Source organism: Streptomyces sp. NPDC001157, from assembly GCF_053598255.1.
In genome coordinates this window covers 1-55891 of sequence record NZ_JBSFJW010000043.1, presented here as the reverse complement: position 1 = coordinate 55891, position 55891 = coordinate 1, and the positions used below count along the sequence as shown (strand labels likewise).

Annotated in this window: 53 protein-coding genes and 1 pseudogene; 33 read left to right on the top strand and 21 right to left on the bottom strand. The window is 70.8% G+C overall.

Annotated features, from left to right (window positions below):
* Nucleotides 1-58: 58 nt before the first annotated feature.
* On the top strand, nt 59-1186 hold the full coding sequence (locus ACWDAG_RS41700) for an alpha/beta hydrolase (protein WP_450700784.1): 1128 nt from the start codon (nt 59-61) through the stop codon (nt 1184-1186).
* Nucleotides 1187-1321: 135 nt separating this feature from the next.
* Nucleotides 1322-2647: a hypothetical protein gene (locus tag ACWDAG_RS41695; RefSeq protein ID WP_450700783.1), complete on the top strand. Its 1326-nt coding sequence runs from the start codon at nt 1322-1324 to the stop codon at nt 2645-2647.
* A gap of 293 nt (nt 2648-2940) precedes the next feature.
* On the opposite strand, the gene ACWDAG_RS41690 is transcribed toward ACWDAG_RS41695, so the two are convergent.
* On the bottom strand, nt 2941-4278 hold the full coding sequence (locus tag ACWDAG_RS41690; RefSeq protein ID WP_450700782.1) for a PH domain-containing protein: 1338 nt from the start codon (nt 4276-4278) through the stop codon (nt 2941-2943).
* Nucleotides 4275-4787 carry a PH domain-containing protein gene (locus ACWDAG_RS41685; RefSeq protein ID WP_450700781.1) on the bottom strand — a complete coding sequence of 171 codons (513 nt, stop codon included), beginning with the start codon at nt 4785-4787 and terminating at the stop codon, nt 4275-4277. Before ACWDAG_RS41685 ends, ACWDAG_RS41690 begins: the two co-directional genes overlap by 4 nt.
* A gap of 31 nt (nt 4788-4818) precedes the next feature.
* Between ACWDAG_RS41685 and ACWDAG_RS41680 the strand changes: the two genes are divergently transcribed.
* Nucleotides 4819-5970 carry an NADH-quinone oxidoreductase subunit D gene (locus tag ACWDAG_RS41680; protein ID WP_450700780.1) on the top strand — a complete coding sequence of 384 codons (1152 nt, stop codon included), beginning with the start codon at nt 4819-4821 and terminating at the stop codon, nt 5968-5970.
* Between the two features lie 36 nt (nt 5971-6006).
* Here ACWDAG_RS41680 and ACWDAG_RS41675 read toward each other — a convergent pair whose 3' ends face one another.
* On the bottom strand, nt 6007-7020 hold the full coding sequence (locus tag ACWDAG_RS41675; protein ID WP_450700779.1) for an SAM-dependent methyltransferase: 1014 nt from the start codon (nt 7018-7020) through the stop codon (nt 6007-6009).
* 118 nt (nt 7021-7138) lie between these two features.
* Between ACWDAG_RS41675 and ACWDAG_RS41670 the strand changes: the two genes are divergently transcribed.
* Both ACWDAG_RS41670 and ACWDAG_RS41665 read left to right on the top strand, forming a co-directional pair.
* Nucleotides 7139-8338 carry a DUF7134 domain-containing protein gene (locus tag ACWDAG_RS41670; protein ID WP_450700778.1) on the top strand — a complete coding sequence of 400 codons (1200 nt, stop codon included), beginning with the start codon at nt 7139-7141 and terminating at the stop codon, nt 8336-8338.
* Nucleotides 8339-8437: 99 nt separating this feature from the next.
* Nucleotides 8438-9109 (top strand): response regulator, encoded by a 672-nt coding sequence (locus ACWDAG_RS41665; RefSeq protein ID WP_450700777.1) that lies wholly within the window; start codon nt 8438-8440, stop codon nt 9107-9109.
* 15 nt (nt 9110-9124) lie between these two features.
* Here the strand turns inward: ACWDAG_RS41665 and ACWDAG_RS41660 are convergent, their stop codons facing one another.
* Nucleotides 9125-10228: a DUF5937 family protein gene (locus ACWDAG_RS41660; RefSeq protein ID WP_450700776.1), complete on the bottom strand. Its 1104-nt coding sequence runs from the start codon at nt 10226-10228 to the stop codon at nt 9125-9127.
* A gap of 157 nt (nt 10229-10385) precedes the next feature.
* Here ACWDAG_RS41660 and ACWDAG_RS41655 point away from each other — a divergent pair, with 157 nt between their 5' ends.
* On the top strand, nt 10386-10601 hold the full coding sequence (locus ACWDAG_RS41655) for a hypothetical protein (RefSeq protein ID WP_450700775.1): 216 nt from the start codon (nt 10386-10388) through the stop codon (nt 10599-10601).
* Here the strand turns inward: ACWDAG_RS41655 and ACWDAG_RS41650 are convergent.
* Entirely contained in the window at nt 10591-11832 is a 1242-nt protein-coding gene (locus ACWDAG_RS41650; RefSeq protein ID WP_450700774.1) for a threonine aldolase family protein, read from the bottom strand. The genes ACWDAG_RS41655 and ACWDAG_RS41650 overlap by 11 nt on opposite strands.
* A gap of 185 nt (nt 11833-12017) precedes the next feature.
* Between ACWDAG_RS41650 and ACWDAG_RS41645 the strand changes: the two genes are divergently transcribed.
* The 10 genes from ACWDAG_RS41645 to ACWDAG_RS41600 all read left to right on the top strand — a co-directional run bounded on the left by ACWDAG_RS41645 (nt 12018) and on the right by ACWDAG_RS41600 (nt 20253).
* Entirely contained in the window at nt 12018-12947 is a 930-nt protein-coding gene (locus ACWDAG_RS41645; protein ID WP_450700773.1) for a Rossmann-like and DUF2520 domain-containing protein, read from the top strand.
* A complete protein-coding gene (gene panC, locus ACWDAG_RS41640; RefSeq protein ID WP_450700772.1) occupies nt 12944-13945 on the top strand; it encodes a pantoate--beta-alanine ligase in 1002 nt (333 codons plus the stop codon). The genes ACWDAG_RS41645 and panC overlap by 4 nt, the downstream gene beginning before the upstream one ends.
* Entirely contained in the window at nt 13942-15663 is a 1722-nt protein-coding gene (locus tag ACWDAG_RS41635; protein ID WP_450700771.1) for an L-aspartate oxidase, read from the top strand. Before panC ends, ACWDAG_RS41635 begins: the two co-directional genes overlap by 4 nt.
* Before the next feature lie 5 nt (nt 15664-15668).
* Complete coding sequence (nadC, locus tag ACWDAG_RS41630; protein ID WP_450700770.1) at nt 15669-16652, top strand: carboxylating nicotinate-nucleotide diphosphorylase; 984 nt, start codon at nt 15669-15671, stop codon at nt 16650-16652.
* Between the two features lie 9 nt (nt 16653-16661).
* A complete protein-coding gene (locus tag ACWDAG_RS41625; RefSeq protein ID WP_450700769.1) occupies nt 16662-17459 on the top strand; it encodes a type III pantothenate kinase in 798 nt (265 codons plus the stop codon).
* Nucleotides 17460-17585: 126 nt separating this feature from the next.
* Nucleotides 17586-18245, top strand: a complete 660-nt coding sequence (locus tag ACWDAG_RS41620; protein ID WP_450700801.1) for a hypothetical protein — start codon at nt 17586-17588, stop codon at nt 18243-18245.
* A gap of 73 nt (nt 18246-18318) precedes the next feature.
* The gene (locus ACWDAG_RS41615) at nt 18319-18498 is read left to right on the top strand and encodes a hypothetical protein (protein WP_450700768.1); all 180 of its coding nucleotides are present in this window, start codon (nt 18319-18321) and stop codon (nt 18496-18498) included.
* A 153-nt stretch (nt 18499-18651) separates the two neighbouring features.
* The gene (locus ACWDAG_RS41610; protein ID WP_450700767.1) at nt 18652-19083 is read left to right on the top strand and encodes a BlaI/MecI/CopY family transcriptional regulator; all 432 of its coding nucleotides are present in this window, start codon (nt 18652-18654) and stop codon (nt 19081-19083) included.
* A gap of 9 nt (nt 19084-19092) precedes the next feature.
* Nucleotides 19093-19644 carry an amino-acid N-acetyltransferase gene (locus tag ACWDAG_RS41605; protein ID WP_450700766.1) on the top strand — a complete coding sequence of 184 codons (552 nt, stop codon included), beginning with the start codon at nt 19093-19095 and terminating at the stop codon, nt 19642-19644.
* A gap of 273 nt (nt 19645-19917) precedes the next feature.
* Complete coding sequence (locus tag ACWDAG_RS41600) at nt 19918-20253, top strand: histone-like nucleoid-structuring protein Lsr2 (protein WP_007498879.1); 336 nt, start codon at nt 19918-19920, stop codon at nt 20251-20253.
* Nucleotides 20254-20261: 8 nt separating this feature from the next.
* Here the strand turns inward: ACWDAG_RS41600 and ACWDAG_RS41595 are convergent, their stop codons facing one another.
* Nucleotides 20262-20873: an SCO3374 family protein gene (locus ACWDAG_RS41595; protein WP_450700765.1), complete on the bottom strand. Its 612-nt coding sequence runs from the start codon at nt 20871-20873 to the stop codon at nt 20262-20264.
* A gap of 430 nt (nt 20874-21303) precedes the next feature.
* On the opposite strand from ACWDAG_RS41595, the gene ACWDAG_RS41590 reads away from it, so the two are divergent.
* Nucleotides 21304-23832: an ATP-dependent Clp protease ATP-binding subunit gene (locus ACWDAG_RS41590; RefSeq protein WP_450700764.1), complete on the top strand. Its 2529-nt coding sequence runs from the start codon at nt 21304-21306 to the stop codon at nt 23830-23832.
* Nucleotides 23833-23900: 68 nt separating this feature from the next.
* Here ACWDAG_RS41590 and ACWDAG_RS41585 read toward each other — a convergent pair whose 3' ends face one another.
* The gene (locus ACWDAG_RS41585; RefSeq protein ID WP_450700763.1) at nt 23901-24500 is read right to left on the bottom strand and encodes an HAD family acid phosphatase; all 600 of its coding nucleotides are present in this window, start codon (nt 24498-24500) and stop codon (nt 23901-23903) included.
* Nucleotides 24501-24948: 448 nt separating this feature from the next.
* Between ACWDAG_RS41585 and ACWDAG_RS41580 the strand changes: the two genes are divergently transcribed.
* Nucleotides 24949-25572 carry a M23 family metallopeptidase gene (locus tag ACWDAG_RS41580; protein ID WP_450700762.1) on the top strand — a complete coding sequence of 208 codons (624 nt, stop codon included), beginning with the start codon at nt 24949-24951 and terminating at the stop codon, nt 25570-25572.
* 13 nt (nt 25573-25585) lie between these two features.
* Here the strand turns inward: ACWDAG_RS41580 and ACWDAG_RS41575 are convergent, their stop codons facing one another.
* On the bottom strand, nt 25586-26182 hold the full coding sequence (locus ACWDAG_RS41575; RefSeq protein WP_450700761.1) for a TetR/AcrR family transcriptional regulator: 597 nt from the start codon (nt 26180-26182) through the stop codon (nt 25586-25588).
* Nucleotides 26183-26307: 125 nt separating this feature from the next.
* Between ACWDAG_RS41575 and ACWDAG_RS41570 the strand changes: the two genes are divergently transcribed.
* The gene (locus ACWDAG_RS41570; protein WP_450700760.1) at nt 26308-27891 is read left to right on the top strand and encodes an MDR family MFS transporter; all 1584 of its coding nucleotides are present in this window, start codon (nt 26308-26310) and stop codon (nt 27889-27891) included.
* A 168-nt stretch (nt 27892-28059) separates the two neighbouring features.
* On the opposite strand, the gene ACWDAG_RS41565 is transcribed toward ACWDAG_RS41570, so the two are convergent.
* From ACWDAG_RS41565 to ACWDAG_RS41540, 6 genes are all read right to left on the bottom strand, one after another.
* Nucleotides 28060-28209, bottom strand: a complete 150-nt coding sequence (locus tag ACWDAG_RS41565) for a hypothetical protein (protein WP_450700759.1) — start codon at nt 28207-28209, stop codon at nt 28060-28062.
* A gap of 163 nt (nt 28210-28372) precedes the next feature.
* Complete coding sequence (gene cseC, locus ACWDAG_RS41560) at nt 28373-29848, bottom strand: two-component system sensor histidine kinase CseC (RefSeq protein ID WP_450700800.1); 1476 nt, start codon at nt 29846-29848, stop codon at nt 28373-28375.
* Nucleotides 29737-30441, bottom strand: a complete 705-nt coding sequence (cseB, locus tag ACWDAG_RS41555) for a two-component system response regulator CseB (RefSeq protein WP_450700758.1) — start codon at nt 30439-30441, stop codon at nt 29737-29739. The genes cseC and cseB overlap by 112 nt, the downstream gene beginning before the upstream one ends.
* Nucleotides 30442-30518: 77 nt before the next feature.
* Entirely contained in the window at nt 30519-31163 is a 645-nt protein-coding gene (locus tag ACWDAG_RS41550) for a hypothetical protein (protein WP_450700757.1), read from the bottom strand.
* Nucleotides 31151-31690 (bottom strand): SigE family RNA polymerase sigma factor, encoded by a 540-nt coding sequence (locus ACWDAG_RS41545; RefSeq protein WP_030942678.1) that lies wholly within the window; start codon nt 31688-31690, stop codon nt 31151-31153. Before ACWDAG_RS41545 ends, ACWDAG_RS41550 begins: the two co-directional genes overlap by 13 nt.
* Before the next feature lie 263 nt (nt 31691-31953).
* Nucleotides 31954-32901, bottom strand: coding sequence for an A/G-specific adenine glycosylase (locus ACWDAG_RS41540; protein ID WP_450700756.1), 948 nt, complete (start codon nt 32899-32901; stop codon nt 31954-31956).
* A gap of 150 nt (nt 32902-33051) precedes the next feature.
* Between ACWDAG_RS41540 and ACWDAG_RS41535 the strand changes: the two genes are divergently transcribed.
* Nucleotides 33052-33870: a hypothetical protein gene (locus ACWDAG_RS41535; RefSeq protein ID WP_450700755.1), complete on the top strand. Its 819-nt coding sequence runs from the start codon at nt 33052-33054 to the stop codon at nt 33868-33870.
* 133 nt (nt 33871-34003) lie between these two features.
* Here the strand turns inward: ACWDAG_RS41535 and disA are convergent, their stop codons facing one another.
* On the bottom strand, nt 34004-35128 hold the full coding sequence (gene disA / locus ACWDAG_RS41530; RefSeq protein WP_450700754.1) for a DNA integrity scanning diadenylate cyclase DisA: 1125 nt from the start codon (nt 35126-35128) through the stop codon (nt 34004-34006).
* An 81-nt stretch (nt 35129-35209) separates the two neighbouring features.
* Nucleotides 35210-36619, bottom strand: coding sequence for a DNA repair protein RadA (gene radA / locus ACWDAG_RS41525; RefSeq protein WP_450700753.1), 1410 nt, complete (start codon nt 36617-36619; stop codon nt 35210-35212).
* Nucleotides 36620-36849: 230 nt separating this feature from the next.
* Between radA and ACWDAG_RS41520 the strand changes: the two genes are divergently transcribed.
* Nucleotides 36850-38535, top strand: coding sequence for a BACON domain-containing protein (locus ACWDAG_RS41520; protein ID WP_450700752.1), 1686 nt, complete (start codon nt 36850-36852; stop codon nt 38533-38535).
* Between the two features lie 12 nt (nt 38536-38547).
* Here ACWDAG_RS41520 and ACWDAG_RS41515 read toward each other — a convergent pair whose 3' ends face one another.
* Nucleotides 38548-39405, bottom strand: a complete 858-nt coding sequence (locus tag ACWDAG_RS41515; RefSeq protein WP_450700751.1) for a hypothetical protein — start codon at nt 39403-39405, stop codon at nt 38548-38550.
* A gap of 71 nt (nt 39406-39476) precedes the next feature.
* Between ACWDAG_RS41515 and ACWDAG_RS41510 the strand changes: the two genes are divergently transcribed.
* The 4 genes from ACWDAG_RS41510 (at nt 39477) to ilvD (ending at nt 43949) form a co-directional block, all read left to right on the top strand.
* Entirely contained in the window at nt 39477-40409 is a 933-nt protein-coding gene (locus ACWDAG_RS41510; protein WP_450700750.1) for a Ppx/GppA phosphatase family protein, read from the top strand.
* A 126-nt stretch (nt 40410-40535) separates the two neighbouring features.
* Nucleotides 40536-41357: a sugar phosphate isomerase/epimerase family protein gene (locus ACWDAG_RS41505; RefSeq protein ID WP_030942693.1), complete on the top strand. Its 822-nt coding sequence runs from the start codon at nt 40536-40538 to the stop codon at nt 41355-41357.
* On the top strand, nt 41354-41968 hold the full coding sequence (locus ACWDAG_RS41500) for a TetR/AcrR family transcriptional regulator (RefSeq protein ID WP_450700749.1): 615 nt from the start codon (nt 41354-41356) through the stop codon (nt 41966-41968). The genes ACWDAG_RS41505 and ACWDAG_RS41500 overlap by 4 nt, the downstream gene beginning before the upstream one ends.
* A 127-nt stretch (nt 41969-42095) precedes the next feature.
* Nucleotides 42096-43949, top strand: coding sequence for a dihydroxy-acid dehydratase (ilvD, locus tag ACWDAG_RS41495; RefSeq protein ID WP_450700748.1), 1854 nt, complete (start codon nt 42096-42098; stop codon nt 43947-43949).
* A 64-nt stretch (nt 43950-44013) separates the two neighbouring features.
* On the opposite strand, the gene ACWDAG_RS41490 is transcribed toward ilvD, so the two are convergent.
* A complete protein-coding gene (locus ACWDAG_RS41490) occupies nt 44014-46098 on the bottom strand; it encodes a serine/threonine-protein kinase (protein ID WP_450700747.1) in 2085 nt (694 codons plus the stop codon).
* A gap of 182 nt (nt 46099-46280) precedes the next feature.
* On the opposite strand from ACWDAG_RS41490, the gene ACWDAG_RS41485 reads away from it, so the two are divergent.
* From ACWDAG_RS41485 to ACWDAG_RS41470, 4 genes and pseudogenes are all read left to right on the top strand, one after another.
* Nucleotides 46281-46598, top strand: coding sequence for an SH3 domain-containing protein (locus ACWDAG_RS41485; RefSeq protein ID WP_450700746.1), 318 nt, complete (start codon nt 46281-46283; stop codon nt 46596-46598).
* Nucleotides 46589-46860: pseudogene (locus tag ACWDAG_RS41480) on the top strand (SH3 domain-containing protein). The gene ACWDAG_RS41485 and the pseudogene ACWDAG_RS41480 overlap by 10 nt, the downstream one beginning before the upstream one ends.
* A gap of 44 nt (nt 46861-46904) precedes the next feature.
* A complete protein-coding gene (locus ACWDAG_RS41475; protein WP_450700745.1) occupies nt 46905-47408 on the top strand; it encodes an EamA/RhaT family transporter in 504 nt (167 codons plus the stop codon).
* Nucleotides 47409-47506: 98 nt separating this feature from the next.
* Nucleotides 47507-48277: a class I SAM-dependent methyltransferase gene (locus ACWDAG_RS41470; protein WP_450700744.1), complete on the top strand. Its 771-nt coding sequence runs from the start codon at nt 47507-47509 to the stop codon at nt 48275-48277.
* Here ACWDAG_RS41470 and ACWDAG_RS41465 read toward each other — a convergent pair.
* The gene (locus tag ACWDAG_RS41465) at nt 48241-49674 is read right to left on the bottom strand and encodes a SulP family inorganic anion transporter (RefSeq protein ID WP_450700743.1); all 1434 of its coding nucleotides are present in this window, start codon (nt 49672-49674) and stop codon (nt 48241-48243) included. The two genes, ACWDAG_RS41470 and ACWDAG_RS41465, sit on opposite strands and share 37 nt — an antisense overlap.
* Before the next feature lie 249 nt (nt 49675-49923).
* On the opposite strand from ACWDAG_RS41465, the gene ACWDAG_RS41460 reads away from it, so the two are divergent.
* The 3 genes from ACWDAG_RS41460 (at nt 49924) to proC (ending at nt 52648) form a co-directional block, all read left to right on the top strand.
* Nucleotides 49924-50766: an ABC transporter ATP-binding protein gene (locus ACWDAG_RS41460; protein WP_450700742.1), complete on the top strand. Its 843-nt coding sequence runs from the start codon at nt 49924-49926 to the stop codon at nt 50764-50766.
* Complete coding sequence (locus tag ACWDAG_RS41455; protein WP_450700741.1) at nt 50763-51554, top strand: ABC transporter permease; 792 nt, start codon at nt 50763-50765, stop codon at nt 51552-51554. Before ACWDAG_RS41460 ends, ACWDAG_RS41455 begins: the two co-directional genes overlap by 4 nt.
* Nucleotides 51555-51835: 281 nt before the next feature.
* Nucleotides 51836-52648 (top strand): pyrroline-5-carboxylate reductase, encoded by an 813-nt coding sequence (proC, locus tag ACWDAG_RS41450; protein ID WP_450700740.1) that lies wholly within the window; start codon nt 51836-51838, stop codon nt 52646-52648.
* A gap of 16 nt (nt 52649-52664) precedes the next feature.
* Here the strand turns inward: proC and ACWDAG_RS41445 are convergent, their stop codons facing one another.
* Nucleotides 52665-53252 carry a cysteine hydrolase family protein gene (locus tag ACWDAG_RS41445; protein WP_450700739.1) on the bottom strand — a complete coding sequence of 196 codons (588 nt, stop codon included), beginning with the start codon at nt 53250-53252 and terminating at the stop codon, nt 52665-52667.
* Nucleotides 53253-53327: 75 nt separating this feature from the next.
* Between ACWDAG_RS41445 and ACWDAG_RS41440 the strand changes: the two genes are divergently transcribed.
* Nucleotides 53328-54359 carry a GlxA family transcriptional regulator gene (locus ACWDAG_RS41440; RefSeq protein ID WP_450700738.1) on the top strand — a complete coding sequence of 344 codons (1032 nt, stop codon included), beginning with the start codon at nt 53328-53330 and terminating at the stop codon, nt 54357-54359.
* On the opposite strand, the gene trpS is transcribed toward ACWDAG_RS41440, so the two are convergent.
* Nucleotides 54287-55324 (bottom strand): tryptophan--tRNA ligase, encoded by a 1038-nt coding sequence (trpS, locus tag ACWDAG_RS41435; RefSeq protein ID WP_450700737.1) that lies wholly within the window; start codon nt 55322-55324, stop codon nt 54287-54289. The genes ACWDAG_RS41440 and trpS overlap by 73 nt on opposite strands.
* Nucleotides 55325-55891 lie beyond the last annotated feature (567 nt).

Sequence of the window (55891 nt, the reverse complement as noted above, 5' to 3'; positions counted from 1 at the left end):
CAAGCTCTCGCGAAGGTGTGCGGGACCCGGGTGGAAAACCGCAGGCAGGAAGCAGGTCATGGGTCTTACGAGCAACAAAGTGCTGCTGCTGGCAGTGATGTTCGCCGTACTGCTGTTCGTGGGCACGGTGTGGGTGTGGCCGCGCCTGGCGCGGCGCAACTGGCGCGCCGTCAGCGGACGCGTCGGGCTGCTGTTCGGCACCCAGCTGGCCCTCTTCCTGTCGGTCGGCCTCGCCGCCAACCAGGCGTTCGGGTTCTACGCCAGCTGGGCGGACCTGTTCGGCCAGGAGAAGGCTCAGGGCGTGGTCGTGAACCACACGGCGTCCGGCCGCTCCGGCGGCCCGCTGCAGGTGATCGACACGGCACGCGTGCGTGGAGCCGGCGGTTCCCAGCCGCAGGCCGGCGGTCAGATCCAGAAGGTCGACATCGTCGGCCGCACGACGAACATCGCCACACCCGCGTATGTGTATCTGCCGCCGGAGTACTTCCAGCCGCAGTACCGCACGCGTACGTTCCCCGCGGCGGTCGTCCTCACCGGATATCCGGGCACGGCCCAGGCGCTCGTGGACAAGCTGCACTATCCGAGTACGGCACAGGGCCTTGCGAAGAACGGCCGTATGCAGCCGATGATCCTGGTGATGCTGCGGCCGACGGTGGCGCCGCCGAGGGACACGGAATGCGTGGACATCCCGGGTGGTCCGAAGACGGAGACGTTCTTCGCCAAGGACCTGCCCGATGCCGTACTCGCGCACTACAGGGTGGGCAAAAGGCCGGTCAGCTGGGGCATCATCGGCGATTCGACGGGCGGCTACTGTGCGCTGAAGCTCGCCATGCACCATCCCCGGGTGTATGCCGCGGCGGCGGGTCTGTCGCCGTACTACAAGGCGCCGATCGACCCCACCACGGGCGATCTCTTCCGCGACGACAAGGGGCTGCGCAACCGCGCCGACCTGTGGTGGTGCATCAGGCATCTGCCCGCCCCGGACACTTCACTGCTCGTCACCAGCAGCAAGATCGGGGAATCCAACTACAAGGCGACACTGAAGTTCATAGAGGGTGTGCGGGCCACGAACCGGACGCGGATCTCGTCGATCATCCTTGACAGCGGAGGGCACAACTTCAACACCTGGCGGCGGGAGATTCCCGCGACACTGCAGTGGATCAGTGGGCGGCTGAGCGACCGGTGACCGGGGTTCCGAGAGTTGATGATCTTGCTGAATTCGGCATAGGGCAATTCCTGATGCCCTGTGAACGTTTCGGTATGGCTGTGTTTTTGCGGGGCGGGGCGCCAACACTCGCCTACGCGCGGTAAGTTTCTGGCCATGCCACGTGGACGTCACCGCCATTCCCCGCCCTTGCACAGACTGCTGCCACCGTCGGCGATCGCAGGCGTCTCTTTCGTCTGCGCCTTCGGTCCGTGGGTGTTCTCCCAACAGGCCGTGCTCCGTGTCATAGCCGCGGCCGCCGCGGCCACGGCGGTCGTCGGTGCGGCCGTCATGCGTCGTTGGGATACCCAGGCCGGCAAGCAGGTCGCCGACCTCACGCGCGCGCGTGCGAGCGACGAGTGGCGGCACGAGGAGCGGGTCGCCGAGCTGGAGACAGACCTCGAGGAGTCGCGCGAACTGCGCGCCAAGCTGGAGCAGCGGCTGCGGGCCAAGCGCGCCGAACTGGCGGGACTGCGCAACGAACACGCGGCGCTGCTGCGGCGGTACGCCACCGCCGAGACCGAGCGGGCGAGCGCCCTGGAGGGCCGCCGCCTGCTCGAGATAGAGGCCGCCCCGGCCCGCGCCCTGCCGCCCGTGCCGACGGCCGACCCCGCGGCTGCGGAGCGGGAGCTCGCGGAGGAGACCGAGGCTGTGGCTGCCTCGGCGCCGGCGATCTTCTCCCCGGAGGGTTCCAAGCTGTTCCTGCGGGCGAAGGCGGCGCTGACGAAGTTCGACGAGGACGGTGACGGTTCTCCGAAGGACGACGGCGGCGCGGACGGCGAGGCGGACTCGCAGGACGCCGCGAGTGCCGAGGCCGAGGACGACACCGACCCCGAGGACGACGATTCCCCGAAGGGCGGCGGCTCCCCCAAGGGTGACGACCCTTCGAAGGACGTCTCCCCGAAGGGCGAGCCGGTGACGGTGAAGGCCGGTTCGGACTCGGCGGCAGCCCAGGAGGCCGCGACCGAGCCCGTCGCCACCGTGACCGAGGCCGCCACCGGTGAGGCCGAGGCCGCGGACCAGGAGGATGAGTCGCAGGGGCAGCCCCAGGCGGTCGACGGGCATGAGCGCGCGGCCGCCACCACTTTGGCCAGGCATGTCCCGGCCGCCCAGCCCGTGCAGCAGCCCGCAGGTCACTTCGTCGCGCCGACCGCGGTGGCCGTGGTACCGGCCGCCCCCGTGCGGCGTCCGGCGGTCGAGGGCGGATTCGACTTCTTCGGTACGAAGGCGGAGGGGGCGCAGGACGCCCTCGCGGCCGTGCAGAACGAGGACCTCGCCGATGTGGTCGGCCAGGAGGCGCTCGCCGTCCACAAGGCCGAGGCCGAGGCGGAGTTCAAGCCCGCCGACGAGAAGACCCCCGGCGTCGGCCAGGTCATCGACCTGACGGCCCACGACGAGACCGAGCAGATCGATGTGCAGGGGCTGCGGAGCGCGGTTTCCTGAGACCTTCGGTCCCCTGACGGCCCCGGGCGCTTTCTCACGGCCCGGGGCCTCTCGCTTGCCCGGGCTCCTCGCCACCCGGGCTCCGGCGTCCCCGGCGCCGCCGGGTCATAGCCCTGCGGCGCCATCCACCGGTCCGGCGGCGCGTCCTGTCGTCCTGTCTGTGACCGCTCGGCTGCCTTGCAGTAGTTCCGCTGCCTGATGGTCGGGCCGTCATGGTTTTGGTGTTCGGCGGGTGGCGACAGCCGCTTCCAGGGGCCCCGGGACCAGCCGCAGGCTGCTGCCGGGTCGTCGTCCTACGGTGCCATCCATCGGTCCGGCGGCGCGTCCCGGCGTCCCGTTCGCGACCGCTCGGCTTGCCCTCGCAGTAGTCCCGCTGCCTGATGGGCGTCCCTCAGTCGGGCCGTCACCGTCTTGTTGGCTCCCGTGTCCACATGGACGTCGGCGAGCCGCCACAGTCGCTTCCAGGGGCCCTGAACCAGCCGTACGCTCTGCACCTTGGCGTGCGGTACGAGCGCCAGGCTCCGGCGCAGCAGGCCGTGCCGGGTGGCGAACACCGTGTCGGTGACGGCGATTCCGGAGCCCCGCCACCACACCGGCAGGCACCGCCCGGCCCGCCGAGGGGGCCGTGACAGCGACTCGGACGACGGCACGGCCACTCCGGGCAGCACGCGCGCGACGACCGACTCGGCGACCGCACGCGGAGCGACCGGCACCAGCACCGAGTTGGACGAACCGGCCACATCCAGCTCCACCCGCACCCAGCCGCGCCGCCGCCACAGCAGCGGCTCCACGATCCGCACGGTCTGCACCCGGCCGGGCGGCACCGTCTCGTGCGTACGGTCGAGGAGCCCGTGGTCGATGCGCAGCCCGTCCGGTGACTCGCCCACGGTCCAGTCGTACTCGCCGACGAACCGCCCCGCGCTGCTCGCACCCGCCGCGCCCAGCAGCGGCACGCCGGTCGCGAGGACCGTCCACACGCTGTGGGTGGCCAGCCAGAGCACCGGCGGGACGACGAGCGCGGCCGCCAGGGAGCACCAGGTGGCTCCCGTCAGCAGGACGGAGATCGCGAGGTCGCGCGGCGGCGTGCGCAACAGCTCGCGCGCCGGCGCCTCACCGACCTCGTGCGCCGTCTCGGGCGCGAACCCGGCGGCGCGCGCGAGGAGTTCCGCGCGCAGCGCACGCGCCTCGCGCTCCCCCAGGAAGGAGAGCTCGTCCTTCTTGTCGGTCCCCACGACGTCGAGTTTGAGCTTGGCGACGCCCGCCACGCGCGCGAGGAGCGGCTGGCTGACGTCGACGGCCTGGATGCGCTCCAGCCGGATGTGCGCGGTGCGTCGGAACAGCAGACCGGTCCGTATCCGCAGCTCGGTCTCGGTCACCGCGAAGTGTGTGAACCACCAGGTCAGGAAGCCGTACAGGGAGGCGGCCGGGACGAGGACGGCGAGCGCGATCAGGAGGGTCGTGGTCGTCAGCCGGGTCAGCTGCTGCTGCGCCTGGTCGGGATCGTGCACGGCCCACCCGATCACCACGGCCACCGGCGCCCAGGCCCGCCTCAGGGGCGTCACGGGATGCAGCCGTCGCTCGACGACGGGTTCCTTCGCGGCCACGGCGTCGTCGACGCCCGGCGCTGTCACAGACCCGCCGATCGGGCCTCGCCGAGCTCGGTGAGCCGGTCGCGCAGCCGCTCCGCCTCGGCCGGGTCCAGGCCCGGGATGGTCGCGTCGGTCGCCGCGGCCGCCGTGTGCAGCTGCACGCTGGCCAGCCCGAAGTGCCGCTCGACGGGCCCCGAGGTCACCTCGACCAGCTGCATCCGCCCGTACGGCACGACGGTCTCCTCGCGCCACAGCACGCCCCGGCTGATCAGCAGGTCGTCGGCCCGCTCGGCGTAGCGCCAGGAGCGCCAGTTGCGGCCGATCAGCACCCAGCCCCAGGCCGCCGACGCCAGTGGCAGCAGCGCGAAGGCAGCCCAGCCGGGCCCGGCCAGCAGCCCCAGCAGCAGACCCAGCGCGAGGGCCAGCAGCCCCAGCCACACCACCAGCAGCAGCCGGCGCATCCGCAGCAGCCCGGGCGGCAGCCCGATCCACACCGGCTGAGCCGACTCGTCCCCCGTTGTCCCCGTGCTCTGCGGGCTCCCCGTCTCCATGGGGCCAGCGTACGTAGGAGAGACTGGGTCCATGACTCCTACGACGGAGACCATGGTCGGTATCGGCGGCGCCGCGGAGAGCACCGACATGGTGCTCAACATCGGACCCCAGCACCCGTCCACGCACGGCGTACTGCGGCTGCGCCTGGTGCTGGACGGCGAGCGCATCGTGCACGCGGAGCCGGTGATCGGGTACATGCACCGCGGCGCGGAGAAGCTCTTCGAGGCACGCGACTACCGCCAGATCATCATGCTCGCCAACCGCCACGACTGGCTGTCGGCCTTCTCGAACGAGCTGGGCGTGGTCCTCGCCGTGGAGCGCATGCTCGGCATGGAGGTCCCCACGCGCGCGGTGTGGACGCGCACGCTGCTCGCGGAGCTCAACCGGGTGCTCAACCACCTGATGTTCCTGGGCTCGTACCCGCTGGAGCTCGGCGGCATCACCCCGGTCTTCTACGCCTTCCGGGAGCGGGAGGTCCTCCAGAACGTCATGGAGGAGGTCTCCGGCGGCCGTATGCACTACATGTTCAACCGCGTCGGCGGCCTCAAGGAGGACCTGCCGGCCGGCTGGGCCGCACGCGCGCGTGAGGCAGTCGCCGCCGTGCGCTCGCGCATGGACGTCTACGACGACCTGGTGCTCGGCAACGAGATCTTCCGGGGGCGCACGCGGGGCGTGGGCGCGCTGGCGCCCGAGACCGTGCACGCCTACGGCGTGAGCGGGCCGATCGCGCGCGCCTCGGGCGTCGACTTCGACCTGCGCCGCGACGAGCCCTACCTCGCGTACGGCGAGCTGCAGGACACCCTGAAGGTCGTCACCCGGCAGGAGGGCGACTGTCTCGCCCGCTTCGAGGTGCTCCTGGAGCAGACCCATGTCGCCCTCGATCTCGCCGACGCCTGCCTCGACCGGCTCGCCGAGCTGCCTCCCGGGCCGATCAACCAGCGGCTCCCCAAGGTCCTGAAGGCGCCCGAGGGGCACACGTACGCGTGGACCGAGAACCCGCTCGGCATCAACGGCTACTACCTCGTCAGCAAGGGCGAGAAGACCCCGTACCGGCTGAAGCTGCGCTCGGCCTCGTACAACAACATCCAGGCGCTCGTGGAACTCCTGCCGGGGACGCTGGTCGCGGACATGGTGGCGATCCTGGGGTCGCTGTTCTTCGTGGTCGGGGACATCGACAAGTAGGGCAAGCAGTGCGGCGGCGAGCCGGGGCGGGCGCGGTCAGCCGACGAGCGCGTCCGCAATGCCCACCGGCTGCAGCAGCCAGCCGAAGTCGCCGAGGCCGCCCGGTGCGGTGAGTTCGGCGGCTTCGCCGGCGCTCGCGAGGGCTCGTACGTATGCGGCGGGCTCGGTGGACGCGAGGGTGAGCGGGGGGCGTGCGCCTGTGACGCCCAGGGCGCGCAAGGCGTCGCGCTGCGACAGGAGGCGCGCGCCGGAGAGCGTCCGCGCCGACCCGTGCGCCGCGCACGCATCCAGTGCGACATGTGCCGTGATGTCGCACGACCCGTCCGGTACGGGCGCCGTCTCGCGCCCCGCGCGGAAGCCGGTGAGCGTGCCGAACGGGGGGCGCGCGTCCAGCGTGTGCGCGTAGTCGACGGCGACCGCGAGCCCCCTGTCGAGCGAGGAGACCGCGGCCGCCCAGGCCTCGTCGCGGGGGAGCCCGATCTCGGCCCGCAGTCCCTCCTCGGGCGGCAGTGGCCACCACCGGGCGAGCCACTCCGCTTCCGTACCGCCGACCGGCGCCCCGAGCCGTTCGGCCCCGTCCTGCCGGACGAGCACCTGCCGCGGTACGCCCTCCGCGTCCACCTCGGCGACGTCCAGCGGCACGTTGTCCAGCCACTCGTTGGCGAACAGCAGCCCGGTGACCTGCTGTGGCGGGTCGCTGAGCCACTCGATGCGGTCGTCGAGGCCCGCCGGGCGGTCGGCGATCTCGACGGCGTACGCACGCGTGCGTGCCGCCACCTCGGCGGGCAGCGCGGCCAGCACACCGCCGGCCAGCTCACCCCGGCCCGCCGCCATGTCGACGAAGGCCAGCGCGCCGGGCCGGCCCAGGGCCTCGTCGACCCGGCACAACAGCCCGGCCACCGCCTCGGCGAACAGGGGGGACGCGTGCACGGACGTGCGGAAGTGTCCCGCCGGACCCTCCGGCCTGCGATAGAAGCCGCCGGGCCCGTACAGCGCGTCCTGCGCCGCCGCCCGCCAGCCGAGCCACCGGCTCGATGTCTCTTCCGTCACCGGCACAGGCTAAGCGCGCAGGAGAGGGGGGCCTCCACCTTGGGGAGTATGTGCGCCGGGCGCGGATCGGTCCTCCGGTTGACCCCTGCACGCATCCGGCTTCCCTACGCTGGGTTACGTGCAGCGCCTCTATGACTTCCTCCGCAGACACCCGACCGGGGTCGACTCCTTCTGGGCCGTCTTCCTGTTCGGGATCTCGCTGCTGAGCGGGACCTCCAGTTCGGCGGTCCGGGGCACCGACAACCCGGCGCTGATCGTTCCGATCGCGCTGCTGCTGTGCCTGGTGATCGCGCTGCGCCGGCGCACGCCGGAGAAGATGCTGCTGCTGACGATCGGGCTCGGCGTGACGCAGCTGGCGCTGAACGTCCAGACGATGGCCGCCGACTTCGCGATGCTGGTGATCGTCTACACGGTGGCTGCGACGGGCACCCGATGGGCCTCCCGGCTCGCGCTGGCCGTGGGGCTGTTTGCGGCGCCGTTGGCGCAGATGCGCTGGCCGCAGGACGGGAGTGCGCTGGGCAATGGCGCGAAGGCGGTCTTCCTGACCGTGCCGTTCGCGCTCGCCTGGGTGCTCGGCGACTCGATCCGCACCCGCCGCGCCTACTTCGCGCAGCTGGAGGAGCGCGCCGCCCGGCTGGAGAAGGAGCGGGAGGCACAGGCCAAGGTCGCGGTCGCGGCCGAACGCGCCCGGATCGCCCGCGAGTTGCACGACGTCGTCGCGCACAACGTGTCGGTGATGGTGGTGCAGGCCGACGGCGCCGCCTATGTCCTGGACGCCGCCCCCGACCAGGCCAAGAAGGCCCTGGAGACCATCTCCTCCACCGGCCGCCAGGCCCTCGCCGAGATGCGCCGCCTGCTCGGCGTGCTGCGCACCGGCGAGCACCAGGAGGTCGGCGAGTACGTTCCGCAGCCCGACGTCGACCAGATCGACGAGCTGATCGAGCAGTGCCGCACCTCCGGCCTGCCCGTCGACTTCAAGGTCGAGGGCACCCCGCGCCCGTTGCCCAGCGGCGTCGAGCTCACCGCGTACCGCATCGTGCAGGAGGCGCTGACCAACACGCGCAAGCACGGCGGACCGAACGCGGGCGCCAGCGTGCGCCTGGTCTACTTCGACGACGGCCTCGGCCTGCTCGTCGAGGACGACGGCAAGGGCGCCCCGCACGAGCTGTACGAGGAGGGCGGCGCCGACGGCCAGGGCCACGGCCTGATCGGCATGCGCGAACGGGTCGGTATGGTCGGCGGCACCCTGGACGCGGGGCCGCGCCCCGGCGGCGGATTCCGGATCAGTGCGCTGCTCCCGCTGAAACCCGCACACTGACGCCTACGTACGTCCCTGGTTGACACCTGTCACGACCCCGCGGACAGCAACCGCCGCAAACGGAAACCGCCGCAACGGATGAGAACGGAAGAGGTCCCGATGACGATCCGCGTGATGCTCGTCGACGACCAGGTGCTGCTGCGCACCGGGTTCCGGATGGTGCTCGCCGCCCAGCCGGACATGGAGGTCGTCGCGGAGGCGGGGGACGGCGTCGAGGCCCTCCAGGTGCTGCGCGCGACCGCCGTCGACGTGATCCTCATGGACGTGCGCATGCCGAAGCTCGACGGCGTCGAGACCACCCGCCGCGTCTGCTCGGAGCCCGACCCGCCGAAGGTGCTGATCCTGACCACCTTCGACCTCGACGAGTACGCCTTCTCGGGGCTGAAGGCGGGCGCCTCCGGCTTCATGCTCAAGGACGTGCCGCCCGGCGAGCTCCTCACCGCCATCCGCGCCGTGCACAGCGGCGACGCGGTGGTGGCCCCGTCGACCACGCGCCGACTGCTCGACCGGTTCGCGCCGATGCTGCCGAGCGTGGGGAAGGAGCCCCAGCACAAGGAGCTGGAGCGGCTCACCGAGCGCGAGCGCGAGGTCATGATCCTGGTCGCCCAGGGTCTGTCCAACGGCGAGATCGCGGCCCGGCTGGTGCTGTCCGAGGCGACCGTGAAGACCCATGTGGGCCGCATCCTGACCAAGTTGGGGCTCCGGGACCGGGTGCAGGTGGTGGTCCTGGCGTACGAGACGGGTCTGGTGCGTGCGGGCGGGCACGGCTGACGGTCCGTCGGAGCCCTAGCGGAGTATCCCTTCCAGGAAGTCGCTGCCGAGCCGGGCCACGACCGCTATGTCCAGCTGGTGCTGGACGTACCGGCCACGGCGGCGCGTGGTGATCAGGCCCGCCTTCTTCAGGACGCCGAGGTGCCGGGATATCTCCGGGGCCGTCATTCCCTGCGTCTGCGCCAGCTCGCTCGTGGTGTAGGCGCTGCGGGCCAGATAGCGGCAGATGCGCATGCGGACGGGGTGGGACAGGGCCGTCATGCGCAGGGTCAGCTGCTCGACGGAGGGCGGAGTGGCGAGTTCGGGGGAGCCGACCGGGTAGTGCAGCACCGGCTGCCAGCCGTGCCGGTACAGGACGGACAGGTGGGGCCAGCCGAAGCTGGTCGGCACCAGGAGGAGGCCGCCGTCCCGGGTGGCCGTGCCGCCCACGCTCAGTTTGTCGACCGTGATCCGTTCGGCGGCCTCGTCCAGTGTGACCGCCGGGGACACGGCCGCCAGCGCCTCCGCCAGGCCCTTGCGGCGCAGGAGGTCGGTCTTGTGGCGGGCGTCCGCCGTGAGCTGGTGGCGCAGCCGGGACCAGGCCTCCGCGAAGAACGCCTCGTCGCAGTCCTGGAGGAACTGGCGCAGCCAGCCCCGGATCCTGGGCGGATCGGTCAGCAGCAGCTCGCTGAAGCGCACCTGCTGCGGCCCCCGCGCGGCGGCCAGCTCAAGGGCGCGCCGGCGCAGCCCGGCGTCGACGAGCGGGCTGGGCCCGTCACCGTAGGGCATCGCGCAGCTGAACTCCAGGGCCGCGTCCACGAACTGCTCGTCCGTCAGCTTGTCCAGCAGGTCCAGCTCCTCGGCGAGCGTGGCCCCGGGGAGAGCGGCACCGCCCGGGATGCCCGCAGAGGGTAGGAACAGGTCCGAGAACGTCGTCCGCCACAGGAAGTCCGCCTCGCATATCCGGTCGGCGAGATGGGAGTCGAGCCGGGCCGCCACGCCCGTCACCCAGCCCTGCAGGCCGGGGTGGTGCCCCGGCTCGCACAGCGCGTGCAGCGCCATGCCGAGCTCGGCCAGGGGTGAGGGGACGACGGCGACCCTCTCCGGCCGCAGCCCCGCGATGTCGATGTGCACGCTCATGACCTCATGGTGCACCGGGCCACTGACAACGCCGGAGTCGATTGACGGCGGACGTCAATCGACGCGACTTCACGGCGGCGGCGACACAGCCTGGGAGCACCCGGGCAGCCGCGGAGCCCACAAATCCCCTCTCCACGTCCCGAGAAGGCGAACAGCCATGACCATCACTCAGCAGTACCTCCTCGACACCTACCGGGCCCGGAAGCTCGGCGAACCGTGCCCGCCCGCGCCCGGGGCCGAAGACTGGCAGGTCGTACGTGAGTTGCGCGACCACTGGCAGCTCCGTGCGGTCGTCGCCGGGCGCCCGGCCCACGGGCGGATACGGCAGGCCCTGGGCCGGTGGCTGCACCTGCGGCCGCGCTCTACCTGCTGACCGCCCCCGTCGCCACCGCCTTGCCGGCCTCCTCTTCGAGCCGTGACACGAACTCGGCGACCGCCGCCTTCACGTCGTCGGCCGTCCACTCCAGGCCCGCGGCCCGGACGGACACCTCGGTGACGGCCAGGCCCGGGCCCTTCGGGTCCCAGGCGTCCGCGAACAGGAGGGTGCCCGTCTCCTCTCCGTGCCGGACGGCCGCCTCCGCGAGGACGTCGCGGCCGTACGGCAGCCAGACCTGGAACTCGTTGGTGTGCGGAACCTCGGGGTGGACGTGCGCCCAGGGCACCCCGGCCGCCGCGAACCCCTCGCGCAGCGCGTCGGCCACCACGCGCGCGTGGGCGACGTACTCGGGCAGCCGGGGCAGCTCCCTCTCCAGCCCGGCGAGGGCCGACAGCACCGTCGGGAACTGCTGGAAGATCTGGCCGCCGTACCGGTGCCGCCAGGTCTTCGCCTCCTCGATGAGGGTCTCCGGGCCGGCGAGCGCGGCGCCGCCGAAGCCGTCGAGGGACTTGTAGAACGACACATAGACGCTGTCCGCGAGGTCCGCGATCTCGTCCAGGGTGCGGCCGAAGTGCACGGTGGACTCCCACAGGCGTGCGCCGTCGAAGTGCACGACGGCCTCCCTCTCGCGGGCGGCCGCCACGACCTCGGTGAGTTCGTCCCAGGACGGCAGCACGAAACCGGCGTCCCTGAGAGGCAGTTCGAGCATCAGCGCCCCGAAGGGCTCCTCGAAGCCGCGTACTTCGTCGGCGGTCGGCAGGCGGGGCCCGCTCGTCACCCGTACCGGGCGCAGACCGCTGACCTGGCTGAACGCGTTCCGCTCATGCACCTCGGGGTGGGCCAGTGCGTGCAGGGCGACGGTGGGGCTGCCGGTACGGCCCGCCCAGCAGCGCAGCGCCACCTGCTGGGCCATGGTGCCTGTCGGGAAGAACGCGGCGGCCTCCTTGCCGAGCAGTCCCGCGACCTTCTGCTCCAGGGTCTCGACGACGCCGTCGCCGTAGATGTCCGATGGTTCGTCCAGGTCGTACAGATCCTGCGCGCCGTCCAGCAGCGCCAGGCGCTCCCGGAGCGTGCCGAGAAAACCGGGGCGCGCGAGGACGCGCTCCGCGCTCCGGTACACGCCGATGCGCCGCGCACGGCGTCGCTTGCGCCGCTCTTCGTCTGATATCTGGTCCTCGTCCGAGGTCGGGTCGGAGTACCGCTCGACCTGCTGCGCCGCATCGCTCATGCCTCGGATCATGCCTGGCGCCGGTCCGGGCGGGCACTCCGATTTCCACAGGCTTTCCCCTGCGCCGGCGCCGTGGCGTAACCCACAGCCTGTGGACAACCGGACGCCCGTCGAACCGATCGCGTTAACATGACGAGAAATCGTCCGGTACCCCGAGCGGACTGGAACGGGAAGGCCGCAGTCGCGTGAGTACAAGCCAACAGCCAGACCCCAGGGACCGCCCCGCGCGGCTCACCGTAGGCGTCGTCGGCGCCGGTCGTGTGGGCCCCGCACTGGCCGCGTCCCTCCAGCTCGCCGGGCACCGTCCGGTGGCCGTCTCCGGAGTCTCCGACGCCTCCAGGAGGCGCGCCGCGCAGTTGCTGCCCGACGTGCCGCTGGTGCCGCCCGCCGAGGTCCTGGAGCGCGCCGACCTGGTCCTGCTGACCGTCCCGGACGACACCCTGCCCGGCCTGGTGGAGGGGCTCGCCGAGACCGGTGCCGTACGGCCGGGGCAGCTGCTCGTGCACACCTCGGGGCGCTACGGCGCCAAGGTCCTGGATCCCGCCCTGCGCGCGGGGGCGCTGCCGCTGGCCCTGCACCCGGCGATGACCTTCACGGGCACTCCCGTGGACGTCCAGCGCCTCGCCGGGTGCTCCTTCGGGGTCACGGCGCCCGAGGAGCTGCGGCTGGCCGCCGAGGCCCTCGTGATCGAGATGGGCGGCGAACCGGAGTGGATCGCCGAGGAGATGCGCCCGCTGTACCACGCGGCGCTCGCGCTCGGCGCGAACCACCTGGTCACGCTGGTCGCCCAGTCCATGGAGCTGCTGCGCGAGGCGGGCGTCGCGGCTCCCGACCGGATGCTCGGCCCGCTGCTCGGCGCCGCCCTCGACAACGCCCTGCGCTCCGGTGACGCGGCCCTGACCGGCCCCGTCGCGCGCGGGGACGCCGGCACGGTCGCCGCGCACGTCGCGGAGCTGCGCAAGCACGCCCCGCAGACCGTCGCCGGGTACCTGGCGATGGCCCGCGCGACCGCCGACCGCGCACTCGCCCACGGGCTGCTGAAGCCGGAGCTCGCCGAGGACCTCCTCGGGGTACTCGCCACCGGGACCGACGGCGCCGAGGGAGACGCCCGATGACCGCCACCCTGCTGCGCACGGCCGACGCACTGCACGCACGCACGCGTACCGGCCGCCGGGCCGTGGTGATGACCATGGGCGCCCTGCACGAGGGCCACGCCACCCTGATCCGCACCGCGCGCGAGCTCGCCGGACCGGACGGCGAGGTCGTCGTCACCGTCTTCGTGAACCCCCTGCAGTTCGGCGCGGGCGAGGACCTCGACCGCTATCCGCGCACCCTGGACGCCGACCTCGAGCTCGCCGAACTGTCCGGCGCGGACGCCGTGTTCGCGCCCTCCGTGGACGAGGTCTACCCGGGCGGCGAACCCCAGGTCCGCATCACGGCAGGCCCCATGGGGGCACGGCTGGAGGGCGCCTCCCGCCCCGGCCACTTCGACGGCATGCTCACCGTCGTCGCCAAGCTGCTGCACCTCACCCGCCCCGACATCGCCCTGTACGGCCAGAAGGACGCCCAGCAGCTCGCCCTGATCCGGCGCATGGTGCGGGACCTGAACTTCGGCGTCGAGATCGTCGGCGTACCCACCGTGCGCGAGGAGGACGGGCTCGCCCTCTCCAGCCGCAACCGCTACCTCTCGCCCGCGCAGCGGCGCACGGCGCTCAGTCTCTCCCGCGCGCTGTTCGCGGGCAGCGACCGGCACGCGGCCCAGGAGGCGCTGCGGGCGCGTGCCCTCGAAGTGCCCGCCACGCACGCGCGTGCCGAGGCGCTCAGCGCCATAGGGGAGTCCCGTGCGGCCGCCGACGCGCACGCCGTCGCGAAGGCGCTCCCGGGCGCCCCGACGGCCGTCCGCGCGGCCGCCCGGCTGATCCTCGACGACGCGGCGCGCCTCACGCCGCCGCTCGAACTGGACTACCTGGCCCTCGTCGACCCGTCCGACTTCACGGAGATCGACGACGACTTCACCGGCGAGGCCGTCCTGGCCGTCGCCGCCCGCGTCGGGACCACCCGGCTGATCGACAACATCCCACTCGTATTCGGAACCCCCGGAGCCGCCTCGTGACCAGCACAGGCATACGACTGCACGCGCCCGCACCAGGGTGGTCCATCGCCGCGGACGTCGTGGTCGTCGGGTCCGGCGTCGCCGGCCTCACCGCCGCCCTGCGCTGCGAGGACGCCGGCCTGAAGACGGTCGTGGTCACCAAGGCCCGCCTCGACGACGGCTCCACCCGCTGGGCGCAGGGCGGCATCGCCGCGGCCCTCGGCGAGGGCGACACCCCCGAACAGCACCTGGACGACACCCTGGTGGCGGGCGCGGGCCTGTGCGACGAGGACGCCGTACGCATCCTCGTCACCGAGGGTCCGGACGCCGTGCGCCGCCTCATCGCGACCGGCGCGCACTTCGACGAGTCCGAAGAGGGCGACCTGCAGCTCACCCGGGAGGGCGGCCACCACCGCCGCCGCATCGCGCACGCGGGCGGCGACGCGACCGGCGCGGAGGTCTCCCGGGCGCTCGTCGAGGCCGTACACGCGCGTGGGCTGCGCACGATCGAGAACGCGCTGGTGCTGGACCTGCTCACCGACGCGGAGGGCCGCACGGCGGGCGTGAGCCTGCACGTCATGGGCGAGGGCCAGCACGACGGCGTGGGCGCCGTGCACGCCCCCGCGGTCGTCCTCGCCACCGGCGGCATGGGCCAGGTGTTCTCCGCGACCACCAACCCCCCGGTGTCGACCGGCGACGGCGTGGCGCTCGCCCTGCGCGCGGGCGCGGAGGTCTCCGACCTGGAGTTCGTGCAGTTCCACCCCACCGTGCTGTTCCTGGGCGCCGACGCGGAGGGCCAGCAGCCCCTGGTCTCCGAGGCCGTGCGCGGCGAGGGCGCGCACCTGGTCGACGCCGACGGCGTGCGCTTCATGGTCGGGCAGCACGAACTGGCCGAGCTGGCGCCCCGGGACATCGTCGCCAAGGGCATCCTGCGCCGCATGCAGGAACAGGACGCCGAACACATGTTCCTCGACGCCCGGCACTTCGGCGCCGACATGTGGGAGCACCGCTTCCCGACGATCCTCGCCGCCTGCCGCGCCAACGGCATCGACCCCGTCACCGAGCCCATCCCGATCGCCCCGGCCGCCCACCACGCCTCCGGAGGCGTCCGCACGGACTCCCAGGGCCGTACGACCGTCCCCGGCCTGTACGCGTGCGGAGAGGTCGCCTGCACCGGCGTGCACGGCGCCAACCGCCTCGCGTCCAACTCCCTGCTCGAAGGCCTCGTCTACGCCGAGCGCATCGCGGAGGACATCGCCGCCACCCACGCGGAGAACGGCCTCCACGCGCGCGTGCCCGAACCGGTCGAGCACCCCGAGGTGCCCGCGCACCCCCTCCTCGCCCCCGAGGACCGTTTCGCGATCCAGCGGATCATGACGGACGGCGCGGGCGTCCTGCGCTCCGCCGACTCCCTCGCCAAGGCCGCCGAACAGCTCCAGCAGCTGCACACCGAGGCCCGTGACGCCCTCGCCGAGAACGGCAAGACGTCCGAGCCCGGCGTCGACACCTGGGAGGCCACCAACCTCCTGTGCGTGGCCCGCGTCCTGGTCGCCGCCGCCCTGCAGCGCGAGGAGACCCGCGGCTGCCACTGGCGCGAGGACCGCGCCGAGCGCGACGACACGGCGTGGCGGCGCCACATCGTCGTACGGCTGAATCCCGACCGGACGCTGGCCGTACACACCACGGACACCCCAGACTTCCCCCCGACCCGCCGGCAGCACCGTCCCCAGGAGCAGTGACAGAAGTGAGCACCCCCGACCTTCCCCTCGCCCCGTCCGGAGGCTGCGGCGACGGCTGTGCATGCGGCGCGGACGCCGACGCCGACGCGGAGTACCTGGAGTGCGGGCTCGACCCCGCGCTCGCGCAGCTGCTGGCCGACGCCGGACTCGACCCGGTCGAGGTCGAGGACATCGCCAACCTCGCCATCCAGGAGGATCTGGACCACGGTGTGGATGTGACGACCGTCGCGACCATCCCCGAGGAGGCCGTCGCCACCGCCGACTTCACCGCGCGCGAGGCGGGTGTCGTGGCGGGCCTCAGGGTCGCCGAAGCGGTGATCTCGGTGGTCTGCGAGGACGAGTTCGAGGTCGAGCGGCACGTCGAGGACGGCGACCGGGTGGAGGCCGGGCAGAAGCTCCTGTCCGTCACCACGCGCACGCGTGACCTGCTCACCGCCGAGCGCAGCGCGCTCAACCTGGTGTGCCGCATGTCGGGCATCGCGACCGCCACGCGCGCGTGGGCGGAGGTTCTCGAGGGCACGAAGGCACGCGTGCGCGACACCCGCAAGACGACTCCGGGCCTGCGCTCCCTGGAGAAGTACGCGGTCCGCTGCGGCGGCGGCGTCAACCACCGCATGTCGCTGTCGGACGCGGCCCTGGTCAAGGACAACCACGTGGTCGCCGCGGGCGGTGTCGCACAGGCCTTCAAGGCCGTACGGGAGGCCTTCCCGGAGGTCCCGATCGAGGTCGAGGTCGACACCCTGCACCAGCTGCGCGAGGTCGTCGACGCCGGCGCCGACCTGATCCTCCTGGACAACTTCACGCCCGGCGAGTGCGAGGAGGCGGTGGCCCTGGTGCACGGCCGCGCCGCCCTGGAGGCCTCGGGCCGGCTCACCCTGGAGAACGCGAAGGCGTACGCCGACACCGGCGTCGACTACCTCGCCGTAGGAGCCCTCACCCACTCCTCGCCGATCCTCGACATCGGCCTCGACCTGCGAGCGGCGGAGTAGGTACCGGCCATGCTGCTGACGATCGACGTAGGGAACACGCACACCGTCCTCGGGCTCTTCGACGGGGAGGACATCGTCGAGCACTGGCGCATCTCCACCGACGCGCGCCGCACGGCAGACGAGCTGGCGGTGCTCCTGCAGGGCCTGATGGGCATGCACCCGCTGCTCGGCGACGAACTGGGCGACGGCATCGACGGGATCGCGATCTGCGCGACCGTGCCGTCCGTGCTGCACGAGCTGCGTGAGGTGACCCGCCGGTACTACGGCGACGTACCCGCGGTGCTGGTGGAGCCGGGCGTGAAGACGGGCGTGCCGATCCTCACCGACAACCCCAAGGAGGTCGGCGCCGACCGCATCATCAACTCGGTGGCGGCGGTCGAGCTCTACGGAGGGCCCGCGATCGTCGTGGACTTCGGCACGGCGACGACGTTCGACGCGGTCTCCGCGCGCGGGGAGTACGTCGGCGGCGTCATCGCGCCCGGTATCGAGATCTCCGTCGAGGCGCTCGGCGTCCGCGGCGCACAGCTGCGGAAGATCGAGGTGGCTCGGCCGCGGAGCGTGATCGGCAAGAACACGGTCGAGGCGATGCAGTCCGGGATCATCTACGGGTTCGCCGGCCAGGTCGACGGTGTCGTGACCCGCATGGCGCGGGAGCTGGCGGAGGACCCGGACGACGTCACGGTGATCGCGACCGGCGGACTGGCACCGATGGTGCTGGGGGAGTCGTCGGTGATCGACGAGCACGAGCCGTGGCTGACCCTCGTCGGGCTGCGGCTGGTGTACGAGCGGAACGTGTCGCGCATGTGAGGCCGGCCCCGGCGCAACCGGGTGGCGCGGCGCGCCACACCCATCCCCTATTGCGAAATATGTCGAATTTGTCTGATTAGCGCGTATCGTCGCTGCATGCCCACGCCATACGGATCACGCGGCGGCATGGCGTTCGGCGTGGAGGAGCTGCGTGTGCTCCGCCGCGCCCTCGCCCTCGCCCTTCAGCCAGGCCCCACTCCTGCCGGGGACGTCCAGGACTGCCTCCGCCTCGCCGAGTCGCTCGACGAGGCGATGCGCGAGGGCGCCAGACTGCGTGCCTTCCTGGTGGCCGACCTCGCGCGCTACCGCGCCGCCCTGCCCGGCACCACCGCCGACTACCTCGTGCTCCTCGAGGAGGCGCTGGGCGCCGGGTACCGCCCGGAACCCGACGACCTCGCCGCCCTCCGGGCGCTGCGCGGCAACCCGGCGGCCTCCGTGCTCCTGGGGCGCTGCCGGATGCTCGCCGAGCAGGACGTACGCGCCCGCCTGGCGCGCGATCCGGCCCGCACGGCAGCCCCGACCGTCCCTGCCGCCCGTAATCGCCTCACGGCCCTCCAGGGCGGCCTCAGGGGCGCCGGGGAGCACCTCGGGCCGGACGTCGAACGGGACCCCGCCAGGAAGCCCGAGAAGAAGCCTGCCGAGAAGCCGGCGTCTCCCAAGCCGGCCCCCGCCCCGGCCGCCCCGAAACCGGCCCGCCCCATCCCGACCCCGGGCGAGGTCTTCCCCCGCCGCAAGCCGACCCCACCGTCGGGCTCCAACCCGCCCCGGCACCTCGCCGCCGGCTGACCCGGCCCGAACCGTCCGGAACCACCCCAACCCCGCCCCGCCCGCCCCGTCGGCCCGTGGCTACCCTGGACGCATGGACTACGTCTCCGCGCTTGTGCCCCCGGTCGTCATGGCCGTGTTCTTCATCGGCGTGATCAGGGTGATCGTGAAGACCCAGGGCGGGGCCAACAAGGCCAAGGAGGACGCGGCCGTCGACGCCGCCATCGCGCGCACGGAAGGGGTCCGGCAGGGCCCTGCCAGGTCCGACGGCTGAGTCCCTCCCCGACGGTGCCCCCTTCGGCGTACGGCTCCCGCGAGCGCTCGCGGCAGCCGTACGCCCCTTTTGTTGTCGTATGACGGTGAAAGTGCCCGTCCGGGACGCCAATGGCGAGTTCTCCCACTATTGTGCTGAGGTGTGCCTCGCCCATTGGGAGAACTCGAAGACGCGGTCATGACGCGGGTGTGGAAGTGGAACCGCCCGGTGACCGTTCGAGAAGTCCTGGAAGACCTTCAGCAGGAACGGTCCATCGCGTACACCACGGTGATGACCGTTTTGGACAATCTCCATCAGAAGGGCTGGGTGCGCCGGGAGGCGGAAGGCCGCGCCTATCGATATGAGGCCGTCTCCACCAGGGCCGCCTACGCGGCCGCTCTGATGAACGACGCCTGGTCGCAGAGCGACAACCCCGCGGCCGCTCTCGTCGCCTTCTTCGGGATGATGAGCGATGAACAGCGACAGGCCCTCAGTGACGCCGTACGCATCGTCCAAGGGCCGGAAACACCTGAAGCGGCCCCGGATACCGGCGGCGATACCGCCGGCGAGAACCCCGGGTCGGCACAGGAGGGCGACGGGCGATAGCGTCCGCTCATGTCAGCAGAGAGCCCCGAAGGTCCCGAAGGCCCCGAAGTCAGCGCTAAAGCCATCACTGTCCGGCGGGCCCGCACCGGCGATGTCACGGCCGTGCGCCGTCTCCTTGACACCTACGTACGCGGCCGCATCCTGCTCGACAAAGCGACGGTCACGCTTTACGAGGACATCCAGGAGTTCTGGGTCGCCGAACGGGACGACAACGCCGAGGTGGTCGGCTGTGGCGCGCTGCACGTGATGTGGGAAGACCTCGCGGAAGTCCGCACTCTCGCGGTGAAGCCCGGCCTGAAGGGCGCAGGGGTCGGACACCAGTTGCTGGAGAAGTTGCTGCACACCGCGCGCTGGCTGGGCGTTCGCCGCGTTTTCTGTCTGACCTTCGAAGTGGACTTCTTCGCCAAGCACGGCTTCGTCGAGATCGGTGAGACACCTGTCGACACCGATGTCTACGCGGAGCTACTGCGTTCCTATGACGAAGGCGTAGCGGAGTTCCTGGGTCTCGAACGGGTGAAACCGAACACCTTGGGCAACAGCCGGATGCTTCTGCATCTGTGATCGCCGATCACCGAGACGTATTCCGCCGCCCTTGCCCTGGTTCCCTATGTCCGAAACGCGTATGTTTCCGGACCGGGTGGGTCTCTGCCCGGCAGTCGGCCCCGCACTGGGTCTCGTCCTCGGTCTCCAGCTCAGTCTCTCCAAGGGGTTTGTGTTTTTCCGGCAAAAGCGGTTTGCTTTCCGACGTACTGCAGTACTGCATATAACAGGGGACGGCGAAACGGCGGACGCCGCAGGCCCCCGGCCCTCAAGTTATGGATGAAAGGAAATCCGGTGGCACAGAAGGTTCAGGTCCTTCTTGTCGATGACCTCGACGGCGGCGAGGCGGACGAGACCGTCACGTTCGCGTTGGACGGCAAGACTTACGAGATCGATCTCACGACCGCCAATGCGGACAAGCTCCGTGGCCTTCTCGAGCCTTACGTGAAGGGTGGTCGTCGTACCGGAGGTCGCGCTTCGGGTGGACGCGGAAAGGCCCGCGCCGCTTCCGGTGGCAGCCAGGACACCGCGCAGATCCGCGCCTGGGCGAAGGAGAACGGTTACGAGGTCAATGACCGCGGCCGTGTCCCCGCGTCCATCCGCGAGGCCTACGAGAAGGCCAACGCCTGATCGCTGGTCTACGGCAGGGCCAACGGCTGGCCGCACGCGCGCCGCAGCCGCAACCGGTGGCACTGCGTCGCCACCGTGTCCACAAGTCGTACGAGATCGGGGGCGCCCCCACCGCCCCTCACAGCCGACAGTGTCGGCAGCGAGGCTTCGACCGCGCACCCCGGCTCGGGGGGCCGCAGCCATACGGCGGCCCCCTGCACGCCCGAGCGGCCCACGGGCCGTAGACCCGCCGGCTGCGTGCCCGGCGGCAGCGGCGCGTCCATGACGCAGCCCGGGCCGAGCGCCCTCAGATCGGGCGTCAGTGCCCCCCACTCCAGCCAGTCCAGCAGCCCCGGCAGTTCCTCCGCGCTGCCCGCGGCCACCAGCAGCCGCATCCGGTCCCCCTGCGCGGCCACCGGAGAGGCCGGCGCGAGATGGCGCAGGCCCGCCCGGCCGGCCTCGGCAGGGACGTCCAGGACGTCGAAGCGGTCGCCCACGCGGAGCCGAACCGGAGATCCGGGGTTTCCCGCCCGCGCGGGCACTGTCGTCCAGCCCAGTTCGTTCTCGTAGAACCGGCTGACCCGATCGCCCGGATCGAGCGGCCGACGGGGGAGCGGGACCGTGGAGAGGCTGCCAACCATGCCAAGGGCAACCGCCCGAAGGGCTTGCAAGTTACGCTGGGTGTTCTGACGGATGCACAGAGTGTCGAAAGAGGGGGCGTGCGGGGGTGCGGGGTAGCGCAAGGTTGTTCGCCCATAGCGGAGGGAACCGGTGCGCGCGGCATGGAGTGTCCGTCCCAGCGGGTAAGACATCCCTAGTGGGAGGGGGCGACACGCAGGCAAGGTGGTCTCACGTTCGCCATCGGCGTACTGATGGTGAGGGTAACCACCTGGCCTGCGGGAACATCGTCTCGCACCATCGGGTTGGAGCAGATGTCGGCGTCACGGGTCAGGAGGCCATCGACGGTGTCGGCAGTTGGAATGAGCGGTCCCCGCTTGCGGGACTAAGCTGCGGAAGGACAGGGAGGGGAAGTTCCCCCCACTGCCTGACCGCTCTGAGGAGCGATTAACGATGTTCGAGAGGTTCACCGACCGCGCGCGGCGGGTTGTCGTCCTGGCTCAGGAAGAAGCCCGGATGCTCAACCACAACTACATCGGCACCGAGCACATCCTCCTGGGCCTGATCCACGAGGGTGAGGGTGTCGCCGCCAAGGCCCTTGAGAGCCTCGGGATTTCGCTCGAGGCGGTCCGCCAGCAGGTGGAGGAGATCATCGGCCAGGGCCAGCAGGCCCCGTCCGGGCACATCCCCTTCACCCCCCGTGCCAAGAAGGTCCTGGAGCTGTCGCTCCGCGAGGCCCTTCAGCTGGGCCACAACTACATCGGCACGGAGCACATCCTGCTCGGCCTGATCCGTGAGGGCGAGGGCGTCGCCGCCCAGGTCCTGGTCAAGCTGGGCGCAGATCTCAACCGGGTGCGGCAGCAGGTCATCCAGCTGCTCTCCGGCTACCAGGGCAAGGAGACCGCCGGCGCCAGTGGCGGGCCTGCCGAGGGCACCCCCTCGACGTCCCTGGTCCTCGACCAGTTCGGCCGGAACCTCACCCAGGCCGCTCGTGAGTCCAAGCTCGACCCGGTCATCGGGCGCGAGAAGGAGATCGAGCGGGTCATGCAGGTGCTGTCCCGCCGTACCAAGAACAACCCGGTCCTGATCGGTGAGCCCGGCGTCGGCAAGACCGCCGTCGTCGAGGGCCTAGCCCAGGCCATCGTCAAGGGCGAGGTGCCCGAGACCCTCAAGGACAAGCACCTCTACACCCTGGACCTCGGCGCGCTGGTCGCCGGCTCCCGCTACCGCGGTGACTTCGAGGAGCGCCTGAAGAAGGTGCTCAAGGAGATCCGCACCCGCGGCGACATCATCCTGTTCATCGACGAGCTGCACACGCTGGTCGGTGCGGGTGCCGCCGAGGGCGCCATCGACGCCGCTTCGATCCTGAAGCCGATGCTGGCCCGCGGTGAGCTGCAGACCATCGGTGCGACGACGCTGGACGAGTACCGCAAGCACCTGGAGAAGGACGCGGCCCTGGAGCGCCGCTTCCAGCCCATCCAGGTCGCCGAGCCGTCCCTGCCGCACACCATCGAGATCCTCAAGGGTCTGCGCGACCGGTACGAGGCCCACCACCGCGTCTCCATCACCGACGAGGCGCTGGTCCAGGCCGCGACCCTGGCCGACCGGTACATCTCGGACCGATTCCTTCCGGACAAGGCGATCGACCTGATCGACGAGGCCGGTTCCCGGATGCGCATCCGCCGGATGACCGCTCCGCCGGACCTGCGCGAGTTCGACGAGAAGATCGCGGGCGTGCGCCGCGACAAGGAGTCCGCGATCGACTCGCAGGACTTCGAGAAGGCCGCCTCCCTGCGCGACAAGGAGAAGCAGCTCCTGGCCGCCAAGGCCAAGCGGGAGAAGGAGTGGAAGGCCGGCGACATGGACGTCGTCGCCGAGGTCGACGGCGAGCTGATCGCCGAGGTCCTCGCGACCGCCACCGGCATCCCGGTCTTCAAGCTGACCGAGGAGGAGTCCTCGCGTCTGCTGCGCATGGAGGACGAGCTCCACAAGCGGGTCATCGGCCAGAAGGACGCCGTCAAGGCGCTGTCGAAGGCGATCCGCCGTACGCGGGCCGGTCTGAAGGACCCGAAGCGTCCCGGTGGTTCGTTCATCTTCGCCGGCCCGTCCGGTGTCGGTAAGACCGAACTCTCCAAGGCGCTCGCCGAGTTCCTCTTCGGTGACGAGGACGCGCTGATCTCCCTCGACATGTCGGAGTTCAGCGAGAAGCACACGGTGTCGCGTCTCTTCGGTTCCCCGCCCGGATACGTGGGCTACGAAGAGGGCGGTCAGCTGACCGAGAAGGTCCGCCGCAAGCCGTTCTCCGTCGTCCTCTTCGACGAGGTCGAGAAGGCCCACCCGGACATCTTCAACTCGCTGCTGCAGATCCTGGAGGACGGTCGCCTGACCGACTCCCAGGGCCGGGTCGTGGACTTCAAGAACACGGTCATCATCATGACGACCAACCTCGGCACCCGGGACATCTCCAAGGGCTTCAACCTGGGCTTCGCGGCCCAGGGCGACACCAAGTCCAACTACGAGCGCATGAAGAACAAGGTCTCGGACGAGCTCAAGCAGCACTTCCGGCCCGAGTTCCTCAACCGCGTCGACGACGTGGTCGTCTTCCCGCAGCTGACCCAGGCCGACATCCTCGCGATCGTCGACCTGATGATCAGCAAGGTGGACGAGCGCCTCAAGGACCGGGACATGGGCATCGAGCTCTCCCAGTCCGCCAAGGAGCTGCTGTCCAAGAAGGGTTACGACCCGGTGCTGGGTGCCCGGCCGCTGCGCCGCACCATCCAGCGCGAGGTCGAGGACACGCTCTCCGAGAAGATCCTCTTCGGTGAGCTGCGTCCCGGTCACATCGTGGTCGTGGACACCGAGGGCGAGGGCGAGACCCAGACCTTCACCTTCCGCGGCGAGGAGAAGTCGGCGCTGCCCGACGTCCCGCCGATCGAGCAGGCGGCCGGCGGTGCCGGGCCGAACCTGAGCAAGGAGGCGTAGGCCTCACGGCGACGCCAGAAGGGGCCGGTGCTTTCGAGCACCGGCCCCTTCGTCATGCCTGCCCGCGGTTACGACAACTGCCCGTTGTAGTCCGGCAGTTTGAACGTCTTGTCGGCGTGACCGCCCGAGAGGTCGGTGGCGCTGTTGCCGATGTTCGCGATGATGTCGTAACCCTTGTTCTCGATGTCGACGCGCTGGGCGGTCTTGTAGGCGGCGACGTCCTTGAACAGGTCGAACAGACCGCGGACGTAGAGGCCGGAGACGTCGTAGCCGTCGTGCTCCAGGTTCCACTCGGTGGGCGCGTAGATGATGCCCGGACGGGCGGTGACGAAGAAGAGCGAGACGCCGTGCTCCTGGGCGTACTGAGCGACGTTCAGGACGGGCTTGTTGGCCGGCTGCGGGAAGTGGAAGCCGAAGTCCGTCTCCAGCGTGGTGTTGTCGATGTCGAAGACGATCGCCTGCTTCTGGCCCGGCTGGGCCGCGGCGATCCGCTGCTTCAGGTACGGGAGGGCCTGGTCCATCACCGTCTGGCAGTCCTGCTGCCAGGTCGCGTAGTCGACGTCCGTGCTGCTCGTCGCCGCGTCGGCGGGGGTGGCCAGGGCCACGAGGGCAGATGCGGAGACTGCGGTGACCACTGCGCGGAGCGCCCAGGGGCGTCGGCTTGTCATGGGTGGGGGTCCTCTCACGTCCGTATGCCGTTGTCCTGTGCATGTTCGACGCCGAGGGTGGCGTGAGGGGAACCGTAGGGTTACTGGGCGGTAAGTGGCCAGAGATGTGCGTCACATGACGGGTTGTTTCGTGGAGGGGTGGATCTTGCCGGGCGGTGACATGTCGCACAGGCCATCCGGCCGGTACTAGCGCGGATAGTGGGCCACCCGAGAGGGGCGGGAAAGGGTCCCTTTCCTGGAACCTCAGGGGTGATCCTGCCGTCGCGGTCTGATTCGTCCGTTATTGGGGCTGTGTCAAGAAGAGAGAAGTTTTGGGATGAAGTACTAGCGTCCGTCGTAGATCACACATTTTGGGCCTGAGGGGTTCCGGGGTTACCAAGGGATGGTCCATCCGGCAGCCGTTTGTGCGCCGGGTGGTTTTCTCTGCCCCCGTCTTCCTGAGGTTTCCATGTCTTCGCGTGTCACGTCCCGCTCCTCCCGTACGTCCCTGCTGCGCAGCCGCGCGGCCGTCCTGGCCGCCGGCCTGGGAATGTCGGTCGTGCTGGGCGCGGGGGTCGCGGCCGCCGCCGACGCCACCTCCGCGTCCAGTGCGGCGAGCGCCGTCAAGGCGCAGGCCGCCGCACAGGCCAAGGCCGCTGCCGCCAGGAAGGCCGCCTCCTGGATGCACCCGGTGAAGAAGTACCGGCTCTCCGCGAGCTTCAACCAGGCCGGCGGCATGTGGCAGTCCACCCACAGCGGGCAGGACTTCGCGGTGCCGAGCGGCACGGACGTCGTCGCCGCGCACGGCGGCACCGTCGTCAAGGCCGGCGGCAACGGCGCCGGTGACGGGCCCGCGTACGGCAACGCCATCGTGATCAGGCACGGCAACGGGACGTACTCGCAGTACGCCCACCTGTCGCGGATCGACGTCAGGGTCGGCCAGGTCGTCGCCACCGGCCAGCACATAGCCCGGTCCGGGAACACCGGTAACTCCAGTGGCCCGCATCTGCACTTCGAGATCCGTACGACCGCGAACTACGGATCGGCCGTCGACCCGGTCGCCTTCCTGCGTTCCAAGGGCGTCACCGTCTGAGGCGGGTGAGCGTCTAGGACGGGTGGGTGGCCCGGTGCGCCCGGGTCACCAGGTCGGTGGCGACTTCGAGGACCGCCTTGCGCTTGTCCTCGGGGTCGGCCTCGATGTCGCCCAGCGCGAACATGCCGGCATGCAGCGTGAACATCGCGCTGACGCAGCGCACCTGGTCGATCAGCTCGGAGTCCGGGTCGATGAGGATGTCGCGCATGCCCATCATGCGGTTGCGGAAGGTCTCGCCGATGCGCAGCTCCTTCACCGTGCTCTGGTTCTCCTGCATGAAGCGGAAGAGTGGGGCCGCGCCGGCCAGGGTGTCGCTGTAACGGCGGATGATCTCGTGCTTGGTCTCCAGTGACTGCGGCTGCTGCCTGCCCCACTCGATCAGTTCCACGATCGGCTGGGAGAGATCGTCGAAGATGCTGACGAGGATCTCTTCCTTCGTCTTGAAGTGGTAGTAGAGCGCCGCCTTGGTGACGTCCAGGCGCTCGGCGATCTCGCGCAACGACGTCTTCTCGTAGCCCTGCTCGGCGAAGAGTTCGAGCGCCACGTCCTGAATGCGCTGGCGGGTGTCTCCGCGGCGCTGCTGCTTGGTGCCGTCCATGGTGCCGCCCATCCTTGCACTCCAGAGAAACTTACTTGACGCCCGGCTAGTTACGGGTCTACCTTCCCAGTGTAGTCAACTAGCCGGGCGGCAAGTAAGTGGCCGACCGGGGGGAGATGCCCAGGGGAGTGGGGACGATGGCGGACACACAGCCGGCCGAGACGAAGCCGGAAAAACAACCGAAGAGCGTACGGGTCGTACTGCTCGCACTCATGATCACCATGATGCTCGCGATGCTCGACAACATGATCGTGGGCACCGCGATGCCGACCATCGTGGGCGAACTCGGCGGACTCGAGCACCTGTCCTGGGTGGTCACCGCGTACACGCTCGCGACCGCGGCCTCCACCCCGATCTGGGGCAAGCTCGGCGACATGTACGGGCGCAAGGGCGCCTTCATGACCTCGATCGTGATCTTCCTGATCGGCTCCGCGCTCAGCGGCATGGCGCAGAACATGGGCGAGCTGATCGGTTTCCGCGCGATCCAGGGCCTCGGCGCGGGTGGTCTGATGGTCGGCGTCATGGCGATCATCGGTGACCTGATACCGCCGCGGGAGCGCGGCAAGTACCAGGGCATGATGGCCGGCGTCATGGCGCTCGCGATGATCGGCGGCCCGCTGGTCGGCGGCACCATCACCGACAACTGGGGCTGGCGCTGGTCGTTCTACATCAACCTGCCGCTCGGCGTGGTGGCGCTCGGTCTGATCAGTGCCGTACTGCATCTGCCGAAGAAGCGGGCCAAGGCGGGTATCGACTACCTCGGTGTCGCGCTGCTGACCATCGGCATCACCTCGATCGTGCTGGTCACGACCTGGGGCGGTACGGAATACGCGTGGACGTCCGCGCGGATCATGGAGCTGATCGGGATCGGCGTCGCCGCCCTCATCGGGTTCGTGTTCTGGCAGACGAAGGCCGCGGAGCCGATCGTGCCGCTGCACATCTTCCGCAGCCGCAACTTCACGCTGATGTCGGTCATCGGCTTCATCACCGGCTTCGTGATGTTCGGTGCCACGCTGTACCTGCCGCTGTACCAGCAATCCGTGCAGGGCGCGTCCGCGACCAACTCCGGGTTGCTGCTGCTGCCGATGCTCGGCGCGATGCTGGTCACCTCGATGGTGGCGGGGCGGGTGACCACCAACACCGGCCGCTACAAGGTCTTCCCGGTAGTCGGCACTGTCCTGATGGGCGCCGGGCTCTATCTGCTGTCCACGATGGACACCGGCACCTCGCGGTTCACGTCCGGTGTGTTCATGGCGGTCGTGGGGCTCGGCATGGGCTGCCTGATGCAGGTCACCATGCTGGTCGCGCAGAACAGCGTGGAGATGAAGGACATGGGCGTCGCGTCCTCCTCGACCACCCTGTTCCGTACGCTCGGCTCGTCCTTCGGCGTCGCGATCATGGGCGCGCTGTTCAACAACCGGGTGCAGCACGTCATGGCCGAGCGGGCCGGGGGGCTGGGAGCGAAGATCACCGAGAAGTCGGCGGCGTTGGACGCCAAGAGCTTGGCGAAGCTGCCGGTCGAGGTGCGGGACGCGTACCAGCACGCGGTGTCCGCGGGTACGCACTCCGCCTTCCTGCTGGGGGCTGTGGTGGCCGTGGGCGCGCTGCTTGCGGCGGTCTTCGTGAAGGAAGTTGCGCTGCGGGGGGCGGGGCCGGCTGCGGCCAAGGGCGGAGACGAGGGGGAGGCGGTGGCGCAGGCGCCGGTCGCCGAGGCCGTCTGATCCGCGAGTGAGCTGAAGGTCCCCCGGTGGGTGTCCGCCCCGGGGGGCCTTCGTCGTGTTTCCTCGCCCCCGCCGCCCCTACCCGTCCCGTCCCAGGGGCGCTGCCCCTGCGGCCCCGCCAGGGGGCTCCGCCCCCTGGACCCCCGATCGGCCTGAACGGCCTCGTCCTCAAACGCCGGACGGGCTGAGGGTGCCTGCCCGGCCGAGACGTGAACGCCTGACGAGGCCGCGCAGCAGGGGCGGGGCCGTGTGGTCGGCGGCTCGCAGCGCGGCGGTGTCCAGGGCGAGCGGGACGAGCGCCGGTTCGGGGCGGGCCATGGCTGAGAGTGCCCGCCCTGCCGAAAGTGAACGCCGGACGGGCTGAGGGTGGCAGCCCTGCCACAAGTTGAGCGCCGGACGTGCTGACAGTGCCTCCCCTGCCACAACGCCGGACGTGCCGAGAATGCCTGCCCGGAGCCAAAAGGTGGGGCTCGGGAATCGTCTACGGCAGCATCGGATAGCTGCCCGTGTTCGTCGGTGCGTGTTCCGGCAGCCACAGCACCGCCACCGCGCCTTCCGCGGGTACGTGATCGGGTGCGCCCGCCGGGCGTACGTTGCGGAAGGTCAGGCGGGCGCCCATGACGCGGGCCTGTCCGGCGGCGATCGTGAGGCCGAGGCCGTGGCCGTGGCCCGCGCGGTCGGCGCTGCCCGTGCGGAAGCGGCTCGGGCCGTCGGCGAGGAGGTCGGACGGGAAGCCGGGGCCGTGGTCGCGGACCCGGATGACCCGGCCCTCGACGGTGACCTGGATCGGCGGCTTGCCGTGCCGGGCGGCGTTGGCGAGCAGGTTGAACAGCACACGCTCCAGGCGGCGCGGATCGGTCGTGACCATCGACTCGTGCACCACCCGCACCTCGACGGCCGGGTCCTTCGCCGCCACCCGCCGGGTGACGAACTCGCCGAGCAGGATGTCCTGCAGCTCGGCCCGCTCCGAGGCGCCGTCGAGGCGGGCCACCTCCAGGACGTCCTCGACCAGGGTGCGCATGGCCTTCGCGCGGTCCAGGACCAGCTCCGTCGGGCGGCCGGGCGGGAGCAGTTCGGCGGCCGTCAGCAGGCCCGTCACGGGAGTGCGCAGCTCGTGTGCGATGTCCGCGGTGACCCGGCGCTCGGCCTCAAGGCGTTGCTGCAGGGTGTCCGCCATGGCGTCCACCGCCCGCGCCAGGTCGTCGGTCTCGTCCCGTACGACACCGCCGATGGCGTCCCGCACGCGTACGTCCGACTCGCCCTTGGCGACCTGGTTCGCCGCGGCCGCCGCCTTGCGCAGCCGGCGCGAGAGCTGGCCGCCGATGAGCACGCCCAGCGCGCTGCCGCCGAGGACGACCGCGATGGAGCCGATCACCAGGGCCTGGTCGAGGTCCCTGAGGACGTTCGTGCTGCGGTTGGTGAACCCGGTGTGCAGCGACAGCACATGCCCGTCCTTGACCGGCACGGCGGCCCAGATGTCCGGCGCGCCGCCCGGCCGGTCGGTCACATACGTCGCCCGCCGGTCCGCCGCGACCTTCACCCGCAGCGCCGACGGCAGCCGCGGGTCGTCGATCTTGATGTTGGGGAAGACGGTCCGGCCCTGAATCTCGTAGTTGTGCTGCGCGAGCCGGATACGCTCGTCCGCGAGGTCGCGCGCGTTGTCCAGCATCGAGACCCGGGCCGCGTTGTGCACGACCAGGCTCAGTGCGATCGCGATCAGCGCGCCGACCAGTGCGATGGCCGCGCTGAGCTTCCATCTGAGGCCCGTGCGCATGCCCGTACCGTCCGCGACGTGCGCAGCGGCCGGGCTCCGGAAGATCCCCCGCATGTCCCTGGTGTCCCCGCTCAGGCCTTCAACTTGTAGCCGAAGCCGCGGACCGTCTCGATCCGGTCCTGGCCGATCTTCGTGCGCAGTCGCTGCACGTGGACGTCCACCACGCGCGTGTCCCCGCCCCAGCCGTAGTCCCACACCCGCTCCAGCAGTTTGTCGCGCGACAGGACCGTGCCCGGCGCGGAGGAGAACTCCAGAAGGAGCCGCATCTCGGTCGGCGTCAGCGCCACCGGCTGCCCGGCCCGGCGCACCTCCATGCCCTCGGTGTCGATCTCCAGGTCGCCGAAGCTCAGCACCCCGCCGGCCACCTCGGCGTGGGCCTCGTCCGCCCGGTCGCCGCCGCTGGCATGACCGAACCGCCGCAGTACCGCACGGATCCGCGCGACCAGCACGGCACCGTCGAACGGCTTGGTCACGTAGTCGTCGGCGCCCGCCTCCAGGCCCAGCACGACGTCGATCGAGTCGGCCCGCGCCGACAGCATGATCACCGGCACGGTCGACTCGTCGCGGATACGGCGGCACAGACTCACGCCGTCCAGGCCGGGGACCATGACGTCGAGCAGCGCGATGTCGGGGCGGTTCGCCCGGAACGCCTCCAGGCCGGAGAGCCCGTCGGGCATCGCGGTGACCGCGAAGCCGTCCCGCTCCAGGGCGAGCTGGGTGGCCTCGCGGATGACGTCGTCGTCCTCGACGAACAGGACATGGGTCTGGTCTGCCATCCCGCTGCTCTCAGTTCTCGTGTCGGTCGTGGCGTGCGCACTGCTGCTGGGTGATCGCTCCGAGCGGTCCGAACGGTTCACGAAGACGGCGACGCGTCGCCCCCGACGGCGTTGCTGTAGTCGTTGCGCGTGATGAACCGCTTGACGAAGTGGCCCGAGGCCCAGATGTACGTGGTCACGATCTCACCGGACGGACTCGTCATCGGATCGCCCTTCTCGTACACCTGCTTGGTCACCACCAGGTCGCCGCGGTCTATCTCCGCGTAGACCGGGGGTTCCTCGGTACGGAAGACATTCTCGTACCGACCGCCTTGTTCGCGATACACGTACGAGCCGACTCCGATCTCGTCCCCGCAGGTCAGCACGTTCACCACCACGTCGTCGGAGTATCCGCCGGTCAGTTTGCCGTACGTCACCTCGACCGGGTACTTGTCCGCGACGCACGGCTTCAGGCCGCGCTTGACCTCCGCCGAGACCATCGGATCGTCCTTGACGAGCTTGGCCGCGTCCACATGCGCAGTCTTCGAAAGGCTGGGTGTGGGTGAGGCGGTGGGCGTGGCGGCGGCTCCCATCACCGAGTCGGCGTGCGCCGGGCCCTCGTCACGGGCGCCGGTGCCGCCGGTACCGCAGGCGGAGGCGAAAAGGGCGAGGGCGGCGAGCACGGCCACCGCCGTGTACGCCGCCTGCAAGGTCCCTCGGCCCGAGTCGGTCAGACCGCGCAACGCTCCTGCTCCCCACGCTCCAGCGCGCGTGCGTCCAGATCGCGGCTCTCCAGCTCCTCACGGAGCCGGGCGAGCGCCCGGTGCAGCGTGCTCTTGACCGTTCCGGCCGACATGCCCAGGGCCGCGGCCGTCTCCTCCGTCGACATCTGCTCCCAGTGTCGCAGGACAACGACGCTTCGTTGCTTGGGAGCCAGAACCTTCATGATGTCCATCAGAAGGGCGCGGTCCGCGTGCTGCTCGGTGGAGTCGTCGACCGAGGCGTCCGGCAGCTGCTCGGTGGGGACCTCCTCCAGCTTCCGGGCCCGCCACCACTCGGTGCGCGTGTTGATCATCACCCGGCGCAGGTAGGCGTCCGCGAGGCGCTTGTCCGCGATGCCCTCCCAGCGGCCGTAGGTGCGCACGAGCGCCGTCTGGAGCAGGTCCTGCGCGTCCACGGGGTCCGGGACCAGCCGACGGGCGCTGCGCAGCAGCGCGTCCTGCCGCGTGCGGACATACTCCTCGAACTCGAGCACCTCGCCCTGCGCCATGTCGAACCGCCTCCCGATCCCCGTTAACCGGCCGGCTTGATCGCCGTCGGTCTGTTCCGTAACAGCCCGCTTCTGCCGGGCACGCAAATGAAGCTACGGAGGTGTTGTCACGGCGCTGTCCGAAGCAGCGCTCGGCTAGCAATCGGCTGTCCGTCGGTTGTGTAACGAACGTAGGAACGGGGTAAACAGGCGCACCGAATCGCTCGGTTATAGGGCGATTTGGCAGGTCAGTGGGGTGTGATGCGGCGTGACGTTACGAGCGGTTACGTCAACGGCAGCCGATACAAACCACCGGACAGCGGCTCCACGAGACCGTCCGCGACGAGCCCGTCGAGCGCCCGGGCGCGCTGCACCGGCTCGTGCCACACCCGGTCGAGAGCCGACTGCGGCACCGGTGCGTGGGCCTCACGCAGTACGGCGAGCAGCTTGCCGCGCACCTGCCGGTCCGTCCCCGCGTACGTCTGCCCGCGCCGCGGCGGCCCGTCGTGCTCGGGCTTGCCCGCGAGCCGCCAGGCGCACTGGGCGGCGATGGGGCAGCGGTGGCAGGTCTCGTTCTTGGCGGTGCAGACGAGTGCGCCGAGCTCCATGGAGGCGGCCGCCCACCGCGCGGCGGTCCGCTCGTCCTCGGGCAACAGCGCGCGGGCGAGCTTGCGTTCGGCGGCGGTGGTCGCGTTCGGCGGGTACTGGACGCCGGTGACGGCGCGCGCGAAGACCCGGCGGACGTTGGTGTCGAGCACGGCGTGCCGCTGCCCGTAAGCGAAGGAGGCGACGGCCGCGGCCGTGTACTCGCCGATGCCGGGCAGCGCGAGGAGCTGGGCGTGGTCGGTCGGTACGTCCCCGCCGTGCCGTTCCGTTATGGCCACGGCGGCGCCGTGCAGTCGCAGAGCGCGGCGCGGGTAGCCGAGCCGGCCCCAGGCGCGGACCGCCTCGCCGGGCGCCTCCCGGGCCAGGTCGGCGGGGCGCGGCCAGCGGGCCAGCCACTGCTCGTAGACGGGCAGCACGCGGCTGACGGGCGTCTGCTGCAGCATGAACTCGCTGACCATCACACCCCAGGGGCCGGCTTCCGGGAGCCGCCACGGCAGGTCGCGGGCATGCTCGTCGAACCAGTCGATGACAGGGGCGTGGAGGTCCTCGCCGAGAGGGGAGCCGGCGGGGGCGTGGGCCGGGCCGTCGGCGGGGCTGCTGTGCGGGGGCTTCGTGGGCGCAGTCATGGCGTTTCCGATCCTGCCATGGCCCCGGGCGGTTGGGCCGCCGTCCCGCGCGCGGTGCGTCGTGCGGACCGGAATGATGATCCGGAAAAGTTGACGAACCGGCGGCGGGTGGGGCCAGCGAACCGCCCGATCTCTCGTACAGTTTGCGCCGTGGGATCTCTGCGTAATCCTGTCGGGCCGCTCCCCTCCTCCATCTACTGGCGACGGAGGGTCGTACTCGTGTCTGTGGTGGCCTTGTTGGCGCTGCTGATCACGTGGATCGTCCTGTCGGGCGGTGGCGGCGGCAAGAAGGACGACGGGGCGAACGGCAACACCCCCGCCCCCACGATCACTGCGGGGCCGTCGAGTTCGGGTCCTGCGATCAGCCAAGCGCCGGGCGGGCGTGACGAGTCGAGCGGCGGTGGCTCCAGCGGGTCGGATTCCGGGGGCAGTTCGGGGTCCGGTTCGGGTTCCGGCTCGGACTCCGGGTCCGGGGGCTCCGACGGGGCGGCCGGCGGCGGTACGGCCGGTGTCGGCTCTGGCATCGGGGTCGGCCGGGGCGACACGATTCCCGCGAGTTCCTCCATCCCCAACTGCACCACCAGCGCAGTGACGTTGACGGTGCGGAGCCTCCACAACACGTACTCGCCCGGGCAGACGCCGACTCTGCTGCTGACCGCGACGAACACCTCGGGCCTCGACTGCAAGATCGACCTCGGGCCGAAGAGCGCGGTGTTGACGATCACCGAGGCGGGCAGCGACGACAACTACTGGTCCTCCGCGGACTGCCCCCAGGGCTCCGGCAGTCTGGTGTTCCGGGTGCCCAACCGCAGCAGCATCACCTACACGGTGAAGTGGGACCGCAAGCCGAGCGCTCCCCAGTGCGCGACGCCTCCGGCGGGGTCGGCCGGGGCCGGTACGTATCTGGTGGAGGCGGCGGCGCCCGGGTTCGCGAAGTCGCAGATCTCGTTCATGCTCAAGGACGACTAGTCGCTCCGCCGGGGTGCGCCGCGATGGGCCGTCTTTCGGCTGCGGCGTCGTTGTGGCTGGTCGCGCCCGCGCGGCGGAGCCGCATGTTGATACAGCCCCGCGCCCCTTTGGGCGCGGGCTTCGTGCGATCTGCTCAGACGTACCGCTCCAGGATCGACGACTCCGCCAGCCTGGACAGGCCCTCTCGTACGCTCCGGGCCCGGGCCTCGCCGACGCCGTCGACCGTCTGCAGGTCGTCGACGCTTGCGGCGAGCAGCTTCTGCAGGCCGCCGAAGTGCTCCACGAGACGGTCGATGATGGCGCCGGGCAGGCGTGGCACCTTGGCAAGCAGGCGGAAGCCCCGGGGTGAGACCGCCGAGTCGAGTGCCTCGGGAGAGCCCGCGTAGCCCAGCGCCCTTGCCACCGTGGGCAGTTCGAGGAGCTCGGCGTGGGTGAGGGCGTCCAGCTCGTACAGGGCCTCGTCGACCGTGCGGGAGCGCTTGGCCGTGGGCTCGGGGACGTAGTCCCGGACGACGAGTTCGCGCTCGGGCTCCACGCCCGCGATCAACTCGTCGAGCTGGAGGGCGAGGAGGCGCCCGTCGGTGCCCAGTTCGACCACGTATTCGGCGATTTCGGTGGCGATGCGGCGCACCAGCTCCAGGCGCTGGGCCACCGCCGACACATCGCGGACCGTCACCAGGTCCTCGATCTCCAGTGCCGACAGTGTGCCCGCGACCTCGTCCAGACGGAGCTTGTAGCGCTCCAGGGTCGCGAGGGCCTGGTTGGCGCGGGACAGGATCGCCGCGGAGTCCTCCAGGACGCGGCGCTGACCGTCGACGTACAGGGCGATCAGGCGCATCGACTGGGAGACGGAGACGACCGGGAAGCCGACCTGCTTGGAGATCCGGTCCGCGGTGCGGTGCCGGGTGCCCGTCTCCTCGGTCGGGATCGTGGCGTCGGGCACGAACTGCACGCCCGCCCGGAGGATCTTCGACAGGTCCGAGGACACCACGATGCCGCCGTCGAGCTTGCACAGCTCGCGCAGGCGCGTGGCCGTGAACTCGACGTCCAGGACGAAACCGCCCGTGCACATCGTTTCGACGGTCCTGTCGGAGCCGAGGACGATGAGTCCGCCGGTGTTGCCGCGGAGTACCCGCTCGAGCCCGTCGCGCAGGGCCGTGCCGGGAGCCACGGCGCTCAGTGAGGCGCGCATCAGGCCATCGGCACCGGAACTCCCGCCGGACTTTCCGGGAGCTGCCGCCCGGTCGTTGGCTGCCACTGCACTCCTCCGGTCGCAGGTTCTGGGGCGCCCCCGTGTCGCACATTCTGTTCGTACGGACGGGCGAGACCTGGGCAAAGTCTACCGGCGGTCCTCCTGGTCCCGTGGGGCCTCTCGGCGACGGGAGCGTGGAAGGACTCTTAGAGCATCCCCTATGTCGGCGACTTCCAGGACCTTCATACCCGGAGGGATCTTGCCGGGGTCGCCCGGAACGAGCGCGTGGGTGAAGCCCAGGCGGTGCGCTTCGGAGAGTCGCCGCTGGACGCCCGTGACCCGTCTGACCTCGCCCGCGAGGCCGACCTCGCCGATCGCGACCAGGTTCTTGGGCAGCGGGGTGTCGCTGGCGGCCGAGGCCAGCGCGAGGGCGACGGCGAGGTCGGCGGCGGGCTCGGAGAGCTTCACCCCGCCGACCGTCGCGGAGTAGATGTCCCGCTTGCCGAGCGCGCTGATCCGGCCGCGCTGCTCCAGGACGGCGAGCATCATCGAGACGCGGGAGGTCTCCAGCCCCGAGGTCGTGCGGCGCGGGGAGGGGATCTGCGAGTCGACCGTGAGCGCCTGGACCTCGGCGACCAGCGGGCGGCGGCCCTCCAGGGTGACCGTCAGACAGGTGCCGGGGACCGGTTCGTCACGTCTGGTCAGGAAAAGTCCGCTCGGGTCGGCGAGGCCCGTGATGCCCTCGTCGTGCAGTTCGAAGCAGCCGACCTCGTCGGTGGCGCCGTAGCGGTTCTTGACGCCGCGGACCAGCCGCAGGCGCGCGTGCCGGTCGCCCTCGAAGCTCAGGACGACGTCCACGAGGTGTTCCAGGAGCCGGGGCCCGGCGATGGCCCCGTCCTTGGTGACATGGCCCACAAGGAGGGTGGACATCCCGCGCTCCTTGGAGGCGCGGATGAGCGCGCCGGCCACCTCGCGCACCTGCGCCATGCCGCCGGGGGCGCCGTCGATCTCCGGGGAGGCCACGGTCTGCACGGAGTCGAGGATGAGGAGCGACGGCTTGACCGCGTCCAAGTGGCCGAGCACGGCGGCCAGATCGGTCTCGGCGGCGAGGTAGAGGTGATCGTGGATGGCCTTGATGCGGTCGGCGCGCAGCCGCACCTGGCTCGCCGACTCCTCACCCGTGACATACAGCGTGCGGTGCTCGTCGCTCGCCGACTTCGCCGCCACGTCCAGCAGCAGCGTCGACTTGCCCACGCCGGGCTCGCCCGCCAGCAGCACCACCGCACCGGGCACGAGCCCGCCGCCGAGCACCCGGTCCAGTTCGGGCACACCGGTCGAGCGGGCGGCGGCCTGGCGCCCGTCGACCTGGCCGATGGGCACCGCGGAGGTGGTGACGCGCCCCGGCGTCGTCGTACGGACCGCGGGCGCGCCGTACTCCTCGATCGTCCCCCAGGCCTGGCACTCGGGGCAGCGACCGAGCCACTTGGCCGTCTGCCAGCCGCACTCCGTGCAGCGGTAGGACGGGCGGTCCTTGGTGGACTTGGTACGGGCAGCCATGCCGAGAACCGTAACCGAGCCCACTGACAACTCCGGCCGGCCCGGGCACGGACGCTCGCCGGGCACCGTCCGAGCACATGATCCGACACTCCGCGAACCGGCCACCGCCGTCGGTAACCAGCCACGGAACAAGCGGTTCCTGTACCCGATTGAGGGATCGTTTCACCCGTATGGATTAAAAGTGCTCAAGGGGGAAGAAGGGGCCATCCCGAGCCGCCTACGGTCCACGGATGAGCAGCAGCCCGGAGACCTCGCCCCGCATCACCGGCGCAGACCAGGCGCGCCGGGAGGCACGTGACCGTGCCGCTGCGCGCACGCTCGCGCAGCGGCCCCCCGGGCGTTACGAGCCGTATCTGGACGGGCTGTTCACCTACTGCCTGTCGGTGCTGTGCGACCACGACACGGCGACCGCGGCCCTGGGTGAGGCCCTCGCGCTCGCCGAGAAGCGCCGCGGCCCCCAGGCGCCGGGGGACCGCCGCGCCTGGCTGTACGCGCTGGCCCGCTGGGCCTGTCTGCGCAAGCTGACGGAGGCCAAGCAGAAACGTCAGAGCACGCACGCGGCAGGCCGGCACAGTGCCGGGAAGCAGCGGGTGATGGAGCCCCCCGTCGCCGAGGAGACCCAGGAGGAGCGCCGCCGCGAACTCGCCCTGCTGGCCTGGCCGGAGGCCGCCGGCACCAGCCCGGAGCAGCGCGAGGCGCTCGAACTCGCCGTACGCCACCACCTCGCCGCCCACGAGGTCGCCGCCGTACTGGGCCTCGGCCCTGCCACCGCCCGCGAACTGCTGGCCTCCGCCGCCTGCGAGGTGGAGCGCACGCGCGCGGCCCTCGCCGTCGTCGAGACCGGTGGCTGTCCGAACGTCGCCCGGCTCACCGGCGACAACCAACTGGTGCTCAGCTCGGCCCTGCGCAAGGAGCTCGTCCGGCACGTCGACGACTGCCCGCGATGTCGGCGCAGCGCCGAGCGCGCCATTCCCGGGCGCTGGCCCGGCGCGATGATCACACCCGCCGAACTGCCCGTCCTGGAGGCTCCCCGCGCGGCCCTGCACATGGCGGTCACGCATCAGCCACGCGCGCGTGGCGGCGCCGTTCCCCGGTTCGACCGGCGCGGCTTCCCGATGGACCCCAAGGACCGCGCCGCCCGCCGCGACCGCCTACGCGCGCGTGCCGTCACGACGACGGTCGTCGCCACCGTGGTGGCGGCCCCCGTGTTCGCCCTGTGGGCCGCGTACCGGGGCTCACCGGCCGAGGGCACGGACGGCCGCTCCGCCACCGCCAGCGAGGCGCACGGCCCGCTCAGCCTCGGCGGCGAGGCGTCCGGCGGCGGCTACGAGAACGCCGGCAACGCCAGCCTGCGGCCCGGCGGCCCCTTCGGGAGAGGCCACCGGCGGCCCGACATCTCCGTGGAGGTCATCAGCGTCACCGGCATCAGCGGGAAGGGCGCAGGACACCTCCAGGTGTCGGCCGGCCACGACAGCGACACCACGCTCGTCACCCTCACCGCGACCGGGCCCGCGCCCGTGCACTGGTCCGCGTCGACGGGAGCCGCCTGGCTCTACCTCAGCCGGTCCTCGGGAACGCTCGCGCCCGGCGAATCGTTGACGATCAAGGTGCACGTCGACCATCTGCGCGAGCCGTCCGGCCCATGGAGCGCACGGGTGGCCGTCTCGCCGTCCGGGGCCGTCGTCTCCATCGAGGGCTTCGGCGCCGCGCCCGGCCCGACCGCCCCGGGGCCGAGCAGCCCCGGCACCCCGCCGCCCTCGTCCGCCCCGGAACCGACCCCGACGCCCTCGGACCCCACGCCGAGTGCCCCGCCCTCGTCCCCCGAGCCCACCCCCACCGACTCCGCCCCGTCCGACCCGACGGGCTCGACACCACCGCCCGCCGACAGCGGGAGCCCGAGCCCCACGTCGTCGTGAGCGCAGCCCGCGTCAGTCGACCGGGTCCGCCGGATGCGGCGCCAGCAGGGGCAGCTGCGCGGCCAGGCGCTGCTCGCACAGCTCCACGAGGCGGTCGTAGCCGGCCTTGCCCATCAGCTCGGTCAGCTCCGCCCGGTAGGACACGTACACCGGGTCGCCCGCGCCGTGCGCCGAGGTCGCCGACGTGCACCACCAGTGCAGATCATGGCCGCCCGGGCCCCAGCCACGGCGGTCGTACTCGCCGATCGACACCTGCAGCACCCGGGTGTCGTCGGGCCGGTCGATCCAGTCGTACGTCCGCCGCACCGGCAGCTGCCAGCACACGTCCGGCTTGGTCTCCAGCGGCTCGCGGCCCTCCTTCAGGGCCAGGATGTGCAGCGAGCAGCCCGCGCCGCCCGCGAACCCGGGCCGGTTCTGGAAGATGCAGGAGCCCTGGAAGGGACGGGTCTGGCGGTCGCCGTCCTCGTCCTCGGACACCCAGCCGTGCGCCCTGCCCTCGTCGTGGTGCTGCCAGATCTCGGGCGTGAGCCTCGCCACATGCCCGGCGACGCGCTGCTCGTCGTCCTCGTCGGAGAAGTGGGCGCCCAGCGTGCAGCACCCGTCGTCCGCACGGCCCGCCTGGATGCCCTGGCAGCCGCTGCCGAAGATGCAGTTCCAGCGAGAGGTGAGCCATGTCAGATCGCACCGGAAGACCTGCTCGTCGTCCGCCGGATCCGGGAACTCCACCCACGCGCGCGCGAAGTCGAGTCCCTTCTCGTCCGCTTCCCTGGCCTTCTTCGACAGCTTGGCCGACTGCGCCGGCTTCACCTGCGAAGACCCCTTGGCGGACTTGGCGGCCTTGTCGTCCTTCGCCCTTTTCGTCTTTGGCACAGGACCAGCGTACGGCTCTCGCGGTGCCATCCCATACGGAGCACCGCCCAGGTGGCAGTAGCGTTCCGTACATGAGACTCGGTGTCCTCGACGTGGGATCGAACACGGTGCATCTGCTGGTGGTGGATGCGCACCCGGGCGCGCGCCCGCTGCCCGCGCACTCGCACAAGGCGGAACTGCGCCTTGCCCAACTGCTCGACGAGAGCGGAGCGATCGGCCCTGACGGGGTCGACAAACTGATCGCCGTTGTCCACGAGTGCCTACAGGCCGCCGAGGACAAGGGCGTCGAGGACGTGCTCCCCTTCGCGACCTCCGCCGTGCGCGAGGCCAGCAACGCCGATGACGTCCTCGCGCGCGTGCAGGCCGAGACCGGCGTCGAACTGCAGGTCCTGACCGGCGCGGAGGAGGCCCGGCTCACCTTCCTCGCCGCCCGCCGCTGGTTCGGCTGGTCCGCGGGCAAGCTGCTCGTCCTCGACATCGGCGGTGGCTCCCTGGAGATCGCCTACGGCATCGACGAGGAGCCCGACGCCGCTGTCTCCCTCCCGCTGGGCGCCGGCCGCCTCACCGCCGGCTGGCTCCCCGGCGACCCGCCGGACCCGGAGTCGATAAGGGCCCTGCGCCGCCATGTGAGGGCCCAGATCGCCCGCACGGTGGGCGAATTCAGCCGCTTCGGCGCCCCCGATCACGTCGTGGCGACGTCGAAGACCTTCAAGCAGCTCGCTCGTATCGCGGGCGCGGCCCGCTCCACGGAGGGCCTCTACGTCCAGCGCGACCTCAAGCGCGAGTCCCTGGAGGCCTGGGTCCCCCAGCTGGCAGGCATGTCGGCGGCCCAGCGCGCAGAACTCCCGGGCGTGAGCGAGGGCCGAGCGGGCCAGCTGCTGGCGGGCGCCTTGGTGGCAGAGGGTGCGATGGACCTGTTCGGGGTGGAGAGCCTGGAGATCTGTCCCTGGGCCCTGAGGGAGGGCGTGATCCTCCGCAAACTGGACCACATGGGCTCGGCGTAAGCGCCCCATAGGGGCGCGGGGAACTGCGCGACAAGACACAACGAAAGCCGCACCCGCCCGTGGCGAACCCCACAACGGCGAATAGGCGCACCGCAGACGACCCACCGCACCCCGTAACCTGTCGGCATGGCGGAGCCAGTCTGCATCCCGGATGCGAAGGTCGCGCTGTCCACGGCCTCCGTGTACCCGGAGTCCACGGCGACGGCCTTCGAGATCGCCGCGCGCCTCGGGTACGACGGCGTCGAGGTCATGGTGTGGACCGACCCGGTCAGTCAGGACATCGAGGCGCTGCGCAGACTCAGCGACTACCACCGCATCCCGATCCTCGCCGTGCACGCCCCCTGTCTGCTCATCACGCAGCGGGTGTGGTCCACCGACCCGTGGACCAAGCTCCAGCGCGCCCAGGCGGCCGCCGAGAAGCTGGGGGCGACCACGGTCGTCGTCCACCCCCCGTTCCGCTGGCAGCGCCAATACGCCCGTGACTTCGTCACCGGAATCTGGCGCATGGCGAACGAGACGGACGTGCGGTTCGCCGTCGAGAACATGTACCCCTGGCGCTACCGCGACCGCGAGATGCTCGCGTACGCCCCCGACTGGGACGTGACGAAGGAGGACTACCGCCACTTCACGATCGACCTCAGTCACAGCGCCACGGCCCGCTCCGACGCGATGCACATGGTCGACCGCATGGGAGACCGCCTCGGCCATGTCCACCTCGCCGACGGCAGGGGATCGGCGAAGGACGAGCACCTCGTCCCCGGCCGCGGCAACCAGCCCTGCGCCGAACTGCTGGAACGTCTCGCCCTGACCGGCTTCGACGGCCATGTCGTCATCGAGGTCAACACCCGTCGCGCCATGTCCGGCGCCGAACGCGAGGCCGATCTGGCGGAGGCGCTGGCCTTCACCCGCCTCCATCTCGCCTCCGCGGTGAGGGTGCCCAGACCGTGACCGAGGCCCCCGACCCGACCGCTCGGCGCCGCGGCCGCCGTCCCCGCACGGAGTCCGCCGACACCCGGGACCGCATCCTGACCGTGGCCCGTGAGGAGTTCTCCGAGCGCGGGTACGAGAAGACGTCCGTACGGGGCATCGCGAAGGCGGCCGGCGTGGACTCGGCGCTGGTGCACCACTACTTCGGCACCAAGGAGCAGGTCTTCGAGGCCGCGATCGAGGTCGCCTTCGCACCCGCGCTGAACGCGCCGGAGGCGCTCGCCGAAGGTCCGATGGACGGCGTCGGCGAGCGGCTCACCCGCTTCATCTTCGGCATCTGGGAGAACCCCACGACCCGTACGCCCCTGCTGGCGATCGTGCGCTCCGCCGTCAACAACGAGGCCGCGGCCGCCGTCTTCCGCCGTCTGATCGCCTCGCAGCTGCTGCGCCGCATCGCCGCCCAGTTGGACCGGCCGGACGCGGAACTGCGTGCCGAGCTGGCGGCCGCGCAGCTGGTGGGGTGCGCGATGCTGCGCTACGTGATCAAGGTGGAGCCGCTGGCGTCGGCGGACGTCGAGCAGATCATCGCGCGGGTGGCGCCGGTGGTGCAGGGGCACCTGGCCCGGCCCTGACGCCCCCGCGAGGACCTCCTGCCCTCTGAACGAGACGTGCATCCCGCATTCCGGACACAGTGTCCATCCCTTGGAGCAACGGGCGTACGCTCGACTCAGTCAGAACTCTCCGAAGGAGCGAGCGACGATGCCCGAGCTGAGGTCCCGCACAGTCACCCACGGCCGCAACATGGCGGGCGCCCGCGCCCTTATGCGCGCCTCCGGTGTACCCGGCGCGGACATCGGCCGCAAGCCGATCATCGCGGTCGCCAACTCCTTCACGGAGTTCGTGCCGGGCCACACCCATCTGCAGCCGGTCGGCCGGATCGTCTCCGAGGCGATCACCGAGGCGGGCGGCATCCCGCGCGAGTTCAACACGATCGCCGTGGACGACGGCATCGCGATGGGGCATGGGGGAATGCTCTACTCGCTCCCGTCCCGCGACCTGATCGCGGACTCGGTGGAGTACATGGTCGAGGCGCACTGCGCCGACGCCCTGATCTGCATCTCCAACTGCGACAAGATCACCCCGGGCATGCTGAACGCGGCCCTGCGCCTGAACATCCCGACGGTCTTCGTCTCCGGCGGCCCGATGGAGTCCGGCCGCGCCACGCTCGTCGACGGCACGGTCCGCACGCTCGACCTCGTGGACGCGATCTCCGACGCCGTGAACGACAAGATCTCGGACGAGGACATCCTCCGTATCGAGGAGAACGCCTGTCCGACCTGCGGCTCCTGCTCCGGCATGTTCACCGCCAACTCGATGAACTGCCTGACCGAGGCCATCGGCCTCTCCCTGCCCGGCAACGGCTCGGTCCTGGCCACCCACACGGCCCGCAAGCAGCTGTACGTCGACGCGGCCCGCACGGTGATGGACATCACCCGCCGCTACTACGAGCAGGACGACGAGACCGTCCTGCCGCGCTCGATCGCGTCCTTCTCCGCCTTCGAGAACGCGATGGCACTCGACATCGCGATGGGCGGCTCGACCAACACGATCCTGCACCTGCTGGCCGCGGCCCAGGAGGCGGGCGTCCCGTTCGGCCTGGAGGAGATCAACGAGGTCTCGCGCCGCGTGCCGTGCCTCGCGAAGGTCGCTCCGAACGTCGCGAAGAACCGCACGTACTACATGGAGGACGTGCACCGGGCCGGCGGCATCCCGGCCCTGCTGGGTGAGCTGCACCGCGCCGGTCTCCTCAACGAGGACGTGCACGCGGTGCACAGCCCGTCCCTGTCGGACTGGCTGAAGACATGGGACGTGCGAGGCGGCTCCCCGTCCCCCGAGGCCGTGGAACTGTGGCACGCGGCCCCCGGCTGCGTCCGCTCCGCCGAGGCCTTCTCCCAGTCCGAGCGCTGGGCGGCGCTGGACGAGGACGCGGCCGAAGGCTGCATCCGCTCCGCCGAGCACGCGTACTCCAAGGACGGCGGCCTCGCGGTCCTCAAGGGCAACCTCGCCGTCGACGGCTGCGTGGTCAAGACGGCCGGCGTCGACGAGTCGATCTGGACCTTCGAGGGCCCCGCGGTCGTCTGCGAGTCGCAGGAGGAGGCCGTCGAGAAGATCCTCAACAAGCAGGTGACCGACGGCGATGTCGTCGTCATCCGCTACGAGGGCCCCAAGGGCGGCCCGGGCATGCAGGAGATGCTCTACCCGACGTCCTTCCTCAAGGGCCGCGGCCTCGGCAAGACCTGCGCCCTGATCACGGACGGCCGCTTCTCCGGCGGCACCTCGGGCCTGTCGATCGGCCATGCCTCCCCGGAGGCCGCCTCCGGCGGCACGATCGCGCTCGTCGAGGACGGCGACCGCATCCGCATCGACATCCCGAACCGCACCATCGAGCTCCTCGTCGACGACGCCGAGCTCGCCCGTCGCGAGCAGGCCCTGGGCGGCGTCTACGCGCCCAAGAGCCGCGAGCGGAAGGTGTCGGCGGCGCTGCGGGCCTACGCGGCGATGGCGACCAGCGCGGACAAGGGCGCGGTGCGGGACGTTTCGAAGCTGGGCTGAGGCCGAAGCAGGGCTGAAGTTTTGCGGGGCCGCCTTTCGGGCGGCCCCGCTTTTTTGTGGGCTGCTACCAGGCGGACGGCTTGCGAGCGTCCACGGCGAAGACGGTCCCGTCGGGAGCGGCGGCGTAGACACGGCCGTCGGCGAGGACGGGTTCGGGCACCGTGCCGACGACCTGGCCCGGGTTCGCACCCGGTCGAGCCGGGGTCTGCCCGACGAGCCGCCCGCCTGCGGCGTCGACTGCGAGCAGTCGCCCGTCGGCGGTCGTGAGGTACACATGATTGCCGTCGGCGACCGGTACCGAGCCTCGGCTCACCGACGTCTCCAGGTGCCAGAGCCGCTTACGTGCCCGCATGTCGACGGCGTCCAGCGCACCGTCGGCGGCCAGGACATAGACGACGTTCCCGCGCACGGTCGCCCGGGCGTCGGGGCGGGCGACGGGGAGCGCCACGCGTCGCGACGACTTGGACGCCGGGGTGTATCGGACGACGGCGTCCGTGTCGCCGTAGACCTTGTTGGTGGAGAGGAAGAAGACGGAGCCGTCGTCGGCGCCGACGGGCTCCAGGTTTCCGCTCAGGCGTGTGGCCCAGCGCACGGTGCCGGTGGCCGGGTCGACGGCGGTGACGCGTGTGCTCGACGCCTCGGCGGAGGGGCTCCATGCATACGCCGGTCCGTCACTGGTGAACGAGGCGAAAACCGGCAGGCTCTGGCCCGGTATCCGCCGGTGCCACTTCGTGTCGCCCGTCGCGGCGTCCACGCCGGAGACCGTGCCGTCGGGGCGGGTGAGCAGGAGCATCCCGCCGACAGGCTGGATCGCAGTGTGTGTCGTCTTCCGCTGCCAACTCGCGCTGCCCGAGGCGGGATCGAGCGCTTCGAGCTGTGGACCCTGGTCCAGTTGAGGCTGCACGAGACCACCTGCGAGGACCGGTGGCTTGCTCCTGTGCGTCGCAGCGACGGAGTGTCGCCACAGCAGGCTGCCGTCGGACGGATCGAGAGCGAAGACAAGCCCTGATCGGGCACAGATCAACTCCCCTGCCCCGGAGGAACACTGGGGCGTGCCCCCGCCCGAGGAAACGGGCTTCGCCTCCCAGCCGTCGACTGCGGCTGACGCTCGCGGCGCAGTCCCGCCCTTCGCGTGGTGACGGCCCGTGTCGAGGAAGGGGATCGAGGCGAGCGCGCCGACCGCGAGGAGGCCGACGCCGACCGCGGCCAGGACGCCCAGCCTGCGGGAGCGTCCCGCAGGCCGTCGTTCCGGAGCCTCGGGCTCGGGTCCGGGCACGTCGGCGGTGCGTTGTGCGGGTATGAACGCCTGGGTGTCGTACGAGGCTGCCACCGACCGCAGTTCGCGCATCAGCTCGTCGGGCGTCGGCCGGTCCTCGGGCTCCTTGGCCAGGCAGCGCAACACCAGCGGCGCGAGGTTCTCCGGTACTCCGGTCAGGTCCGGCTCGTCGTGCACGACCTGGTAGGCGACGACGTACGGGCTGTCGGAGTCGAACGGGCCCCGTCCTGTCGCCGCGTGCACCAGCACGGACCCGAGCGCGAAGATGTCGGCGGCGGGTCCGACCTCCCGGGGACGGCGGAACTGCTCGGGCGCCATGAAGGGCGGCGTACCGATCAACTTGCCGGTCTCGGTGCGCAGTTCACTGTCCTTTGGCCGAGAAATACCGAAGTCGATGACCTTCGGTCCGTCCTCGGCGAGCAGCACATTGCTCGGCTTCAGATCCCGGTGCACGACCCCGACCCGGTGAATGTCGCGCAGTGCCTCGGCCAGTCCGGCCATCAGGCGGCGCAGCTGAGCCGGGGGCATGGGGCCATTCCGCTTCACATGATCGGAGAGGGTCGGCCCAGGAATGAACAGCGTGGCCATCCAAGGCCGTTCCGCCTCCGGATCGGCGTCGACAACGGACGCGGTGAAGGCACCACTCACCCTGCGGGCAGCGGCCACCTCTTGCCGGAACCGTCCCCTGAACTCGGGATCCTTGGCGAATTCCGCGTGTACGACCTTCACCGCAAGCTTCATCCCCGAGGTGCTGCGGGCCAGGTGCACCACACCCATTCCACCTGATCCGAGGCATGACTCCAGACGGTAGTGACCGGCGTACTCGGGAAGTTCCGCTTCCGCGCCCGCTCCGGTGTTGCGCTCAGGCGCCATGGGACCACCCCCGTACTGTTCGTCCGCGCGCGCGACGCACGGAGCCTAATCGATGACTCGTACGAGGCAGAGGCGGCGTGCTAGCTTCCGCGTGCAAGATGCGCACATGCGTTTCATGGCGTGTTTTAGGGGAATCAATGGGGCCCCATGGCAGTCATGGGGACCAACGGGGGAGGCTTTTCATGTCTGTTGACCGTGCAGAAGAGACAGCGAGCGCCGAGGGGACCGAGGCCCTGACGGCCACCGCGACGGTCCGCTACTACTCGGTCGCGCCGGGCGTGCGACTCAACGTCCGCAGCGGCCCCGGCACGAGCTACGGCATCGTGCGCGTCCTGCCCGAGGGCGCGAAGGTGCCGATCTACTGCCAGACCCCCGGCACGTCGGTGACGGGCCCGTACGGCACGAGCAACGTCTGGGACAACATCAGCAACGGCCAGTACGTCTCGGATGCGTACGTACTCACCGGCAGCGACGGCTATGTCGCCGACCGGTGCGCCTGATCCAGCAAACCACCGTGCGCTGTTACGACGTTGCGCCGGGCCTCCGGCTCAACGTCCGCAGCGGCCCGGGCACCCAGTACAGCATCGTCCGTATTCTGCCCGAGGGCGCGAAGGTGCCGATCTACTGCCAGACCCCGGGCACGACGGTCTCCGGCTACTACGGCGCGTCGAACATCTGGGACAACATCGACGACGGCCAGTTCGTCTCAGCACGAACGTGCACACCGGCAGCGACGGCTGCACAGCCTCCCGCTGCGTCTGATCCCCGAAGGGAGCCCGCGCCCACCCCGGAGCCATAATCGTCCCGTGAGCGACGAAAACGGCACCCAGGACACCGCGGGCTCCCCGACCGGCCCCCGCCCAGACGCCCTCCGCTTCTTCGGCACCACCTGGGTGAACCACGACAACGGGTACGGCCTCCGCCGGATCGGAGCAGCCGTCGGCTCCCTCACCGCCGCAGTCGCCGCCTGCCTGGTCCTGCGCCTCGCCTACCAGGGCCTCCAACTCGCCGCCACCGGCGCCTTCGTGAACATCCTCATCGTCGCCATGTTCGCGATCTGCAGCGCCCTTGCCTTCCGCAACACCTGGGACTCCTTCACCCGTCGCCCCGACCCCGCCCGCCAGGCCTCCCTCCGCGGCCTGCTGGCCATCGGCTTCGTCGGCTCCCTCCTCGCGTACTTCTTCCGCTCCCTCACCGAGGCTCCGGGCGAGAACCTCCACCGTGAGGAGTACGAGGCGGCCCTCAGGCAGCACGAGAAGCTCAGCACGCGCCGCACCGGCAACCCGTCGAAGAAGCGCCGCCGCTCCTGAGACCTGCTTCCGGATCAGCCCCGCTGCCGGTTCAGAACCAACGCCTTCTCACCAAAAACTCGCTGCCCCCTGCACCCACCCCGGGCCACCATGGCCTCATGACCGCCTCCTCGCAGCCCACCCGCGCGCACTCCTTCAACGCCGCCGCAGCCCAGTACGCGGCCAACCGCCCCTCCTACCCACCGGCCCTCTTCGACGCCATCGAGGACCTGGCCGGCCGCCCCCTCCAGGGCGCCCGGGTCGCGGACATCGGCGCCGGCACGGGCATCGCGACCGCGCTGCTGGCCGCCCGCGGCGCGGACGTCGTCGCCGTGGAGCCCGGCGAGGGCATGGCGGTCGAGTTCCGCCGCGCCCACCCCGGCCTCCCGATCGTCCGGGGCAACGGCAACGAGCTGCCGCTCGCCACCGCCTCCGCCGACCTCCTCACCTACGCCCAGGCCTGGCACTGGACCGAGCCCGCCCGCTCGGTCCCGGAGGCCCTGCGTGTGCTGCGGCCGGGCGGAGCGCTGGCCCTGTGGTGGAACACCACCGACCTCGACGTCCCATGGCTGGCTGCCCAAGCCGGCCGCCTGGAGCGGCACTTCGGCATCAGGCGCGAGGTCGACAGGACCGGCAACGGAGCCCCCACCGCTCTCGCCGACCCGACTGGCGCCCTCGACTTCACCCGCCGTCACGTCCGCTGGAGCCGCCCGGTCACCGTCGACACGCACCTCGCCAACATCGGCAGCCACTCGATGTTCCTCGTCCAGACCGAGGAACGCCGGGCGGCCATCCTCGGCGAGGAGCGCGACCACCTGCTCGCCGCCTTCCCGGACGGGATCGTCGAGGAGACCTACGTCGTCGACCTGCTCGTGGCCACCAACTCATGACCCCGCGCGGCGGCCCACCCCTCCAGGGCCGCCGCACACGCATGGTCCACATGCCGCAGCCCACCCAACTCCAGCCGCACCTCCCGATCGGGCGGCAGTGCCTCCAACGCGTCCAGCAGCTTCGGCAGCCGCAGGAACGTCGCATGCCCCAGCACTCGTACGACGATCCCCGCCTCGCCCCGGTCCTCGGTCTCCACATGCACATGGCTGATGTCCCATGCCGTCTTCGCCACGGCCAGCGTCAGCCCCACCAACACCCCCTCCAACAGGTTCCCCAGCACGATCGCCCCAGCAGTCACCGCCAGCACCACCACCTCCCCGCGGTGCTCGCGCCACAGCACCCGCGCCTCCCGCACCGGCACGAGCCTGCACCCGGCGTGCACCAGCAGCGCGGCCAGCGCCGCCACCGGAATCAGCCCGAGCACGCCGGGCAGGACGACCGTGAACAGCAGCAGCCACGCCCCGTGCAGCACCCGCGAGGCCTTGGTCCGCGCCCCGGCCTGCACATTCGCCGCACTCCGCACGATCACCGCCGTCATGGGCAGGGCCCCCAGCACCCCGCACACCGCGTTCCCCGCGCCCTGAGCCATCAGTTCACGATCGAAGTCCGTCCGCGGCCCCCGGTGCATCCGGTCCACCGCCGCCGCGCTGAACAACGACTCCGCCGACGCGATCAACGCGAACGCCAAAACAGTCCCGATCACCCCCACTTCCGTAAGCCGTCCGAAGTCCGCCGCCTCCGGCACCCGCACCGCATCGACGAGCCCCCGCACCTCGACCCGCCGCACATCCAGGCCGAACACCCCGGTCACCGCCGACACCACCGCCACCGCGACCAACGGCGCAGGCACCACCCGCGCCCCCCTGCGCCAACGCGGCCACAGCAGCAATACGGCAATAGTGGCACCCGCCACTGACAACGCCCCCGGATCCACCCGCCCAGGCAGCCACACCAGCCCGGCGATCTTCCCCAGCCCGCTGGCCGGCGCGGCCGCGTCGCCCATCGCATACACCTGCCCGGCGACCAGAAGCAGCCCGATCCCGGCGAGCATCCCCTGCACCACGGCCACGGACACGGCCCGGAACCACCGCCCGAGCCGCAGCGCCCCGAGCCCCAGCTGCACCAGCCCGGCCCCGAACACCAGCACGCCGAGCGTCTGGAGGCCGTACGTGTCGACGGCCTCGTAGACGAGCACCGTCAGCCCCGCCGCCGGCCCGCTCACCTGCAGGCTGCTGCCGGGGAGCGCCCCGGCGACGAGCCCGCCGACGATCCCGGTGACCAGCCCCAGCTCGGCGGGGACTCCGGAAGCCATGGCCACGCCCACACACAGCGGCAGTGCGACCAGGAAGACGACCAGCGAAGCGAAGAGATCGGCCTTGCGTATGCGACAGCGCATGACAACAGCACCTCCGTCGGTGAGTGGAGATGCGTGGGCGCCGAGCCGGGGGAGGGCACGGCGAAGTGAAATCCATTGTCAGGAAAGGGAGTTGGTTCCGCATCCGGTTGGTGTTTCCGGCCGGTGAATGCGGAGGCACGCCAACCGGACTCCCCACCTCCGATCACGCCGCCACGCGCCTGCGCCACCGCACGCACCCCCTGGGGGAATCGCTTGACGGCATGGCCACCCCGGAGCATTATTCATCGCATGATGAATTATCCCGAAGGCCGCTCCGCGGATCCCCCTTCCGCCCCTGCTCCCGCTGTCCGAGCCGAAGGCCTCACCGTCGTCCGAGGCCCCCGCACCGTCCTGCGCGGCCTCGACTTCACCGTCCCGCGCGGCCAGATCACCGGCCTTCTCGGCCCCTCCGGCTGCGGCAAGTCGACCCTCATGCGCTCGATCGTCGGCACCCAGGCCAAGGTCACCGGCACCCTGGAGGTCCTGGGCAGCCCGGCCGGCCACCCCACCCTCCGCACCCGCATCGGCTACGTCACCCAGGCCCCCTCCGTCTACGACGACCTGACGGTCCGCCAGAACCTCGACTACTTCATGGCGATCCTCACCCCGGGCCTCCCCCACGCTCGAACGCGCTCGCGCGGGGGCACCCCCGTCACCCCCGACCGCCGCGACGAGATCGACCGCGTCCTCACCGACGTCGATCTCACCTCCCACGCCGACGCCCTCGCCGGCAACCTCTCCGGCGGCCAGCGCAGCCGCGTCTCCCTGGCAGTCGCCCTGCTGGGCACCCCCGAACTCCTGGTCCTCGACGAACCCACCGTCGGCCTGGACCCGGTCCTCCGCCGCGACCTGTGGGCCCTCTTCCACTCCATCGCCGCCGACCGCGGCGCGACCCTCCTCATCTCCTCCCACGTCATGGACGAGGCCGAGCGCTGCCACCGCCTCCTGCTGATGCGCGAGGGCGAGATCCTCGCCGACGACACCCCCGACGCCCTGCGCACCCGCACCGGCTCCGAAACGGTCGAGGCGGCCTTCCTGCACCTGGTCGACGAGGCGGCCACCGCCGCCCACGAGAAGGAGACCACCCGATGAGTACGACGACGACCACGACCGGTACGACAACACCCGCCCCCACCGGTGCCCTGAACGCCTCCCGCACCGCCGCCACCGCGGCCCGGGTCCTGCGCCAGCTCCGCCACGACCCGCGCACCATCGCGATGATGATCCTCATCCCCTGCGTGATGCTGTTCCTGCTCCGCTACGTCTTCGACGGCAGCCCGCGCACCTTCGACAACATCGGCGCATCACTCCTCGGCATCTTCCCCCTCATCACGATGTTCCTGGTCACGTCCATCGCCACCCTGCGCGAACGCACCTCGGGCACCCTCGAACGCCTCCTCGCGATGCCGCTGGGCAAGGGCGACCTGATCGCGGGCTACGCCCTCGCCTTCGGCACCCTCGCGATCATCCAGTCAGCCCTGGCCACGGGCCTCGCGGTCTGGTTCCTGGGCCTGGACGTCACGGGCAGCCCCTGGCTGCTTCTCGTGGTGGCCCTCCTGGACGCCCTCCTCGGCACAGCCCTCGGCCTCTTCGTCTCGGCCTTCGCCGCGTCCGAATTCCAGGCGGTCCAGTTCATGCCGGCCGTGATCTTCCCCCAACTCCTCCTCTGCGGCCTCTTCACCCCTCGCGACAACATGCACCCGGCCCTGGAAGCGATCTCCGACGTCCTCCCCATGTCCTACGCCGTGGACGGCATGAACGAGGTCCTCAAACACACGGACATGACCGCCAACTTCGTACGGGACGCCCTGATCGTGGCGGGCTGCGCACTGCTCGTACTCGGCCTGGGAGCCGCAACACTGAGGCGAAGGACAGCGTGACCGGGCGGGCCGGCACGGTGGATGCCCGGCAGGCGCTTTCAGCCCGTCCGGCGTTTGAGGAGGAGGCCGTTCAGGCCGATCGGGGGTGTCCAGGGGCGGAGCTCCTTGGCGGGGCCGCAGGGGCAGCGCCCCTGGGACGGACGGGTAGGGGCGGCGGGGGCGAGAAAATCCCGCCGGCCACTCGCAGGCCAACATCCCGCCCACCGGACACCCAAGCCACCCACCCACCCCCGGTGCGACGATGTACCCCGGACGACGCACCCCCGGAGGGCACCCCAGCCATGACCCAGAAAGTCGCAGTCCTCGGCACCGGCAAGATCGGCGAAGCCCTGCTCAGCGGAATGATCCGCGGCGGCTGGGCCCCCGCCGACCTTCTGGTCACCGCCCGCCGCCCGGAGCGAGCCGAAGAACTCCGCACCCGCTACGGCGTCACCGTGGTCACCAACCCGGAAGCCGCCAAGACCGCCGACACCCTGATCCTCACGGTCAAGCCGCAGGACATGGGCACCCTTCTCGACGAACTCGCCCCCCACGTCCCCGCCGACCGCCTGGTCATCAGCGGAGCCGCCGGCATCACCACCGCCTCCATCGAGGACCGCCTCGCCACCGGCACCCCGGTCGTCCGCGTCATGACGAACACCCCCGCCCTCGTCGACGAGGCCATGTCCGTCATCTCCGCCGGCACCCACGCCACCGCCGACCACCTCGCCCACGCCGAGGAGATCTTCGGCGCCGTCGGCAAGACGCTCCGCGTCCCCGAGTCCCAGCAGGACGCCTGCACCGCCCTCTCCGGCTCCGGCCCGGCGTACTTCTTCTACCTGGTCGAAGCCATGACGGATGCCGGCATCCTCCTCGGCCTGCCCCGCGACAAGGCCCACGACCTGATCGTCCAGTCCGCGATCGGCGCCGCGACGATGCTCCGCGACAGCGGCGAACACCCCGTCAAGCTCCGAGAGAACGTCACGTCCCCCGCGGGCACGACCATCAACGCCATCCGCGAACTCGAGAACCACGGTGTCCGAGCCGCCCTCATCGCCGCCCTCGAAGCCGCCCGCGACCGCAGCCGCGAACTCGCCTCCGGCAAGAAGGACTGACACCCGCCGGGGGCGGTCACCCCGCCGCGTCCACCACCTCCTTCGTGGCCACCACACGCGCAAAACCGCCCCCCTGCAGCGACACCGCCGACGCCTGCGCAATCTCGTCGGCACTGCGCCGCCAGCCGAACGGCCCCTCCAGATCGAAGGTGTACGTCGCGTCATACGCGACCAGCACGTCGTAACCCAGATTCCCGCCCATCCGAGCGGTCGTCTCCACGCACATATTGGTCTGGATCCCGGCCACCACGATCTGCGAGATGCCCTCCGCCTTCAGCCAGGCGTCCAGGTCCGGCGTCCCGTAGAAGGCCGAGTTCACGGTCTTCGTGATCAGCAGCTCAGCACCCCCGGCCCCCTTCCCCCGCCGACGCTCCACGTACTCCTTGAACTGGTTCCCCTCGTACCCCGGCCGCAGCGGCGACCGGGGCTTCGACGAGTCATGCCGTACGAAGACGACCGGCCGCGCCGTCGCCTGCCACACGTCGATGAGGGAAGCGATGTTGTCATCGGCCTCCGGGTTGTTCCGCGGTCCCCAGAAGTCGGCCTCGTCGAAGCCCTTCTGCACGTCCACGACAACCAGCGCTGCGTTCTCTGCGATCTCCATGCCCACGATCCTGCCGCCGGGAGCCCGCCCACCCCAGCGGGTGAAAAGCCAGCGATCGATGGTTTACTGCCACCCATGGGAAACGCGGAGAACGCAGCAGAGGACACATACCGCGTCGCCCTCGTCGCCTTCCCCGGCATCCGCGCTTTCGACGTCTCGGTCATCACCGAGGTCTGGGGCAGCGACCGCACCGACCGCGGCGCCCCCTCCTTCGACCTGCGCCGAGTCGCCGGCGACACCACCACCCCCATCCCCATGCGCGGAGGCCTGACCCTCCACCCCGACCGCACCCTCAGCTGGCTGTCCCGCGCCGACCTGATCGTGATCCCCGGCCTCGACGACCACCTCACACCCGCGCCCACCCCCGTCCTCGACGCCCTTCGCCGCGCGCACGCCCGCGGCACCACCATCGCGGCCCTCTGCGGCGGCGCCTTCACCCTCGCCCAGGCCGGGCTACTCGACGGCCGCCGTGCCATCACCCACTGGAACCTCGTCAGCCTTCTCCGCGCACACCACCCCCAAGTCACGGTCGTACCCGACGCTCTGTTCATCAAGGACGACAACCTCTGGACGGCAGCCGGGACCGCAGCCGGCATCGACCTCTGCCTCCACCTCGTCCGCCAGTCCCACGGCGCCGAAGCCGCAGCCACCATCGCCCGCTCCATGGTCACCGCCCCCTTCCGCACCGGCACCCAGGCACAGTTCATCGAGCACCCCACCCCCCGCGCGGACCGCGACGCCGACACCCTGGCCGCCGTACGCGAGCACGCCCTGCGCCACCTCCACGAACCACTCACCGTCGCCGACCTGGCCGCCCACGCGGGCATGTCCCCACGCAGCTTCGCCCGCCATTTCACGGCGCAGACCGGTACGCCCCCGCTCCGCTGGCTCCTCGACCAGCGCATCGCCGCAGCGCAGAAACTCCTCGAACGAACCGACCTGCCCATGCCCGAAGTAGCCCGCAGCGCCGGCTTCGGCAGCGAGGTCACAATGCGCCAGCACTTCGCATCGCGCCTCGCCACCAGCCCGCGCGCCTACCGAGCCGCGTTCAGCACCACACCCGCACCGGTATCAGACGCAGCCGGCAGCAACCCGATCGCGCGATAAGCGGCATCCACGGTCGGCCGGGCCAACGCCCGAGCCCTCTCCGCACCATCCCGCAGCACCCCCTCCACATAGCCCGGATCAGCGCACAGCGCCCTGTGCCTTTCCTGTACGGGCCTGAGGAGCTCGACCACGGCCTCTGCGGTGTCCTTCTTCAAGGACCCGTACGACTCATATACACCGCTCAAGGCCTCCGGGTTCCCACCCGTGCACGCCGCCAGGATCTCCAGCAGATTCGTCACCCCGGGCCGCTCCTCCCGGTCGTACACGATCTCCCGCTCACTGTCCGTCACAGCCCGCATGATCTTCTTCCGCACGACATCCGGCTCGTCGAGCAGGTAGACGATCCCCGGCCCGGAGTCGTCCGACTTCCCCATCTTCGAAGTCGGTTCCTGCAGGTTCATGACCCTCGCCGCGACCGCGGGAAGCGTGGCCTTCGGCACGACGAACGTATGCCCGTACCGCTGGTTGAACCGCACCGCCAGATCCCGCGTCAGCTCCACATGCTGCGCCTGGTCGTCCCCCACCGGCACCTCGTCGGCCCCGTACACCAGGATGTCCGCCGCCATCAGCACCGGATACGTCAGCAGGGACAGCCGCACACTCCCACCCCGCTCGCGCTCGCGAGCAGCCTTCTCCTTGTACTGGATCATCCGCCGCATCTCACCGTCGGTCGCCACGCACTCGAGGACGTACGACAGCCGCGCGTGCTCATCGACATGACTCTGTACGAACACGGTGCACAGCGCCGGATCGAGACCCACAGCCAGCAACAACGTCGCCGCCTGGTGACTGAGCCTGCGCACCCGGGCCGGATCGTGGTCCACGGTCAGCGCATGCAGATCGACGATGCAGAACAGCGCATCCGCCCGGTGCTGGTCCACCGCGGCCCACTGCCGCATGGCTCCCAGGTAGTTCCCCAGCGTCAGGTGCCCCGTCGGCTTGACCCCGCTGAAAACCCGCGTCATCTCTTCTCCACTCCCAGGTCGAGACCGCCCGTCCCGGCGGCCGGCCCTCAGGAGCCCTGGAGGGAGAAACGAGAACGGCCGCCGAGGCGGCGGCCGTTGAACGCATACGTGAGTACGGCCGCCGTCAGGCGGCCCACCACTGCTGGGTGCACGTACGCGTAGTCATGCCACTCAGCGTACGCCTCCCGGGTGCCGCCCGGAGGCGAGTTGACACACCCCCGCGCGCTACGTAGTGTTCTCCGAGTTGTCCGACGTGAGCGCCGACTGCGGTCGGTCCCCGGACAGCCACTTCGCAAGTACCTACCACTACTCGACGACCAGTCGATCTGTCTGGCGTCGCTTTATTGGCATGCGTATTTGCGAATTGAGGAATCCACGTTCGAAAGGACGCGGACCCCGATTAGCTCGGGAGCCGGGAATCCGCTAAAGTCTCACTCGTCGGAACGGCCCAACGGCCGGGAGGACAGCCCCCCTGACTGGGAGTCAGGCCCGAAAGGATCTGATAGAGTCGGAACCGCCGGAAAGGGAAACGCGAAAGCGGGAACCTGGAAAGCGCCGAGGAAATCG

Bases quoted from the DNA above. Each gene is read 5' to 3' on its own strand.
- ACWDAG_RS41700 (WP_450700784.1), top strand. From the start codon at position 59: ATGGGTCTTACGAGCAACAAAGTGCTGCTGCTGGCAGTGATGTTCGCC.
- ACWDAG_RS41695 (WP_450700783.1), top strand. From the start codon at position 1,322: ATGCCACGTGGACGTCACCGCCATTCCCCGCCCTTGCACAGACTGCTG.
- ACWDAG_RS41685 (WP_450700781.1), bottom strand. From the start codon at position 4,787: ATGGAGACGGGGAGCCCGCAGAGCACGGGGACAACGGGGGACGAGTCG.
- ACWDAG_RS41680 (WP_450700780.1), top strand. From the start codon at position 4,819: ATGACTCCTACGACGGAGACCATGGTCGGTATCGGCGGCGCCGCGGAG.
- ACWDAG_RS41665 (WP_450700777.1), top strand. From the start codon at position 8,438: ATGACGATCCGCGTGATGCTCGTCGACGACCAGGTGCTGCTGCGCACC.
- ACWDAG_RS41660 (WP_450700776.1), bottom strand. From the start codon at position 10,228: ATGAGCGTGCACATCGACATCGCGGGGCTGCGGCCGGAGAGGGTCGCC.
- ACWDAG_RS41655 (WP_450700775.1), top strand. From the start codon at position 10,386: ATGACCATCACTCAGCAGTACCTCCTCGACACCTACCGGGCCCGGAAG.
- ACWDAG_RS41650 (WP_450700774.1), bottom strand. From the start codon at position 11,832: ATGAGCGATGCGGCGCAGCAGGTCGAGCGGTACTCCGACCCGACCTCG.
- panC (WP_450700772.1), top strand. From the start codon at position 12,944: ATGACCGCCACCCTGCTGCGCACGGCCGACGCACTGCACGCACGCACG.
- ACWDAG_RS41625 (WP_450700769.1), top strand. From the start codon at position 16,662: ATGCTGCTGACGATCGACGTAGGGAACACGCACACCGTCCTCGGGCTC.
- ACWDAG_RS41620 (WP_450700801.1), top strand. From the start codon at position 17,586: ATGGCGTTCGGCGTGGAGGAGCTGCGTGTGCTCCGCCGCGCCCTCGCC.
- ACWDAG_RS41615 (WP_450700768.1), top strand. From the start codon at position 18,319: ATGGACTACGTCTCCGCGCTTGTGCCCCCGGTCGTCATGGCCGTGTTC.
- ACWDAG_RS41605 (WP_450700766.1), top strand. From the start codon at position 19,093: ATGTCAGCAGAGAGCCCCGAAGGTCCCGAAGGCCCCGAAGTCAGCGCT.
- ACWDAG_RS41595 (WP_450700765.1), bottom strand. From the start codon at position 20,873: ATGGTTGGCAGCCTCTCCACGGTCCCGCTCCCCCGTCGGCCGCTCGAT.
- ACWDAG_RS41590 (WP_450700764.1), top strand. From the start codon at position 21,304: ATGTTCGAGAGGTTCACCGACCGCGCGCGGCGGGTTGTCGTCCTGGCT.
- ACWDAG_RS41585 (WP_450700763.1), bottom strand. From the start codon at position 24,500: ATGACAAGCCGACGCCCCTGGGCGCTCCGCGCAGTGGTCACCGCAGTC.
- ACWDAG_RS41580 (WP_450700762.1), top strand. From the start codon at position 24,949: ATGTCTTCGCGTGTCACGTCCCGCTCCTCCCGTACGTCCCTGCTGCGC.
- ACWDAG_RS41575 (WP_450700761.1), bottom strand. From the start codon at position 26,182: ATGGGCGGCACCATGGACGGCACCAAGCAGCAGCGCCGCGGAGACACC.
- ACWDAG_RS41570 (WP_450700760.1), top strand. From the start codon at position 26,308: ATGGCGGACACACAGCCGGCCGAGACGAAGCCGGAAAAACAACCGAAG.
- ACWDAG_RS41565 (WP_450700759.1), bottom strand. From the start codon at position 28,209: ATGGCCCGCCCCGAACCGGCGCTCGTCCCGCTCGCCCTGGACACCGCC.
- cseB (WP_450700758.1), bottom strand. From the start codon at position 30,441: ATGGCAGACCAGACCCATGTCCTGTTCGTCGAGGACGACGACGTCATC.
- ACWDAG_RS41545 (WP_030942678.1), bottom strand. From the start codon at position 31,690: ATGGCGCAGGGCGAGGTGCTCGAGTTCGAGGAGTATGTCCGCACGCGG.
- ACWDAG_RS41540 (WP_450700756.1), bottom strand. From the start codon at position 32,901: ATGACTGCGCCCACGAAGCCCCCGCACAGCAGCCCCGCCGACGGCCCG.
- radA (WP_450700753.1), bottom strand. From the start codon at position 36,619: ATGGCTGCCCGTACCAAGTCCACCAAGGACCGCCCGTCCTACCGCTGC.
- ACWDAG_RS41520 (WP_450700752.1), top strand. From the start codon at position 36,850: ATGAGCAGCAGCCCGGAGACCTCGCCCCGCATCACCGGCGCAGACCAG.
- ACWDAG_RS41510 (WP_450700750.1), top strand. From the start codon at position 39,477: ATGAGACTCGGTGTCCTCGACGTGGGATCGAACACGGTGCATCTGCTG.
- ACWDAG_RS41505 (WP_030942693.1), top strand. From the start codon at position 40,536: ATGGCGGAGCCAGTCTGCATCCCGGATGCGAAGGTCGCGCTGTCCACG.
- ilvD (WP_450700748.1), top strand. From the start codon at position 42,096: ATGCCCGAGCTGAGGTCCCGCACAGTCACCCACGGCCGCAACATGGCG.
- ACWDAG_RS41490 (WP_450700747.1), bottom strand. From the start codon at position 46,098: ATGGCGCCTGAGCGCAACACCGGAGCGGGCGCGGAAGCGGAACTTCCC.
- ACWDAG_RS41485 (WP_450700746.1), top strand. From the start codon at position 46,281: ATGTCTGTTGACCGTGCAGAAGAGACAGCGAGCGCCGAGGGGACCGAG.
- ACWDAG_RS41470 (WP_450700744.1), top strand. From the start codon at position 47,507: ATGACCGCCTCCTCGCAGCCCACCCGCGCGCACTCCTTCAACGCCGCC.
- ACWDAG_RS41465 (WP_450700743.1), bottom strand. From the start codon at position 49,674: ATGCGCTGTCGCATACGCAAGGCCGATCTCTTCGCTTCGCTGGTCGTC.
- ACWDAG_RS41460 (WP_450700742.1), top strand. From the start codon at position 49,924: ATGATGAATTATCCCGAAGGCCGCTCCGCGGATCCCCCTTCCGCCCCT.
- ACWDAG_RS41455 (WP_450700741.1), top strand. From the start codon at position 50,763: ATGAGTACGACGACGACCACGACCGGTACGACAACACCCGCCCCCACC.
- proC (WP_450700740.1), top strand. From the start codon at position 51,836: ATGACCCAGAAAGTCGCAGTCCTCGGCACCGGCAAGATCGGCGAAGCC.
- ACWDAG_RS41445 (WP_450700739.1), bottom strand. From the start codon at position 53,252: ATGGAGATCGCAGAGAACGCAGCGCTGGTTGTCGTGGACGTGCAGAAG.
- ACWDAG_RS41440 (WP_450700738.1), top strand. From the start codon at position 53,328: ATGGGAAACGCGGAGAACGCAGCAGAGGACACATACCGCGTCGCCCTC.
- trpS (WP_450700737.1), bottom strand. From the start codon at position 55,324: ATGACGCGGGTTTTCAGCGGGGTCAAGCCGACGGGGCACCTGACGCTG.